The organism is Pseudomonas corni, from assembly GCF_057128765.1.
Window position 1 is genome coordinate 235,463 of sequence record NZ_JBSKHW010000004.1, and the last position, 57,671, is coordinate 293,133.

The window sequence follows — 57,671 nt, forward strand, 5'->3', positions numbered from 1 at the left end:
GACTCAGCGCTTTTGATTCTGCCCGGAGGGCGTAGGAGCCATGCTTGCAGGCGATGGGCTGCGCAGCAGTCCTGAATCGGCCACTTTGGTCTAGCGCGAAATATCACGACAACAGTTCGTCAGCAGCCTTCTACTCTGAGCTCTAGCCTTTACCCGACAACCTAAAAAAGGGGGCAAAGGAATGCCTGATTCATCGCCACACTCAGGTCAACTTCGCGCGGGTAGATTCTCCGGCAACCATCAAATTTATCTGTTAACCACCGTCGTCGTCGGCCGCAGTCCGCTTTTCTGCGACTGGCGCATGGGCCGTTTAGTGGTAGATGAATTCCGGCTTGCCGAGAAGGAAGGCGCTGCCAGGTCACTGGCGTGGGTAGTGATGCCTGACCACTTTCATTGGCTTGTCGAATTGCAAAGCGGATCTTTGTCCAGCCTGATGCGGCGAGCAAAGTCCAGAAGTGCGCACAGCATTAATCGTGCAAGGGGCACCCCGTGTCAGGTCTGGCAGAAGGGTTACCACGACCGCGCGTTACGAAGCGAGGAGGATTTGAAAGACGTCGCCCGCTACATCGTAGCCAATCCGCTAAGGGCTGGGCTGGTTACCCGCGTTGGCGATTACCCGCTTTGGGATGCGATATGGCTTTGACAGATACACCGCGTTCACAGGGTTTACTGCCGGTGCCCGGCAGATCGTCGGCAAGCCGGACTCCTACGCCCTTCGGGCAGAAGCAACGCGGTGTTGGACTCAGCGCTTTTGATTCTGCCCGGAGGGCGTAGGAGCCATGCTTGCAGGCGATGGGCTGCGCAGCAGTCCTGAATAGGGCAACACGGTCTTCCTGACACGCCGCATGCGCCGGTTTTACTGCCGGTGCCCGGCAGATCGTCGGCAAGCCGGACTCCTACGCCCTTCGGGCAGAAGCGGAAAAAGCCTCGCGCTAACGGGTTGTGGCCAGTGCTACACCGCAGGCTTACGCAGCAAAACCCGCGTCACTCGCCGTTCCCGGACCTCGACGACCTTCATCGTCCAGCCTTGCGCCTGGAGCTCATCGCCGATCACTGGCAAGCGGTCCAGCAAACTCACCACCATACCGGCCAGGGTTTGATAATCCTCGGTCGCATTGGCCTTAAAGCCTGTGCGTTCACGCAGGTGATTGAGGTTCATGGCGGCATTGACCACCATGCCATCGCCCTCTTCCACTAGATCCGGGCCTTCGATCTCGCTGGCATCGGGAAGCTCACCGGCGATGGATTCGAGAATGTCAGTCATGGTCAGCATGCCGGTGAAGTCGCCGAACTCATTGACCACGAACGCCACGTGAGTCGATTCGCTGCGCATTTGTTCCAGTGCATTGAGGATCGAAAAGCTGTCCAGCAGGTTGATCACCTTTCGCGATAAGTGCTCGATGTTAGGCTCGATGCCCGCAAGCATTTGGTTCAACAGCTCCTTCTTGTGCAGAAAGCCCAGCGGCTCCTCAATACGTCCGGCACGAATGATCGGCAGTCGGGAGTAGGACGAACTTATCAACTGCTGACGGACAGTGTCAGCGTCGTCCGCCAGATCAATGCAGGCGATGTCGTTACGGACCGTCATGATTGAGCGAATCGGCCGCTCCGCCAGTTGCAGCACGCCGCTGATCATCACCCGCTCACGTCGGTCGAAAACCACTTGATCCGCGTCGCCTTCGAGCATATCGGCAATCTCGTCACCCACTTCGTCGGCACCCGGCCTGCGTCCGCCCAACAGACGCAACACCGCATGAGCCGTGCGCTCACGCAGCGGCAGGCTGCCGTTATGGTGGCGCTTGCGGCGGGACCGGGCAAGCTGGTTGAACAGCTCGATCAGGATCGAGAAGCCAATCGCCGCGTACAGATAGCCCTTGGGAATGTGGAAACCCAGGCCATCAGCGGTGAGGCTGAAGCCGATCATCATCAAAAAGCCCAGACACAGCATGATCACTGTCGGGTGCGCGTTGACGAAGGCAGTCAGTGGCTTGCTGGCGATGATCATGACGCCGATAGAGAACACTACCGCGATCATCATGACCGACAAATGCTCGACCATGCCGACCGCCGTGATCACGGCGTCCAGCGAGAACACCGCATCGAGCACCACGATCTGCGCGACGATGGGCCAGAACAGTGCATAAGTCGTGCTACCGGACTTTTGCGCGACATGGCCCTCAAGCCGCTCGTGCAATTCCATCGTCGCCTTGAACAACAGGAACACACCGCCGAACAACATGATCAGGTCACGACCGGAGAAGCTTTTACCGAAGACTTCGATCAACGGCTCGGTCAGCGTCACCATCCACGAAATACTTGCCAGCAAACCCAGGCGCATGATCAGCGCCAGCGACAAACCCAAAACCCTGGCACGGTCGCGCTGCTCGGGCGGCAGTTTGTCGGCCAGAATTGCTATGAACACCAGGTTATCGATACCCAATACCAGTTCGAGCACAATCAGCGTCAGCAGGCCGAGCCAGGCTGTGGGGTCAGCAATCCATTCCATGGGTCAGGCGTCCTGGGTAAGCGTGAGGGAAACAGCGAGCGCAGCAAAACCCGACGCACTGCAGAGCGGGCCGTGATCGAGCGAATCAGAAGGGGAAGCAGAGACGTCAGCGATGCGACGAAGGGGAAGCATGAGGCGATTGCCATTCAGCGAATGGAATGGGCAACTGGGAGGTTCCAGTGAAAGTGACATGGGTGTCCAGAAATCAATACGGGACGCGATCCTACCTCTGGAACGGAAAGAACCTACAGCCGAGAACTGTTACAAATTCTTAGAACACTGCTGCTGGAGGAACAACACAACAACAGATTCCACCAAACCCGTAGGAGCGAACTTGTTCGCGAGACGTCTGCTTAGTCATCCCGCACTGACCGCCTCGCCAACAAGTTGGCTCCTACAGAGACACAGCAAATGGACCTTACAACGCCTTCTGCCAGAACAAAGCTCTGCCCATCTTTGGATCGAGGGTGTAATCGGCGAAACCCAGCTTGCGATATGCACCCTGAGCCACGTCGTTGCCTTCCAGCACTTCCAGGGTGATCTTGCAGCATCCGCGTTGGCGGGCGATTTCCTCGACCTTCATCAGCATTTTCTGGCTGATGCCACGTCCTCTATAAGCAGCGATCACCGCCACATCGTGAACATTGACCAAGGGGCGACAGGCAAATGTCGAGAAACCCTCGAAGCAGTTAACCAGCCCGACGGGCTCACCAGAAACGAATGCCAGGACACTGAACGCATGGGGCCGCTTGGCGAGCTCCAGGGCCAACTGCTGGCGGGTGTCCATGGACAGCGACTCGCCGCCACCCATGACATCTTCAGCGTAATGATTGAGCAAGAATCCGATGGCTTGCGCATGAACCGGATTGGTGTAGCTGGCTTGAAGTACCAGAACCTCTGGGGTTTCCATTTCCATCCTCTACAACTCGGGGCATTCAGGCGACGCTGGTGCCATGAGGGCCAGCGTGCCACAGGGCGAAGATTCTAACGCGCCCTGCGCCAAAATGGTCCGCGAGATATGTAGGAAACGTCTTGGAGCGCCCAAGATTTGATCCAGTTACGCACCGAGAAAAGGCGCTGCCTTGTTTTCGATTTTTCACAGGACGACCCCAGGCCCTGCATTCGGTATGACCAGCGAGACCCCTGCCCCATTGTCGAACAATCCGACCAGCGGTCATCAGCGTGACGCCCCTACTTTACCGCTCTAATAGGAGGGCAAGGCCGGGGCCCTCAGACGATAAAACTCGGGGGGATTGCTGCTAGAAAATGGCAGCTATACCGCAGGCCAGACATTTCCCACAAAAAAAGTCGAAACTTCTTAAATTCCCCTGGGTCAGGTAATTACAGCGCCTATGCTATTGGCTGAAACCCGAGCAGAGGGCGCAAATACCCTGTCCAATCACTATGCAGTCGATAAGTGGGTATCGATCTTGCGTAGATCTTTTGTGCCCGGCCATAGGACATGGCCTTTTACTGCTTAGTGCTGTATCAACACTGTATCGATTGGGAGAAAACGATGATTAGTGCCGCTGTCAAAACCCAGAAGGGAGAGAGTTTTAACCAGCCGGCCAGCGAGCTGACCCATCTGCCGGTCTTCGCAACGACGAGCGTTCCACTGCTGCAACTGCCCCCTGTACAACCAGGCATATCGATGGCGAACCGGAAGAAAGTCCTGTTCGTCACATCGGAAATGGCCGATCTGGTGAAAACCGGCGGCTTGGGCGATGTGTCTGCTGCACTGCCGCGCGCCATGCGCCACCTCCATGATGTACGCGTGCTGATTCCCGGCTATCCACAGGTCATCAATAGCGGAAACCCGATTTACATCATCAGCGAACTCAGTGGCCACGCTGCCTTGCCGCCATGCAAGATCGGTCGTATGGACATGAAGGACGGGCTGGTCATCTATGTACTGATCTGTCCTGAACTATACGAACGTGAAGGCACGCCTTATGGCGACAGTCACGGTCGCGACTGGTCCGATAATCACATTCGCTTCGCCCGACTTGGTCTGGCAGCCGCCGACTTCGCAGCCGGTGCAGTCAAGACCCAGTGGTGCCCCGAGCTGGTTCACGCCCACGACTGGCCCGCCGGACTGGCTCCTGCCTACATGAAGTGGCGCGGGCAGACCACACCAAGCATTTTCACTATCCATAACCTGGCGTATCAGGGTTTTGTCAGCACGGCGTCGAGCCGCGAGCTGGGCATTCCCGATTCCGCGCTGGGGCCAGATGGCATGGAGTTCTACGGCAAGCTGTCCTTCATCAAGGCTGGCATGGCGTACGCCAGCCACATCACGACTGTCAGCGCGACCTACGCTAAAGAAATCACCACTGCTGACTTCGGTTGCGGTCTGGAAGGCTTTCTTCAAAGCAAAGCTGACATCGGCAAGTTGAGCGGTATTCCTAACGGTATCGATGAAAGCTGGGACGCCTCGACCGACGAGCACCTGATCTGTCGCTTTGCGCCCAACGAATGGACGCGCAAGGAAATCAACGCTGACTACGTGCGTGAACTCTTTGAACTCGAGCCGTCCACCGGACCTCTATTCGCTGTGGTCTCGCGACTGGTGTACCAGAAGGGTCTGGACCTGACCATCGGTGTTGCCGAGCACATCGTCAACAACGGCGGGCAGATCGCGATCATCGGTTGCGGCGAGCCTGAGGAAGAAGATGCCATGCGCGATCTGGCGGCGAAGTTTCCCGGCCAGATCAGTGTACGCGTGGGCTTCAATGAAACCGACGCCCGCCGCATGTTTGCTGGCAGCGACTTTTTGCTGATGCCTTCGCGCTATGAACCTTGCGGTTTGAGCCAGATGTACGCCCAGCGTTTCGGCTCGTTGCCAGTAGCGCGCAACACTGGTGGCCTGGCTGACACCATTGAAGACGGTTGCACTGGTTTTCTGTTTGACGAGTCCACCGTAGAAAGTTACGCCGAAGCCCTGACCCGAGCATTCAAGGTCTTCGCCAATCCGCAGTTGCTCAATGCCATGCGCTGCCGCGCAATGGCTGCCCCGTTCGACTGGCACAAAGCAGTTGAACCGTACGCTGACTTGTATCAGGAACTTCTGAAGAAGAACGTGGGTGTGTCGCTGCAGTACTGATTCATGAATTGACTACAAGGGGTAACGGATGCCTTTGCGCACGGATGAAAACTGGCGCCACGGCGCCATTGTGCTGGATCGCGATCACACCCGGTTTGCCCTCTGGGCGCCGGATGCCTACTACGTCAGTGTCGAGACGCTTGACGTCGAGACCGGGCAAGGCCAATCACTGGCCATGCTGCCGCAAACTGACGGTTGGTTCGTCCTCGAAGCCCGCTGTCCAGCGGGCACGCATTACCGCTACAAAATCGACGAAAACCTCGAAGTGCCTGACCCCGCCTCCCGGGCTCAGGCGCGTGAGGTGCATGGCCACAGCATCGTCATCGACCCCGACGCATACCAGTGGCAGCACACAGCCTGGACCGGTCGGCCCTGGCACGAAGCGGTTATCTACGAACTCCATGTCGGCTCGCTGGGCGGTTACGCTGGCGTCGAAAAACTCCTGCCGCGTCTCGCCGAAACCGGTGTCACGGCCATCGAGTTGATGCCGCTGGCGCAGTTTCCCGGCGATCGAAATTGGGGCTACGACGGCGTGCTGCCCTACGCCCCGCAATCTTCATACGGCACACCCGAACAGCTCAAGCACCTGATTGATACCGCGCACGGCTTCGGTCTTGCGGTGATTCTCGATGTGGTCTACAACCACTTCGGCCCTGACGGCAACTACTTGAACGCCTATGCCAAGGAGTTCTTCCGCAGCGACAAGAAGACTCCGTGGGGCGATGCCATCGATTTCCGTCGCCGCGAAGTTCGGGACTTCTTCATCAACAACGCGCTGATGTGGTTGCAGGAGTACCGTTTTGACGGGCTGCGACTGGACGCTGTGCATGCGATCGAAGACCCGACGTTTCTCGAAGAGTTTTCCACTCGCATTCGCGAGCAAATCCAAGACCCGCGTCATGTCTGGCTGATGCTGGAGAACGAATACAACGAAGCGCATCGTCTCGAAAAAGGTTTCGACGCGCAGTGGAACGACGACGGCCACAACACCCTGCACGTGTTGCTGACCGGCGAAACAGACGCGTACTACACCGACTTCGCCGAACAGCCGACGCATAAGCTGGCGCGCTTGTTGGGCGAGGGCTTTGTGTATCAGGGTGAAGCCACCCGACACGGCCACAATCGGGGCGAACCAAGCGGTCATTTGCCGCCAAGTGCGTTCGTGCTCTTCTTGCAGAACCATGACCAGATCGGCAACCGCGCCTTGGGTGAACGGTTGGTGCAAATCAGTCCGGCACCTGCGTTGCGCGCCGCCACCGCCCTGCTGCTGCTTTCACCGATGATCCCGATGATGTTCATGGGCGATGAATGGGGCGCGAGCGAGCCGTTCCTTTTCTTCACCGACTTCCATGACGAACTGGCCGATGCCGTGCGTGAAGGCCGTCGTGGTGAGTTTGCTGACTTTGCCGCCTTCGCCGATGAAGAAAAGCGCGAGATGATTCCCGATCCAAATGCCTTGTCGACCTTCGACGCGTCACGTCCGGCATTCGATGCGGTGTATCTGGAGACCGACAAAGGCCTGGACCACCAAAGCTGGATGGCGCTGTACCGCGAACTGCTGCAGATCCGTCATCGCGACATCGTCCCGCTTATTCCTGGCGCCATGGCGCTGGGGGCCGAAGTGCTGGCCGACAAAGCCGTCACTGCACGCTGGCAAATGGGCGATGGCAGCACCCTGCGCATTGACCTGAACCTGAGCGAGCATGCCGTCGAGACGCCGGAATACTCCGTCAACCGCGTGCTTTTCGAATCGCACCCAAAATCCGCAGAACTTTCCCAGCGAGGCAGCCTCAATCCCTACACGGCCATTGTCAGCCTGACTGCACGCGATGTTTTGGAGGAACAGGATGAGCAATGAGCAACTTGAAATGCTGGCCGCTGAAGCGGGCCTGGCGGTGGATTGGACAGACGCCAACGCCAAGCCGCAGCGGGTCAGGCCTGAAGTCCTGCGCAAGGTTCTGAAGGGTCTGGGTTATCCCGCCGACAACGATGAACAGATTGTCTCCAGCCTCGAACGCCTGGAAGGCGAAAGCCAAACCAAAAACGCCCCGCCACTGCTGACTGTCGATCACGGCAGAAACCTGGACCTGTCAGCGTGGTTCGCCCCGGATACCCCGTTCACCCTGGAACTCGAAGACGGCGCGACACTGAACGCCAAGCTCACTGCCAACGCCGAGTTGCCGGGCCTGGCAACGGTGGGTTACCAGCAGTTGTCGATTGCCGGGCAACACCTGACCATCGCCGTCGCGCCGAAAACCAGTTACACCATGGCCATGGCCACCGATGTCAGCACACCTCGCGCCTGGGGTCTGACCGCGCAGCTGTATGCACTGCGACGCGAAGGCGATGGCGGGTTTGGCGACACTCAGGCGCTGGAGACACTGGCGCGCTCGGCAGGCGAACGTGGCGCCGCGGCAATCGCCATCAGCCCGGTACACGCGATGTTCGCGACCGGCAGCGAAAACTTCAGCCCTTACTCGCCTTCCAGCCGCCTGTTTTTGAATGCGCTGTACGCAGCACCCGGAGCGATTCTTGGTGAACGCGCTGTGCGCACAGCCATTGAAGAGCTGGGGCTTGCCGATGAATTGAAGCGTCTTGAAGCGCTGCCTCTGGTGGATTGGCCCGCCGCTGCCGCTGCGAAGTGGAAGCTATTGCGCGCGCTGTACACCGCGTTCGTCGCCAGCGGTCATCCGCTGCATGAAGACTTCAACAGCTTCCGCCATGCGGGCGGCGAAGCGCTGATCAACCATTGCCGCTTCGAAGCCCTGCGCGACCAGAGCGAGCAGCTGGGCATTGGCGGCAACTGGCACGAATGGCCGGACGATTACAAAAACCCGCGCAGCAAAGTCATCGATGCCTTTGCCCAGACCCACAGCGATCTGGTGGGCTTCCACGCCTTCGCTCAATGGCTGATCGCCCGTGGCCTGGAGCGTGCGCAGACCGCAGCACGCAGCAGCGGCATGAGCATCGGGCTGATCGGTGACCTGGCAGTAGGCGCCGATGGCGCAGGCAGCCAGGCGTGGAGTCGCCAGGATGAATTGCTCTCGGAACTGACCGTGGGCGCACCGCCGGACATTCTCAACCAGTCAGGGCAAAGCTGGGGCATCTCGGCATTTTCCCCGACCGGTCTGAAACGCAACGGTTTCCGAGCGTTCATCGAAATGCTGCGAGCCAACTTCGCCCACGCGGGCGGCCTGCGCATCGACCACGTCATGGCCCTGCAACGGCTGTGGGTTGTCCCGCTGGATTCACCGCCCAGCGAAGGCGCGTATTTGAATTATCCGCTGGACGACATGTTGCGCCTGCTGTGCCTGGAATCGTGGCGCCACAAGGCCGTGGTACTCGGCGAAGACCTCGGCACGGTGCCTGAAGGGCTGCACGAAAAACTCTCCACTCGGGCGATCCTGGGCATGCGTGTGCTGTTGTTCGAACAGGACAACGGCGTATTCAAGCCGATCATCAAATGGTCCGACGACGCCCTCGCTACCACCAGCACTCACGACCTGCCGACGCTCAAAGGCTGGCTGACCGAACTCGATATCGAGTGGAACAGCCGCCTGGGACATATCGACGCCGACACCGAAACGAACTGGCGCAAAGGACGTGAGCGCGAACGTAAAGGGTTGGTGGACGTGCTCAGTCATAACTACGGTCTTAAAGACCCCACCGACGCCGACATCATCGACGCCAGCATTCGTTACCTGGGCCACACCCGTGCGCCTTTGGTCCTTTTACCTATGGAGGATGCCTTGGGCATCGAAGAACAGTCCAACCTGCCGGGCACCATCGACAGCCATCCAAACTGGCGCCGTCGCTTCTCCGGTGACACCGCAGCTTTGCTCGACAACCCCGATGCCGCCAGGAGGCTCGAATTACTGGCCGCAGCGCGCCTGCAAGCAGCGGAGCGTGACCAATGAGCGCCGCCCTCCCCGCACTGAAATCCCTGCGCGCCACCCAGCGCCTGCAATTTCACAAAGACTTCACCCTGGACGACGCCGTCGAGCTGGTGCCTTATTTCGCGAAACTGGGCATCAGCCACGTGTACGCCTCGCCGCTGCTTAAGGCGCGAGCGGGCTCCATGCACGGCTACGACGTGGTCGACCCGCGCGAGATCAACCCAGAGCTCGGCGGCGAACCTGCCCTGCGGCGTCTGGTTGCAGCCCTGCGTGAACACGGCATGGGCCTGATTCTAGACATCGTCTCCAACCACATGGCGGTCGGCGGCTCAGATAACCCGTGGTGGCTGGACCTGATGGAATGGGGTCAGCGCAGCCCCTACGCGAAGTTTTTCGACATCCAGTGGAATTCCCCGGACCCGCTGCTCAAGGGCCAGTTGCTGCTGCCGTTCCTCAGCTCCGATTACGGCACAGTGTTGCAAGCTGGCGACCTGAAGCTGTGCCTGAACGCCGAGACCGGCAGCTTCCACGTCGAGCATTATCAGCATCACTTCCCGATCAATCCGGGCACTTACGGTCCGCTGCTCGACGCCGCCGACAACCCTCAGTTGCACGAACTGGCGCAACGCTTCACGGCGCTGGATCAGTACCCCCAGGCTTATGAGCGCGCACGTCAGGCCAAGGCCGAACTGGTGGAACTGCTCAAGCAACAGCCCGAGCTGATCAAAGCCATAGAAAAGGGTTTCGATCGCTTCGACGGCCGCACGCCTGAAGGCTTCAACGCTTTCCATGCCCTGCTGGAACAACAGGACTATCGCCTCGCCAGCTGGCGCACCTCGGGTGACGACATCAACTGGCGGCGCTTCTTCGACATCAACGAGCTGGGCGGCCTGCGGGTCGAGCGCCCGGCGGTGTTCGAAGCCACCCACGGCAAGATCTTCGAACTGATCAGCGAAGGCCTGATAGACGGTCTGCGTATCGACCATATCGACGGTCTGGCCGACCCACGTGGGTATTGCCGCCGCCTGCATCGCCGGGTGAAAAGCCTGCTGCCCAAGCGTCCTGCGGGCACGGAGCTCGCGCACATCCCGATCTTCGTCGAGAAGATACTCGGCCCTGACGAGCAACTGCACGAAGACTGGAGCGTGGACGGCACCACCGGCTACGAATTCATGAATCAGGTGTCGTTGTTGCAGCACGATCCAAAAGGCGAAGCGGTGCTCGGCGAGCTGTGGAGCCGCATCAGCGGACGCACTGCCGATTTCAACCAAGAGGTCCTGGAAGCTCGTGATCTGGTACTGCACGGCACGCTGGCCGGAGACTTCGAGAACGTTGCTCAGGCGCTACTGCAAGTGGCACGCAGTGATGTCATGAGTCGCGACCTGACCTTCGGCGCGATTCGTCGTGCGTTGCTGGCGCTGGTAGTCAACTTCCCGATCTACCGCACCTACATCAGCGCACTGGGACGTTCGGAGGAAGACGACCGCTACTTCCAGCAAGCCATGACCGGCGCACGCACGATGCTCAGCGAAGGCGACTGGCCGGTGCTTGATTACTTGCAGCTGTGGCTGGGGGGCGAGCGTCTGCGTTCCTTCCCGCTCGGGCCGCTGCGGGATCTGCGTCGCAAAGCCTGCACGCGCTTTCAGCAACTGACCTCGCCAGTGGCGGCCAAGTCAGTGGAAGACACCTCGTTTTACCGCTCTGCGGTACTGCTCTCGCGCAACGATGTGGGTTTCCATCCGCAACATTTCAGTGCGCCGGTGAGCGATTTTGATGAGGCTTGCAAGAAGCGTCACGAGGCCTTCCCGGAAAATCTGCTGACGACGGCGACCCACGATCACAAGCGCGGCGAAGACACCCGCACGCGTCTGGCGGTGCTCAGTGAGTGCGCGCCGTGGTACGCCGAGCAGGTCGAGCGCTGGCTGCAATTATCCGCCCCGCTCAAAGGCGAAGACGTCGCTATCAGCCCTGGCGATGAGCTGATGCTGTATCAAGCGCTGCTGGGCAGTTGGCCGCTGGATCTAAGCGGTGAAAGCGCGTTCGAGGACTATCTGAAACGGCTGGTGCAATGGCAGGAGAAAGCCCTGCGAGAAGCCAAGTTGCAAAGCAGTTGGAGCGCGCCTAACGAGCCGTATGAAACTGCTTGCCGAGAGTTCCTGACCACGTTGCTCCTTGCCCCCGAAGGCCTTGCGCTGCGCCAGTCGATCGGTGCAACGGCCAACCGGATCGCGACGGCCGGAGCGCTGAACAGTCTGGCGCAAACTTTGCTGCGATTGACCGTGCCCGGTGTGCCTGATCTGTATCAGGGCACCGAGTTCTGGGACTTCAGCCTGGTGGACCCGGACAACCGTCGTCCGGTGGATTACCCCGCTCGCGAACGTGCGCTGGATCAATCCACGCCCCCTGCCGAGCTGCTGACCCATTGGCAAAATGGCCACATCAAACTGGCTCTGATCGCGCAGGCTTTAGAGGTGCGCAATCAATATCCGGAGCTGTTCGATGAAGGTGTTTACCAACCGCTGCAGGTGCTCGGGCAGCATGCTGAACGCGTCATGGCCTTTGCGCGGATAAGGGAGGGTACGCGGGCTATAGTTGTGGTTCCTCGCGTGTTCAATGAACTATTGGGCACTGCGCAAACTCCATTCATCAACGCTGCAAATTGGGGCGATACACGAATCCTCTTGCCGTTCGCTGATTCAGATCTAAATTGGAAGGGACTTTTTTCACAGACCATAGTCACAACCAATAAGGAGATGCTCCTCAGTGATGCGCTCAAGGAATTTTCTGTAAACCTGCTTATTCAAACTTTGTAATACCCGGGAGTGTCGAGATGAGTGCCGACGAGAAAAAAATTAAAGACTTTGCCTATCAGATCTGGAAATCAGAAGGCGAGCCACACGGTCAGGATGAGCGCCATTGGGAGATGGCCCGCAAACTGGCTGCTGCTGAAGCCAAGGCGCCGGGCAAGTCTGCCAAGCCCAAGCCAGCTAAAGCGGACGGCAAGCCTGCGCCAAAGCCTGCTGCTAAAGCTGCGGCCAAGCCTGCCGCCAAATCGGCAACGCCAGCTGCTCCAGCGCCTAAAAAAGCTGAGAAGCCCGATGCCAAGCCGGCCACCAAGCCAGCGGCCAAAGCTGCACCCAAGCCGCCCGCCAAGCCTAAGCCTGCTGCCGGTTCGACAGGGACGGCGTCATCCGCACCCGCCAAACCGGCCACCAAGCCTGCTGCCAAGCCGGCTGCTAAAAAACCCGCTGCCAAGCCACCCGCGGCGTGATCGCTCGATTCTAGCGAGCGCTTCACCCACGGTGTTTCAGTACCGCAGAGACGGCCGCCAATAGGGCCGTCTCCTGCGGTTATACCAAGACCTGTTTTAACCAATGGCGCAGCCAACGACCTGCGACAAAGGCTTCGTTCGCCTTCAGGAAATCATTCGACGTCAGGAATCAACATGAGCAAGCAAGAATCGAAACCCGCAGAACAAGCGACACAGAATGACTCCGCCAAGGCTAATGGGCCAGAACCGGTCGCAAGCCGAATTCGTGAAGGCCTGCCCTTCCCTCTCGGCGCCAGCTGGGACGGACTGGGTGTCAACTTTGCTTTGTTTTCGGCCCACGCCACGAAAGTTGAGCTGTGCCTGTTCGACTCCACCGGCGAAGTGGAACTTGAGCGCATCGAGCTGCCGGAGTACACCGACGAGATCTTCCACGGTTACTTGCCAGACGCCCACCCAGGGCTGGTTTATGGCTATCGCGTATACGGTGCCTACGATCCGAAAAACGGTCATCGCTTCAACCACAACAAATTGCTGATCGACCCGTACGCCAAGCAATTGGTGGGCGAGTTGAAATGGTCCGAAGCCTTGTTTGGCTACACCATCGGCCACCCCGATGACGACCTGAGCTTCGACGAACGCGACAGTGCTCCGTTCGTGCCAAAGTGCAAGGTGATCGACCCGGCCTACACCTGGGGCCGCGATCAGCGGGTCAATGTGCCATGGGACAAAACCATTTTCTATGAAACCCATACTCGCGGTTTCACCATGCGCCACCCGGCTGTGCCGGACGAACTCAAAGGTACGTTCTCGGGCCTGAAAGTTGATGAAGTCATTCAGCACATCAAGAGTCTGGGCGTATCGTCTGTCGAGCTGCTGCCGGTTCATGCGTTCGTCAACGACCAGCACTTGCTGCAAAAAGGCATGACCAACTATTGGGGCTACAACACCATCGCGTTCTTCGCCCCGGACCCGCGTTTCCTGGCTCACGGCAAGATCGCCGAATTCAAGGAAATGGTTGCGCACATGCACCGTGCCGGCCTCGAGGTGATTCTCGATGTGGTCTACAACCACACCGCTGAAGGCAACGAACGCGGCCCGACCCTTTCCATGCGCGGCATCGACAACGCTTCCTACTATCGCCTGATGCCCGACGACAAGCGCTTCTACATCAACGATTCCGGCACCGGTAACACGCTGGATCTGAGCCACCCGTGCGTGCTGCAGATGGTCACCGACTCCCTGCGCTACTGGGCGACCGAGATGCACGTCGACGGCTTCCGCTTCGACCTGGCGACCATTCTCGGCCGTTACCACGACGGTTTCGACGAGCGTCACAGCTTCCTGGTCGCCTGCCGTCAGGACCCGGTCCTCAGTCAGGTCAAACTGATTGCCGAGCCATGGGACTGCGGCCCAGGCGGCTATCAAGTGGGCAAGTTCGCGCCGGGCTGGGCGGAGTGGAACGACAAATTCCGCGACAACATCCGCGCATTCTGGAAAGGCGACGAAGGCCAACTGGCAGACTTCGCCAACCGTATGACCGCCTCAGGCAACATGTTCAACCAGCGTGGACGTCGCCCGTATTCCTCGGTGAACTTCATCACCGCCCATGACGGTTTCACGTTGCATGACCTGGTGTCCTACAACGAGAAGCACAACGAGGACAACGACGAAAACAACCAGGACGGCAGCAACGACAACCGTTCGTGGAACTGTGGCGTCGAAGGCCCGACAGACGATCCGGAAATCAACGCGCTGCGTCTGCGTCAAATGCGCAACTTCTTCTCCACCCTGCTGTTCGCCCAAGGCACACCGATGATGGTCGCCGGGGACGAATTTGCCCGCACGCAGCATGGCAATAACAACGCCTACTGTCAGGACAGCGAAATTGGCTGGGTCAACTGGGACCTGGATGAAGACGGCAAGGCCCTGCTCAAGTTCGTCAAGCGTCTAATCAAGCTGCGTCAAACCTACCCGATCTTGCGTCGTGGTCGCTTCCTGGTGGGCGATTACAACGAGGAACTGGGCGTCAAGGACGTGACCTGGCTTTCGCCGAGCGGCGATGAAATGTCGATCGAGCAGTGGGAAGATCCTAACGGGCGCTGCCTGGGCATGCTCATGGACGGTCGTGCGCAGGAAACCGGCATTCGCCGTCGCGGTTCCGAAGCGACGCTGCTGTTGGTGGTCAACTCACACCACGACGGGGTTAACTTCACTCTGCCGCAAGTGCCGGAAGGCGTGAACTGGGTTTCGTTGATCGACACCAATCAGCCTGAGATTCGCGGTAAGGATCACTTCGAATTCGGCAACGAATACACCATCACTCCACGCTCACTGGTGTTGTTCGAACTTCAGAAAGAAGAACAGGCATGAGCCGGGCGCTGAGCGAGTTTCTTGCCCAGCGCACGCCGCGACTCGACAGTCCGCAAGCTCTGGGCGAGTGCCTTCGGGCGCTCGTTCATGAGCAGCTCGCCAGCCTGCCGCTACCCGGCGGCGGGCGCACGCTGGAGCGCTGGCGCAGTCTGGCCAGCGTTGCGGCCCATGATCTGGGCCTGTGCAAATTGTATGAAGGCCACACCGACGCCCTGGCAATCATGGCTGAGCTTAAATGTTCAGGCGTGGAGTCAGGCAGCACATGGGGCATGTGGGCGGCCGAGCCGCCGCAGGCCCGCGTCACTCTTTCCGGCAGCAGCACTGATGTACGCCTGAACGGCCGCAAGGCCTGGTGTTCAGGCGCCGCAGTACTCAGCCACGCATTAATGACTACCTGGGACGCCGACGGCCAGCAAAGGCTGGTCGCGGTTGAGCTCAATCAACCGGGCGTCACCGTGACAGCCGATGGCTGGAGCGCGGTGGGCATGGCCGCCACGGCCAGTGTCGAAGTGCAGTTTGACGATGCCCACGCGCAGGCCATCGGCGGTCCTGGGGATTACTTGTCCCGCGCCGGGTTCTGGCAAGGCGGCATCGGCATCGCGGCATGTTGGTACGGCGCCGCCAGCAATATCGCCGAGCGCCTGGCCCGCGCCTGTCGTCAGCGTGAAGAACCGCACGCATTGGCTCATTTGGGCGCTGTGGACATTGCCTTGTTCAGCGCAGCTCAAGTGCTTCAAAACGCGGCGCGCACCGTCGACCAGCAACCTTTGGCCGACGCCCAGTTACTCGCCCGACGCTGCCGCGCGTTGATCGAGCATGCGGCGCAGCAGGTGATAGAACACACGGGCCGCGCCTTGGGCGCCGGGCCGTATTGCAAGGACGTGCAGTTCGCCCGGCTGATGGCCGACCTGCCGGTATTCCTGCGTCAGAGTCACGCTGAACGCGATCTCGCGGCGCTGGGTCAACAACTCGCGTCCTTTCCCATTGATGCAACCACTCAACCGCGCAGCGGGCCACACGCCGACGCTACGCCTGAGGGAAGCTGGACTTTGTGAGTGGTGTTTATGAATGACAACCCTATCGTCGGCAACGGCACCTCGTTACAGGCCTGGCAAGGTTCCAGCAAACTGGCCGCATTGCCAGTTATCGGTGCCGATCTGCTGGTGCCTTCAGGTTCGCGCGCGGTCATCGTCGCCCCTCACCCGGACGATGAAATTCTTGGCTTTGGCGGGCTGATGCAGCAGTTGGCGCATCTGGGACGCGGCATGAAGCTGATTTCCATCACTGACGGCAGTGCCAGCCATCCCGGCTCCACCGTTTGGTCGACTGAACGCCTGAGCGTCATCCGCCCACAGGAAAGCGCCGAAGCGTTAAAGCGCCTCGACGTGCCGCTGCACAGCCTGCGATGGATACGCGGCGGATTTTCCGACAGCGCCGTGGGTACGCAGGAAGTGCAACTGGTGACGTTCCTGCAACGCTACTTGCGTCCTACCGATGTGGTGTTCTGCACCTGGCGCCACGATGGTCACTCAGACCATGAAGCCGTCGGCCGCGCCTGCGCTGTTGCCACGGCCGCTGTCGGTGCCCAACTGTACGAAGTGCCGATCTGGGCGTGGCACTGGGCCGATCCCGAAGACCCACGATTGCCCTGGGACCGTGCGCGCAAAATCCTTCTCGCCCCGGAAACCATCGCGCGCAAACGTCACGCCGCTCACGCGTTCGCCAGTCAGTTGCACGGCGATCCGCTGATCGGGCTTGAACCGGTGCTGCCGCCCCATGTGCTTGAGCGCCTGATGCAATCTTTTGAAGTGGTGTTCGTGTGACAGATCCGATCAAAGCCAGCGTGGACGATGCCTACTTCGATCAACTGTTCGATGGCAACGACGACCCATGGGCGTTCAAACAACGGTGGTACGAGCGACGCAAACGCGCATTGACCCTGGCTGCCCTACCCCGTGAGCGTTATGCCCGAATCTTCGAGCCCGGCTGTGCCAATGGTGTGCTGAGTGCTGAGCTGGCCACCCGCTGTGATCGTTTTGTGGGCTGTGACACCGCAGCGGCAGCCGTTGAACTGGCCCGCGAACGGCTTGGGGATTTTCCTCGTGCGGAGGTGATCCAGGCCCGCTTGCCACAGCAGTGGCCGGAGGGTCGGTTTGATCTGATTGTGTTTAGTGAGTTGGGTTATTACCTGAGCCTGGATGATCTGCATCGCTGGATCGACCGGGCGTTGGCGTCGCTGACCGATGATGGGCAGGTGCTCGCCTGTCACTGGCGTACGCCCATCGACGGGTGTCCGCTGACGGCCGAAGAGGTGCATGGGGTGCTTTCGCAGCGTTTGGGAATGGAGCAAGTGTTCAGCCATCAGGAGAGTGATTTTCTGCTGGATGTGTGGAGTCGTGATCAGGTGTCGGTTGCGCAGCGAGAAGGACTGCGCTGAAGGGTTTACGCGGCCCCTGTAGGAGCTGACGAGCCGCCGAAGGCTGCGATTGCGGTGTGTCTGACACCCCGCCTACCGTGGGGATATCCGTTATGTGTGCGTGCTGTGGTTATGACTCCACTTTTCTAGCAGGTCACGCGGTCCCCTGTAGGAGCAATCGGAGGTTACGACGGTCGCGATGCGGTGTTTCGGATGTATAGGGATGGTGTGTATATCCGTTATCTGGAGTGTTGCTGATATCGGTTCCGCCCTTACGGCGGGTCACGCGGTCCCCTGTAGGAGCAATCGGAGGTAACGACGGTCGCGATGCGGTGTTTCGGGTGTACCGGGATTGTGTGTATATCCGTTATCTGCGGTGGTGCTGATATCGGTTCCGCCCTTACGGCGGGTCACTTTTGGCAAACGGCCCCAAAAGTAACCAAAAGGTCTTCCTCCTGGCTTGGCCCTCCTGCGTCGGGTTCCCTCACTCCGGCGACGCTCCGTGGGCACGCCGCCATCGGCCATCCATGGCCGGGGGCGGCTAGCGCGGCATCCATGCCGCGCTGCCCACTGCGCGCCGCCTGCGTTCGGCCTGCACCCAAGTCGCGTTTTGCGGTGTCTGGACTGGCGTGGATGAAGATCAAGAGCATTTGATTCTCTGCTTTTCTGCTTTGGGGCGTTGTGCTGGGCTTTGTCACAACTCCACAGGCCTCTCGCGAATGAATTCGCTCCTACAGGTTTTGTGTCGTGCCGAGAATTTGTAAGCGCCACAAAGTGCGACTTTGGAAGGCCGAGCGCAGGCGTTGCGTAGGGGACAGCGCGGCATGGATGCCGCGCTAGCCGCCCCCGGCCATGGATGGCCGATGGCGGCGTGTCCCCGGAGCAATGCCGGAGCGAGGGAACCCGACGAAGGAGGGCCGGACACGGGAGCGAGACCTTTTGGTTACTTTTGCGGCGTTTGGCAAAAGTGACGCGCCGTAAGGGCGCAACCAATATCAGCACCACCCCCGATAACGGATATACACCCAATCTAAACCAAGTCAGCCAGACCGCAATCGCAGCCTTCGGCGGTTCGGCAGCTCTTACAAAAGCAACCCAACAACCGCGCGAAATCACTCCTTGTGAACGGCCGTCTGCATCCCCGCCGTACTCAGCGGTGAACCCAGCGCATTGCCAAAAAACCGCACCGCCTCAGCACTGAGATTGCGATGAATGTCTTCGCGGTCCACACCAATCGCATCCGTACACAAAATCGGCTGTGTCGCGCGTTGTTCATCATCACACGGCGCCATGAACACAAAGTGCCCTGCCCCGGCCAACAATTTGAAATCCGACACCTCCGGCAGCTTGCGCGCCAGTGCCTCGGCATTTTTATCGATCGCCAGCAGCTCATCACCATCACCGCTGTACAACAAAACCGGCACATGCACATCCGCTAACGTATGCCGACCGAACATCAAGCCCAGCGGCGCCATCAGCATCAAAGCACCGACACGCGGGTCCGCTTGAGCATGCAGGTCGTCACGGTCGTTGAGCAACTCACCTTGAGTCTTGCATGCATCCCGATCTTGCGGGCGCTCGATGCAGTACTGACGCAGGCGCTGCAAATCAGGTTGCGCACCCGCCAGAATCAAAGCCGTTTCACCCCCTGCCGAATAACCGATAACGCCGACCCGACGCGCGCTGATATAGGGCGACAGCATTGGATCAAGCAGCGCGGCACTGATGGCTTCGGAAATTTGCAGCGGACGCCCATAAAGGTTGCTCAAGCTGCCAAGCCGACTATGGTCAAGGTAGTTGTCGCCAGGGTGGAACACGGCAACTACGACAAAGCCTTGTCGGGCCAGTGACGTCGCCAGGTCGTGTTGAGCCAACGGGGTGCCGGTGTTGCCGTGGGAGAGCATCAGCAGTGGGAAGCGGCCCATGGCGATTTTCGCGTTCTCGCCCGCCTCCAGCCGATAACCCTGGACCTTGGTCACTTGCTCGGGTTCGGTAGACGGATAAAAGGCGTAGGCATGCATCGGCTGGGAGTCCAGCGGATCGGGAAATTCCAATTCGTGGAAGCCCACGCTCCAGGCTTCCTGGGCGCTGACCTGCACCGAAATCAGGCTGCTGAACAGGCTAAATACCATCACTGCACAAAGACGCATCATCGCAATGCCCCTAATACCCGAAGTTCCGTATATGACCAGGCGCGGCGCCTGACCTTAATCCCTGTGCCGCCCCATGAAACCGGGGTTTGAACCTTTCCCGCGCATCGCGCTTACAACTTGAGAGTGTCCTACGAGTGAATAAGTGCATAAGCCGGGCCAGACGGCGCTCAAATAAACGACCACCGGTTTAAAGTGGTCGTTGGGCTTCATCTCAAGGGTCAGGTGGCGATTTTACGCCGGACATTTGCAAGATGCCTGCAAAGAAAGCGTCAAGCCTGTCGCCTGGCTGAACACCCCTGCGAAAAAGCAAAAAACCCCGCCTCTTGCATACGCCGCAAGATGGCAGGGCTTGAAGAGCCTGGGCTGACGCGCATCAGTCGACGCGCGTAATCCTCATCAGGCGAACAGCGTTTCGTCGATGTGTTTTTTGGCAGCAGTCAGTGCAGCAGCGCGCGGCTCTTCACCGTAGGCCAGGCCGTGGGCGAAAACGAATTCCAGGTCGGTGACGCCGATAAAGCCGAACAGGACTTTGAGCAAGTCTTCATGGCCAACGCTGGTCGGCTGACCCACATGCATGCCGCCGGCAGTAGAAACGATGATGACTTTCTTGCCTTTGCACAGACCTTCCGGGCCAGCCTCGGTGTAACGGAAGGTGCGACCGGCAACCGCGATACGGTCGATCCAGGCCTTCAGCTGGCTTGGGATGGTGAAGTTGTAGACCGGCGCGCCGATGACCACTACGTCAGAGGAGATGAATTCTTCCAGGGTGGCTTCGTTGGATTCTACTTCCAGCTTCTGCGCGGCATCACGGCCTTCTACCGGAGTGCCTGCGGCCGCGAGGCTCGAACCCGAGAAATGGCCCAGTGCTTCACTGGCCAGATCGCGGTACACCACTTGCGTGTCGGCATGGGTGGCGACGAATGATTCAACGACGCTGCGGCTCAGCTGACGCGAAGCGGAGTGATCGCCGAGGATGCTGGAGTCGATGTGCAAAAGTTTCATGATGGGCTTCCCAAGTGAGAATCGCCGCTTGGCGACTAATTGAGATTGATACTACAGGGCTTAGCAATAGGTGATTAGTCACCGAAAATGCGATAGTTTGTCCTACTGACAGAACAGTCGAGCCCATGATGCAAGACCTTAATGACCTTTATTACTTTGCCAAAGTGGTCGAATCGGGCGGTTTCGCTGCGGCGGGACGTGCGCTGGGCATCCCCAAGTCGCGCCTGTCACGACGGATTGCCGAGCTGGAAACCCGTTTGAACGCCAGCCTGTTGCAACGCACGACACGCAAATTGGCGTTGACTGCAGTTGGCGAGCGCTATCTACAACACTGCCAGGCCATGTTGCTGGAAGCGGAAATGGCCGATGAAGCCGTTGCCGCGCTATCGGCCGAACCCCGCGGGCGTCTTCGGGTTTCGTGTCCAGTGGGTATGACGCACTGGAACCTCACTGCGGTGGTTGCATCTTTTCTCCAGCAGTTCCCCCTGGTGCAGCTGGAAATGTTGCTGGTCAATCGGCGGGTGGATCTGGTCAACGAGGGCATTGATGTTGCCCTGCGAGTACGCGATGTCGGCGACGAGGACCCGAACCTGATCGTGCGTCATCTGGCGCCAGCTTCGGCTGCGTTGGTGGCTTCGCCTGATTTGATCGCCGGTCGACACTTCCTTATCCCGCAAGATCTCATCAGCCTGCCCGTGCTGGGCGCCATCGAAGCGGACCGCAAGGTGCATTTCAACCTGGTACATGACAACGGTGAGCATTGCGAAATAGCCATCGAACCCCGGCTGGCCATCGACGACTTCCCCATCCGCAAGGGCGCGGCATTGGCCGGACTGGGCCTGACCATGCTGCCGATGATGAATTGCCACGTTGAACTGGCCGAGGGCAGCTTGATACGGTTGTTGCCGCAATGGTCGATGCCCAGCGGCAACCTGCAAGCGGCGTACACCCAGCGACGGGGCGCACTGCCAGCGGTTCGCGCGTGGATCGATCACGTCACGGCGGAGTTTCGCGGCACCCGGTGTGCTTGAAATAACCTCCGCGCACCACAGCTTTCTGCAGGAGCCAACTAGTTGACGAAGCGGATCGTCTGGCTTACCGCATAACCTTGCTCGTGAACAAGTTCGCTCCTACAGAAAATGTGCCAGCACCTGCCTGCCCATCAAGGAAAAAACATGCAGATTGAAGACGTCGCACAATTTTGCCTGAGCCTGCCCGGCGCCCGTGAAGACTACAAATGGGGCGGCACGCGAGTGTTCTCGATCGCAGGGAACAAAATGTTTGCGGTGATGGATCTGTCCGGCAAAGGCCTGTCGTTCAAAGTCGCCAGCGATCTTTTTCTGGGCTACGTCGACCGTCCAGGCGTGCGACCGGCGCCTTATCTTGCTCGTGCGCACTGGATCAGCGTGGCGGTGCCCTACTCCCTGGGCGACGCCGAGTTGCGCGACTTGCTGACCCGTTCCCATCAATTGGTGGTCAACAAACTGCCGAAAAAACAGCAGGTCGCGCCAAAGCTTTAGCCGAGTCAGTAAAGGTGCCGGGCGATAAAATTACCGCCCAGCACCAATCGGTCGATCCAAAACAGCTCGTGCAGCACGACGATGCCCCAGAACACGATTTGATAAGACACCTTGCGCGTCTTGTGCCGGAAGACTTGCTGACCGAGAAATGCCCCCGGCCAACCGCCCAACAGTTCAGCAGCGTGGAGGATCTTTTCAGGTGTGCGCTGACCGGAGTTGCGCGCGCGATGCTTGTCGTGCCAATACAGCAAAAACGTCACGACGCTCATCAGCCCGTAGGCGGCCGCTGGCAGCCACGAACCGCCTTCCAGCCACAACGTCACCACGCCATAACCCGGTAGCGCGCAAAGGAGCACCAATACCAGCAATTTGATGCGCAAAAAGCGCACTGCCGGTTGCGGCCGATTGCTGAGGGGGCGCTGACCGCCCTCTGAATTTTGCGTTTCCATAGCCCCTTAACCTTGCGCGCTGGACCAATCGATCCAGCCAAACTGCCAGGTCGCCAGAATCAGCAGGCCGAAGGCAATGCGGTAATACGCAAACACCGCGTAGCTGTGATTGGCGATGAATTTGAGCAGCGCCTTCACCGCGATCATGGCGAATATAAAGGACGTAATGAAGCCCACCGCAAACACCGGGAAGTCTCCCGGCACGAACAGGCTGTGGTACTTGTAACCGGAGTACACCGAGGCGGCGACCATGGTGGGCATCGCGAGAAAGAACGAAAACTCGGTGGCGGTTTTGCGCGACAGACCAAACAGCAAGCCGCCGATGATCGTCGAACCTGAGCGAGAGGTACCAGGAATCATCGCCAGACACTGGGCAAAACCGACCTTCAGCGCGTCACCCCAAGTCATTTCATCAACGGTTTCAGCGTGAACCTCATGCTGACGACGCTCGGCCCACAGCATTACAAAACCACCAATGACCAGCGCCGCTGCCACCGTGATCGGGTTGAAAAGGTATTGATGAATCAAATCGGCAAACAACACGCCCAGAACCATTGCCGGTAATACGCCAATGATCAGGTTCGCGGTGAAGCGTCGGGCTTTCGGGTCAGTCGTCAGGCCACCGACCACATCAAAGATCTTGCGTCGGAACTCCCAGACCACCGCCAGGATTGCCCCCAACTGGATAATGATATTGAACGCGATAGCCCGCTCGCCGGTGAAATTGATCAGGTCCGCGACGATGATCTGGTGACCAGTGCTGGATATCGGCAAAAACTCAGTTAACCCTTCTACAACCCCAAGTATGAGCGCCTGTGCAGCGGTCCAAAGATCCATCATTCCCCCAGTGGTCCGTGCTCATGACACGGACCTGTAATTGAATTGCAAGCGGTGCAAACCATAGATGATCGAGCGTGAACAGTTTATGAAAGCTTTAGGATTGCCCGCTCTGACACGCAAACGCGGCGATGCTAGCAGACCTTTCTGACGATGGCTCTAGCATGAATACTGGCGCGTAAGATTTGACGTGGCGTCGCGGTGGGTCGTTCTGAATCTATGCGCGAAATTGGGGATCAACTCAGCCTCGATGCTCCACGCCAAGGCATAAACCGCTTACAATCGCCGGCCAAAATGGCGCCCTCGCGCTGTCCTGCAAAATCCTACCCATTACCGGAGTTGCCATGTCTGGGCTTGAACTGTTTGCCGCCGCACTCGGCGTGATTGCCGTCTGGCTTACAGTCAAACAAAATCCGTGGTGCTGGCCCATCGGGCTGGTCATGGTGTTGCTCTACACCTGGATATTCTTCGATGTAAAACTCTATTCAGACATGCTGCTGCAGGTGGTCTACGCGGTGCTGCAACTGTATGGCTGGTGGCAATGGACCCGGCGCGGCCAGGTGGCCAGCGGGCGAACCGTCACTCATTTGAGCAACGGCCCCCTGCTCGCAAGCCTCGCTGCGGGGGCGTTGGTGAGCCTGGCGTTGGGCGCTGCAATGGCGCATTTCACCGACGCTGCGCAGCCTTGGCTCGACGCTGCGCTCACCGGGTTCAGTCTGGTGGCGCAAGTCTGGATGGCACAAAAACGCGTGCAATGCTGGCCACTGTGGATTTTGCTGGACGTTATTTTCGTCGGCCTGTTTCTTTATAAGGGGCTTTACCTCACTGCGGCGCTGTATGCGTTGTTCACGCTGCTGGCAGTGCAAGGCTGGCGTGATTGGCGCGCTGACCCGGCCTTGGCGCATTGAGTCCGCGATGAAAGTGCTGGTATTGGCAGGGCCCGAATCAAGCGGTAAAAGCTGGCTTGCTCAAGCGGTGCAACAGCAATTTGGTGGCGAACTGGTGGGCGAGTACGTTCGCCACTTCATCGACCAGACGCAACGCGATACCTGCTACGCCGACATCCCCGCTATCGCCCATGGGCAACTGGCGTGGGAAGACGTCGCTCGCAGCCGCGCTCCTGAGCTGCTGATTCTGGACACCCATCTGCTGAGCAACATGCTGTGGAGTCAAACGCTGTTCGGCGACTGTCCCGAATGGTTGGAGCAGGCCCTGCTCGCCCGTCACTACGATCTGACGCTGCTGCTGGCACCCGAAGGCGTCGAGTGGATCGGCGACGGACAGCGTTGCCAGCCTGAGCTGTGCGAACGTCAGGTATTTTTCGAGGCGAGTGAGCGCTGGTTAAAGCAGCATCACCAGACGTATCAGGTGGTGGGTGGCAGTTGGGATGAGCGGCGTGATCAGGCGTTGCGTGCGGTCGCTGAACTGATGACGCCCTGCCTGTAGGAGCGAACTTGTTCGCGAAATCGGAGTGTCACCCGCCGAAGATGTATGGAATGCAGCGACTTCTTCGCGGGCAAGCGCGCTCCTACAATGAGATTTAGAGGCGTCTGACATCTCCACTTGACACAATCCCGTGGGAGCGGACCTGTCCGCGAAGAGGCCAGCGTGTCCGTCACAGATGCATCTGTCCGGCCAATTGTCTTCGCGGACAGGTCCGCTCCCACGGGTTGTGCAGCGTCCCCAAAGCCTCTACCGAATCTGATGCTTGTGCAGCAAGCGATAAAACGTCGGTCGCGACACGCCGAGCACCTTGGCCGCCACGCTCAGGTTATCGCTGTGCCGCGTCAGCACATCGCACAGGGCCTGGCGCTCGGCGCGGGATTTGTAATCGTCGAGGGTGCCCATGCTTGAGCTGATTTCATCCTCACCCAACAGCCCGAGGTCGAACGCTTCGATCTGCCTTCCTTCAGCCAGCACCAGCCCGCGTCGCACGCGGTTTTCCAGTTCGCGAACGTTGCCGGGCCAGTCATGCTTGCCCATGGCGACCAACGCATCCTGGCTGAAATTGCGCGGCCGACGTCCGGTTTCCTGACTGTAGAAGTGCGCGAAATGGTTGGCCAGCAACGCCAGATCGCCATGCCGTTCGCGCAACGGCGCAGTGCCGACTTGCAACACGTTAAGGCGGTAATACAGATCTTCACGAAAGCGCTTCTTGCGAATTGCCGCCTCAAGGTCAATGTGGGTTGCCGCCAACACACGGACGTCGATGGGCACCGATTCCCCGTCAATCTCAAGATGCCGGTCGTGCAGGAACCTCAGCAGATTAGCCTGCACGTCCAGCGGTAGATCGCCGATTTCATCCAGAAAGAGCGTGCCGCCATGGGCTGCCTCGATGCGGCCGATCTTGCGTGGCTGGGCTGGCGAAAAAGGGTCGTGGGGATAGCCGAACAGCTCCGGCTGCAACAGGTGTTCAGGGATGGTGCTGCAATTGATCGAGACAAAAGGCTTGTCCCTGCGCTGGGACTGCAAGTGCAGCGTGCGGGCCACCAGCTCTTTTCCGGTGCCGGTTTCGCCACGAATCAGTACCGGGGATTCAGTCGGCGCCAGCTTGGTCAGCAACCGGCGCAATTCGCGTATCGGCCGACTTTCACCGAGCATTTGATGCTCCGGCCCACTGCCGTAATTGGCGCCCTGGGCACGCAACCGTGCCATCCCATAAGCGCGTCCCAGCGTGACCTGCACCCGGGCGACGTCGAAGGGTAAGGTGTGGAAATCGAAGAACCATTCGCAAACGAAATCACCGATTTTGTCCCGACGAAGATCGTCCGGGGTTAATACCGCAATCCACTCGGTGTTGCTGCGAGTGATCAGGTCTTTGACGACTTCGGGATGTTCGAAATGCTGTGGCAACAAGCGGATCAGGCCGACGTCGCATGGACGAGACGCTGCAGATTGCAGGGTGCAGCTGTCCACTTCCCAGCCAGCAGCGCGTAGCCCGGGGATCAGGCGAAGGCTCTCTTCGCAGGGTTCGACAATTAACAGGCGACGGGTTGATGCCAGCTCATGCATATAGATTCCTTGGCGCCAAGATTCAAAGAAGAGACAACTCTAAAACCATTTTAGAAACAGTGTCTTGGCGACCCTGGCAAATACATTAGCAAGTTTATTGACACTTACTTGGACCGATTATCTATAAGGCTAAGATCGAAAAGTGCTTAAGGATTTTTCAATAGATAACGCTGGAATGAGCAGCCTGGAAATCCCGACTAATCAACCCCGCGACGTTTTGCCTCACTGTCAGGAGAACCACGTAAATGATGGGATGCAGCGCAGGTTTAAAAATAATGTGATCGCAAGGTGTGACTTGTTACCCGTCTGCGGCCATCAGTACATGTATCCAACCGAACGGGACGCCCGCCGCCGGTGATTGTATTGATACGGGCATCTGAGGAAACGCCATGAACGCCCCTTTGCGCTTTAACGAAGCTTTGCTCATCGCCGGTCACGCTTTTCATCCCTTCCAATGCGTGGCCTGGGCTCCCCAGGACGGCAATGGCGAACTCAGCCTGACCGTGGTTGACCGCACCAGCACTCGCATCGGTCGCGCACAGATCCCTAGCAGCACCTACTCCGATCCAAAACAACTGGCCGCCTTGCTCGAACAAGCCCGCGCGCAGATCAGCGGCGAAGGCTACAGCCTTGAGCCGTGGACGATGCCAGCTTGATGTGATGCTTGTTCTGTAGGAGACAACTTGTTGGCGAGGCGGTCGATGTGGTGTGTCAGGCACTACGTCTCGCGAACAAGTTCGCTCCTACAGATAACGTCTACGCACCCAATCTTCTGTAGGAGCCAACTTGTTGGCGAGCCAGTCTACGCGGTGTGTCATGCACCACGCCTCGCGAACAAGTTCGCTCCTACAGATAACGTCTACGCGCCCTACCTTCTGTAGGAGCCAACTTGTTGGCGAGACGGTCTACGCGGTGTGTCAGGCACTACGTCTCGCGAACAAGTTCGCTCCTACAGATAACGTCTACGCGCCTACCTTCTGTAGGAGCCAACTTGTTGGCGAGCCAGTCTACGCGGTGTGTCAGGCACTACGTCTCGCGAACAAGTTCGCTCCTACAGATAACGTCTACGCGCCCTACCTTCTGTAGGAGCCAACTTGTTGGCGAGCCAGTCTACGCGGTGTGTCAGGCACTACGCCTCGCGAACAAGTTCGCTCCTACAGATAACGTCTACGCACCCAATCTTCTGTAGGAGACAACTTGTTGGCGATCCAGTCTACGCGGTGTGTCAGGCACTACGCCTCGCGAACAAGTTCGCTCCTACAGATAACGTCTACGCGCCCTACCTTCTGTAGGAGCCAACTTGTTGGCGAGACGGTCTACGCGGTGTGTCAGGCACTACGTCTCGCGAACAAGTTCGCTCCTACAGATAACGTCTACGCGCCTACCTTCTGTAGGAGCCAACTTGTTGGCGAGCCAGTCTACGCGGTGTGTCAGGCACTACGTCTCGCGAACAAGTTCGCTCCTACAGATAACGTCTACGCGCCCTACCTTCTGTAGGAGCCAACTTGTTGGCGAGCCAGTCTACGCGGTGTGTCAGGCACTACGCCTCGCGAACAAGTTCGCTCCTACAGGTCAGTGAGGTGCTTATATTCGGCGCCGATCATCCTTGCGATGTCCGCCGCCCTTCCCAGTCTGATCGGCCCCATTTCCGTGTCGATCAACACGCTGGGGCATTCGAACACTGCCATCGCCGGCAATTGCTTGACCCGACCGTCAGTGAGTACCAGCACCCGCTGTGATTCTGCGGGGTAGCGCTTGCTTCTCTGGTCCAGCCACTCTTTGGCCTGGTCCAGCGCCTCGAACAAGGGCGTGCCGCCCCCCGCGCCCAGCCCATCGAGCCACGGCTGCAACGCCGCACTGGCTTTCAAACCCTGATGCTGCCAACGCGGCGTGCTGCCACTGGCGGTCATCAATGCCAGACGCACTCGACGTCGATAGGCGTCATCGAACAACTGCGCTAACAGCCCCTTGGTCTGACTCAACGCCTGGTGCCGCCGCGTAGACGCAGAGGCATCGACAATCACCAGCCACAGCTCATGGGGCTGCGCACTGCGCGGCTGACGAATCAGGTCCACGCTGCGTGTCGGGCGGCCGCGCAGCAAGGTCGGCAGCCAGGCAATGGCCCCGTCGATACCTGCACGCGCCGCGCCGCTTTTCCCACCCGATAGTCGACCCGGCCTGGGCTTGGCATCCGCCCCCTTGCTCGAACGAGGGCGAATGCCTAAGGCTTTTTTGGCCAGCTCGGGATATCACGACGCGCCCCTGAAGCAACAGGCTTTGCGGGCATTTCCCCCCAATTGCCTTCGCCATCACCCGAGAGCTGCGAGTCGTCCGGCTGCTGCTTGTCGGGAGAGCCAGGCGGTGGCGGCGTCGAGGACCGGGACTGAGGCTCGGATAGAGGTTCGGATTGAGGTGGCGGGGTTTGAGGCCCATGACGACGACGATGACGCAGGGCAAACTCGGCCACCGCGTCGATGTCCTCTTCGGAGATCTGCGACGCCCCTCGCCACGCCGCATGGGCCCGTGCGGCGCGCAGCCACACCAGATCCGCGCGCAGACCATCCACGCCCGCCGCATAACAACGCTCGGTGATCAATTCCAGGCTGCGGTCATCCAGCGCAATTTCCGGCATCAGCAATCGCGCTCGCTCGCAGCGGGCTTTCAATGCGTCCTGGCGCTCGGCCCATTGAGCGCAGAACGCTTCGGGGGAGGTATCGAAATCCAGTCGACGGCGAATGATCTGACCCCGCTCGACCGGCGCAGTGTGTCCGCTCAATGCCACATTCAGACCGAAACGGTCGAGCAATTGCGGGCGCAACTCGCCCTCTTCCGGGTTCATGGTGCCAATCAGCACAAAACGCGACGGATGCCGATGGGAGATGCCGTCACGCTCAACCAGATTGACGCCGCTGGCCGCCACATCCAGCAGCAGGTCCACCAAATGATCCGGCAGCAAGTTGACCTCATCCACATACAGCACGCCGCCGTCGGCTTTGGCCAATACGCCAGGGGAAAACGCCGCACGACCTTCACCCAGCGCCGCATCCAGGTCCAGGGTGCCGACCAGACGCTCTTCGGTGGCGCCCAGAGGCAACGTCACGAACTGACCACTCGCCAGCAGATCCGCCAGCCCGCGTGCCAGGGTGGACTTGGCCATACCCCGTGGCCCCTCGATCAGCACACCACCGATTTTGGGGTCGATGGCGGTCAGGCACAGCGCCAGTTTCAGCTCGTCAGCGCCAACGACAGCGGCCAGGGGGAAATGCGGGGTGTCGGTCATGTTCGGGTCTCAGAAAAAAAATCTAGAATATCTGCACGCAACTTATCCCCGTGGGAGCGGACCTGTCCGCGAAGAGGCCCGTGCAGCCGCCCCATCTCCAGCGACCAGAAGGGAGCCTTCGCGGACGGGTCCGCTCCCACAATGGATCTGCGGCGCTGCGGACATCTCCATCCACTGCCCGTCACAGGCCAGTGCCATACGACAGCCATCACTGCTCTTCAATATCCAGCAGCAGATTCTCCAGCGCTTCCCGGTACTCACCCGGCTCCTGCCACAACCCGCGCTGCTGCGCTTCGAGCATTCGCTCGGTCATGTCGCGCAGGGCGTCGGGGTTGTGCTCCTGGATGAACTCGCGGGTCGATGCGTCCAGCAAATAGGCGTCCGCCAGCAATGCGTATTGGTGATCGTCGATCAACTCGGTGGTGGCGTCGAAGGCGAACAAAAAGTCCACCGTCGCGGCCATTTCAAACGCACCTTTGTAACCGTGGCGCTTGACCCCGTCGATCCATTTCGGATTGGCCGCCCGTGAGCGCACCACCCGGTTCAATTCTTCCTTCAAGGTCCGAATCTTCGGCAGATCCGGCTGGCTGTGGTCGCCATGGTAGCTGGCGGTTTTCGCGCCACTGAGGGTTTCCGCCGCTGCCAGCATGCCACCCTGAAACTGGTAATAGTCGTTGGAATCGAGCAAATCGTGCTCGCGGTTGTCCTGATTCTGCAGCACTGCCTGCACCTGACTCAGACGCTGGGCAAAGCGTTCGCGCGCCGGTGTTCCCTCATCCGCCGCGCCATAGGCGTAACCGCCCCAGTTCAGATAGACCTCGGCCAGATCATCACGGGTTTGCCACAATCGTCCATCGATCGCGTTCTGCACGCCTGCGCCGTATGCACCGGGTTTGGCGCCGAAGATACGCCATCCCGCCTGCCGGGCCGCTTGTTCCGCTGTCGCCCCTGCTTGTTCGAATTCGGCGCGTTCCTGACGCACCCGCGCTGCCAGCGGATTCATGTCATCCGGCTCGTCCAGCGCAGCGACTGCCTGCACCGCCGCGTCAAACAGCCGGATCAGATTGGCGAACGCATCGCGAAAGAAGCCGGACACTCGCAACGTGACATCTACACGGGGACGGTCCAGAAGGCTTAGCGGCAGGATTTCAAAATCATCGACACGCTGACTGCCGGTGGCCCACACCGGACGTACACCCATCAACGCCATGGCTTGGGCGATATCGTCGCCACCGGTGCGCATGGTAGCCGTGCCCCAGACCGATAATCCGAGTTGACGCAGATGATCACCATTGTCTTGCAAGTGCCTGTCCAGCAACAGATTTGCTGATTGAAAGCCGATGCGCCACGCAGTAGTCGTTGGCAGATTGCGCACGTCCACCGAGAAGAAATTGCGCCCTGTCGGCAGGACATCGAGGCGCCCTCGACTGGGTGCGCCGCTCGGCCCGGCGGGCACGAAGCGTCCGCTCAGTGCGTCCAGCAATCCCTGCATTTCGGCAGGGCCGCAAGCGTCCAGACGTGGCGCGACCACTTCAAGCAGAGAATCAACTACCAGCGCTAATTCATTGTTTTCAATACATAAAGAATCGGATTTACCAGAGAGGATATGTTGAATCAAGCGACTGGCATAAAGCTCCAGTCGTTCTCGGGTATCACCGACCGTGCGCCACGGATCATCACTGACCTCATGCAACGCTTGAGGTTTAGGACCGGTCCACGACTGCCCCAAATCACAGTCCAGCGGGTCGATTCCCAACTCGAACGCTTTGCCCAGTACCCGCAGCAGACTCGCCTGCGCGCCTTTGCCATCGCCGCGAGGAATGCGCAACAGCGCCAGCAACGTATCGATGCGCAAACGTCCGGTTGGGGACTCGCCGAACACGTGCAAACCATCGCGGATCTGCGATTCCTTCAGGTCGCACAAATAGGTGTCCAGACGCGGCAACCAGATCGCCACGTCCGCGTCGCTGTCGAGCCCTTCTTCCAACGCCAGCTCGCGGTCGATGTGGGTTTCGCGTACCAGCGCGAGAATGTCTTTTTGCAGCTCGCGGGCGCGGCGCGGATCAAGCAATTGCGCCTCGTAATACTCGTCCGCCAGCAGCTCCAGATTGCGCAACGGACCGTAGGTCTCGGCGCGGGTCAGCGGTGGCATCAGGTGGTCGATGATGACCGCTTGGGTGCGACGCTTGGCCTGAGCCCCCTCACCCGGATCGTTGACGATGAAAGGATAAATGTTAGGCATTGGACCGAGAATCGCATCCGGCCAGCAATGTTCCGACAAGCCCACGCCTTTGCCCGGTAGCCACTCCAGATTGCCGTGCTTGCCGACATGGATCACCGCATGGGCGCCATAGCTTTTACGCAGCCAGAAATAAAACGCCAGATAGCCGTGGGGCGGCACCAGATCCGGGTCGTGATAAACAGCACTGTGATCGACGTCGTAGCCACGGGCTGGCTGAATGCCGATGAAGGTCAGGCCATAACGCAGACCTGCGACCATCATCCGGCCGCTGCGGCACATCGGGTCGCTGTCCGGCGTGCCCCAACGCTGGATCACCGCCTGTTGATTGGCTTCAGGCAGGGCCTGGAATGCCGCCAGGTATTCGGCCATCGCCATGCTTTGATGACACGGGCGCTGATCGCGGCTGTCGGGGTCGTTGGTGACCCCGCCCAGCAGCGCGTGAATCAGCTCGGTGCCCGTCTCGGGCAACGGCGCCAGCGGATAACCCTCATGTTGCAGCGCACGCAGGATATTCAACGCCGCCGCAGGGGTATCGAGACCGACGCCATTGCCGATACGCCCATCGCGAGTCGGGTAATTGGCCAGGATCAAAGCCACCCGTTTATCTTGATTGGGCAAGCGGCCGAGCAGCACCCAGCGCCGCGCCAGTTCAGCGACGAAATCCATGCGCTCGGGCTGGGCGCGATAACACACCACATCGGACTGACTGCGCTCGCTATACCAGGCCAGGTCCTTGAAACTGATTGGCCGGCTGATGATCCGCCCGTCCAGTTCCGGCAGCGCAATGTGCATCGCCAGATCCCGAGGGCCCAGGCCTTGCTCGCTGGCCTGCCATGCCGGTTCGTTATCCTGGGCGCAGATCGCCTGGATCACCGGGATATTGCGGCGAAACGGCCGCAGATGCGGCGCTTCCGGGCTGGACTGGGCGAAACCCGTGGTGTTGAGGATAATCTCGGCGTCCGCTTCGTCCATCCAGTCCTGGACTGCGCTCAGGCAGGCGGGCTCTTTGAGGCTGGCGACGGCGATGGGCAGCGGATTGATGCCCTGAGCCAGAAGGCGCTCGCAGAACACGTCGATAAACCCGGTATTGGCGGCCTGCAAATGCGAGCGATAAAACAGCAGCGCCGCGACAGGTTGGTCCGGCAGCCAATCGGCTTGCCAGTCACTCAGTTCAGCGCTGGCCTTGTGTGGGTGATAAATAACGGTGCGCGACAGCGTAGACGGCTCGCTCCACGGGTAATCGCGACCCAGCCAGCCACTCGCCAGGCACCTATAAAGCTGGAGCGCGTTGTGTTTGCCGCCCTGGCGCAGGAAATGCCAAAGCCGCTCGGCGTCTGCCGGCGGGACATTGCTCAGGCTGCTCAGCTCAGGATCGGGACGATCGTCGCCCGGCACCAGAATCAGTTTCACTCCCCGCGCCGCCAATTCCACCAGCCGCTCGACGCCATAGCGCCAATAGCCAATGCCGCCGTGCAGGGAAATCAGGATGACCTTGGCGTGACGGAGCACCTCGTCCACGTAGAGGTCGACCGAGGCGTGGTTTTGCACCTGCATCGGATTGGCCAGACGCAGACTGGGGTAGTCGTCAGGCAGTTGCTGCGCGGTTTCAGCGAGCAACGCCAGATGCGAGTCGCCGCTGCACAGAATCACCAGATCGGCGGGGGTTTGCCCCAGGTCAGCGATGCTGTCGTCGGGTACGAAACCGCCGGGCTGGGTCCTGAGCAGGTGCATGGATTAGCCTTCTACCGCCACAACGGTGACCGCAGCGCGCAATTGGGCTTCGAGTACCGCCGCGTCAAGCTCTTGGCCGATCAGTACCAGATGCGTGACGCGCTCTTCGTCGGCTTTCCAGGCGCGGTCGAAGTGCTTGTCGAAACGCGTTCCCACGCCCTGCACCAGCAGGCGCATCGGCTTGCCGGGAACCGCCGCGAAACCTTTGACGCGCAGGATGCCGTGCTGCACGACGGCCTGGGTCAGCGCGTCCAGCAACAGGCTTTCGTCCGCTTGCGGCAGGGTAATTGAGATTGAATCGAAGGCGTCATGATCGTGGTCGTCATGGTCGTCACCTTCGTGATGATCGTGGTGGGTTTTGCGGCCGTCGATGTGCTGCTCGGATTCCGCACCAAGGCCCAACAGTACGCTGATCGGCAGCTGCCCTTTGCTGGCCTCGATGACTTTCACCGCAGGCGGCAGTTCTTCGGCGACTTCGGCGCGCACGGCGGCCAGAGATTCGGCGTCGAGCATGTCGGCTTTGTTGAGGATGACCAGATCGGCGCTCGCCAGTTGGTCAGCGAACAGCTCGTGCAGCGGCGATTCGTGGTCAAGGTTCGGATCGAGTTTGCGTTGGGCATCGACCTGATCCGGGAACGCGGCGAAGGTGCCGGCCAAAACTGCCGGGCTGTCGACCACGGTGATCACGGCGTCAACGGTGCAGGCGCTGCGGATTTCAGGCCACTGGAAGGCTTGGACCAAGGGCTTGGGCAGCGCCAGGCCGCTGGTTTCGATGAGGATGTGGTCGAGGTCGCCGCGACGGGCGACCAGTTCACGCATCACCGGGAAGAATTCTTCCTGCACCGTGCAGCACAGGCAGCCGTTGGCCAGCTCGTAAACGCGGCCGGTGGCTTCTTCTTCGGTGCAGCCGATGGTGCATTGCTTGAGAATGTCGCCGTCGATGCCCAGCTCGCCAAACTCGTTGACGATCACGGCGATGCGACGCCCTTCGGCGTTGTCGAGCATGTGGCGCAACAAGGTGGTTTTGCCCGAGCCGAGGAAGCCGGTGACGATAGTGACGGGAAGTTTGGCCAGTGTTTTCATCGGATACCCTTTGGCGGTGCGGCGGGCAAAGGGGACGAGAACCGCACAGCGCGGGCGCTGGCCGTTCGATTCGCCACCGGATCACCCCGCCCGGTTGTAGTGAGAATGCGTGGACGCAATGTCCGGTCGAGGCAGGTCTCCTGGCTTACGGTGGCGCTGGCGGTTTGGTTGAAATCCGACAGGCATTCATCGCGCCTTCCCGCTCGCGCAGTGGCTGTGCAATGAACATGACCGTTTACAGTTGCGGGGGCAGCTGCGGCGTTGACCGCATTCCCTTCTTAGCGCCGATCTGACAGAACACAGACCGGCGAACCTCGACTGCGCAAGGCTACGCAGTGGGCATGGTCAGGTCAATGACGGGTTGATGGCTGGGGCTTGGGCGCCGCTTGATTGCGGGAGCCCACGTGTTGGTGAGCCGGCGATTGCGATGCGTCAGGCAGCCCACCTCGCGAACAAGTTCGCTCCTACAGGGACCGCCATTCTCTGCACCCGGCTATCGAAACCCACCCGAACGTTGACTCCAGCCGGCACTGGAAATCGCATGGGCGGTATGGATGAGTGCCGGCGCAAAGGCTTTGCGGGCGTCTTCGAAGCTCCAGCGGCTGGCGGGCACCGAGATGTTGATTGCGCCCAGCGGCATTCCCCCCGCATCCACAATGGGCGCGGCCAGACTGATATCGCCGAGGAAGTATTCACCCTCAATGCTGCTGTAGCCCTCCTCCCGCGCTTGGGCAATCTTCTTCAATAAGGCATCGATATCGGTGACGGTGGCGTGGGTGTGAGACGGTCGGGGCATGGCGTCAAGCAGATCTGCGCAAGCCTCGGGATCGAGGCGCGACAGGTAGGCGCGGCCCGACGCCGTGCAGTACATCGGCAGGCTCAGGCCCAGCGGCATCGGGATCATGATCTGGTTGTGACTGGGAAAGCGGGCGACAAACACCATTTGATCCCCGTCAGGTTCTGACAGATTGCAACTCTCGTGGCATTCGCGGTTGAGCTGATGCAGATAGGGCGAGGCGCGATCGATCAGGCTGTTGGTCTGCAAGTATCCGAAACCCAGGGACAGCGCCCGGGGAGTGAGCTGATAGCGCTTGCTTTGCGGGTCCTTGCGCAGATAACCCAGGGTTTCCAGCGTGAAGGCAAAACGCTGGGCCGCGCTTTTGGTAATGCCCGTGGCGGCGGCGATCTCCGGAAGGTTCATGCTCGGATTGCCCGCACGGAACGCCATCATCACCTCCAGCCCGCGGGCCAGCGTACTGGCGAACAGCGGCGATTGTTCCGGCGCAGTCTTGTCGGCGACGGCCTCCTCAGCGGGCAGTTTGTCGTTTGGCATGGACTCGGACTGACTCATGATGGCTCGCGAATAATGATTTTTTATTGATGTCGGAATTGCCGCAATGCGGGCACAACCCAGGATCAACACGCCGCGACTGTACCCGACACATGGCAGGCGTCAACCGCCCAGGTGCACCCACACCGATTTGGTTTGCGAGTATTGGGTCAGCGCTTCCAGACAACGATCACGACCGTTGCCCGACTGTTTGAACCCACCCCACGGCTGGGTCATGTCGCCATGATCGAAGCAGTTGACCCAGACAATTCCGGCCTCTACATCACGGGCGAAGGTCAGCGCCTTATCGATATTCTGCGTCCAGACGGAGGCCGCCAGCCCATAGATGGAGTCGTTGGCGATCTCCAGCGCATGGTCGAGCCCCGTCACGCGAATCGCCGCCGCCACCGGACCGAACACTTCTTCTCGGGCCAGGGTCATCTGCGGGCTGACATCGGCATACAGCGTCGGGCTGACATAGGCGCCATGCTCAAGACCTTTGGGAATACCGCCGCCAAACACCAGACGCCCGCCTTCGGCATTGGCTTTGTCGATGTAGCCCAGCACGCGTTTCTGCTGCTGAAAAGACACCATCGAGCCCATGCGCGTGGCTGGATCTAAAGGGTCGCCCGGCAGATATCGGCCCTGGGCGACCTCACTGAATCGCTCGATGAACGCGTCGTAAATGCTGTCCTGCACCAGCAACCGGGAGCCTGCGTTGCACACCTCACCCTGATTGGCATAAATGCCGTTCACGGCGTAACTCACGGCCCGATCCAGATCAGCGACGTCAGCGAGAATGATCTGCGGGCTCTTGCCGCCGCATTCGGTGGTCACGCGCTTCATGTTCGATTGGCCGGCGTAGATGAACATCTTTTTGCCCACCTCAACCGAACCGGTAAAACCGATCTTGTCGACATTCATGTGCAGCGCCAGCGCCGCGCCCGCCTCGGCGCCATAGCCCTGCACCACGTTGAACACCCCTGGCGGACCACCCGCCTGCATGAACAACTGCGCCAGCAGCACGGCGCTGGACGGCGATTGTTCGGCAGGCTTGAGCACCACCGAATTGCCCATGGACAACGCCGGGGCCAACTTCCACGCGGCCATCAGCAGCGGGTAATTCCAGGGCACGATCAGGCCGACCACGCCCAGCGGCTGACGGAGGATGTAGTGCAAGGCCTCCGGCGTCGTACTGGTGACGGAGCCTTCCAGCTTGTCGATGGTTTCGGCAAAAAACTGAAACGACAGCGCCGAATACGGTACGTCCACTTCCAGCATGTCGGTGATCGGCTTGCCCATGTCCAGCACGTCAAGGAGCGCAAAGGCTTCGGCGTTATCGTCGATCAGCGCGGCGAAGTGATACAGCACGGCCATGCGATCCCTGGGCGCCAGGCGTGACCAACTGCCGGATTTGAACGCCCGTCGCGCGGATTTAACCGCCTCGTCGATGTCGGCATCGCTGCTGCGTGGCGCGCTGGCGTGGACTTTGCCGGTTGCCGGGTTGACGACCTCGAACGTCTCACCGCTGAGGGCGGGACACGGCTGCCCGTCGATGAAGTTACTGATGTGGTACTCGAAAGTGCTCAGGCGCTGCTGCCAGTCGGCGGCGCTACGTTGGCCCAGTGTCTGGTAAAGGCTGGTCATGTCGGGATCCTGATAGATGAGTTCATGAGGCGCTGGAGGACTGAAGCGGCGCGACGGCGAACGCCCTTGCCACACCGGGGGCGACGCTGAAATAAATGCCGTCGCCGGGCCTGAGCGCGGCGTGATGCTGGGCATTGCCGTCGCGCGGCAAGTCGAGTGTCAGGCTTTCAACGCCGGGCACGCTGACCTGAATGCGTAACGAACGTCCGTGAAACAGCGTCTGCAACACGGTGGCTTGGGTGGTAAACGGCGCCAGCGCAGGGTCGACTTGGGCCTGGACGCGCAAGTCTTCGGGGCGTAACGACACCGTGACTTGTTCGCCAACGCGCAAGGGCCTGTCACTGCGCGCCATCATGTGCATCGCCCCTACCTTGACGCTGATCAAGCTGTTATCACTGCTGATCACCTCCCCCGACAGCAAATTGCTCGCACCGATGAAACCGGCGACGAAAGGGGTGGCGGGCTGGTCATAAAGCTCGGCGGGGCCTGCCACCTGTTCGATCCGGCCATTGCGCATCACGGCGATGCGGTCGGAAATCGACAGGGCTTCGGTCTGATCGTGGGTGACCATGACAAAGGTGGTGCCCAGTTGCGCCTGCAGGCGTTTGAGTTCGACCTGCATGTGTTGGCGCAAATGTGCGTCGAGGGCGGACAGCGGCTCATCGAGCAACAGCACGCGCGGACGACACACCAGCGCCCTGGCCATGGCGATCCGCTGCTGCTGCCCGCCGGATAAATCCTGGACCCGTGCGCGCGCCTTGTCCGCCAGTCCCACCAGCTCCAGCATGTCGCGAATCCGCGTGCGCGCTTCACCCGAGCCGACCCCGGCCAAACTCAGGCCGAAACCCACGTTGTCGCTGACGTTCAAGTGGGGGAACAGAGCGTAGTCCTGAAACACCGTATTGACCGGCCGGCCATAGGGCGGCGCGGCGGTGAGGTCTTTGCCGTCGATAAATATCTGGCCCGCTGTCGGCCCCTCGAACCCGGCGATCAGGCGCAAGGTGGTGGTCTTGCCACAGCCCGAAGGCCCCAACAGGCTGATGAACTCGCCACTGGCAATGTCCAGGTCGATGTTATCGACGCTGAGAATGCTGTCGGTGTAGCGCTTGCTGATGCCCTTGAGGCTGACCACGTTGGGGTTTGTCACGATTAGTTCTCTCATCAACGATGAATGGGCTTCTGCCGAAGGCGTAGGAGCGTGGCTTGTCCCGCGATGGGCTGCGCAGCGGCCCTAAAACCCGCCAACGCTATCTTTCTGAAGCACCGCGTTCTCCGGTTTTACTACCGCTTCGCGGCAGATCGTCAGCAAGCTGGACTCCTACGCCCTCCGGGCAGAATCAAAAGCACTGATCCCAAAGCCCCCCTTAGCAGAATCAAAAAGCACTGATCCCAAAGCCCCCCTTAGCAGAATCAAAAGCACTGATCCCAAAGCCGCCCGAGCAGAATCAAATGGCACTGATTCCATACGCCTCCGGGTAGAAGCAAAAGCCAAAGCCCACTGCGGCTTATCACCCACCCGCTTTGACCCGCTCAAACAGCTTGGCCAGTTCGTCGTTGCTCGGAATCGGCTTGGTCAGCACGGTGTCGCGCAGCATGGTTTCAGGGTCGTTGGGCAATGACAGTTCTTCGAGCTTGGCCGGCGGTATCTTTTTGAATGCCGCTTCGCTGGCGCTGCCGTAACCGTATTCGTTGATCAGACTGGCACCGGAATCGGCGTTCAGGCGCGCATTGATGAAGTCATACGCCAGGTCCACATGCTTGGCGTCCTTGAGCAACACCATGCCGCAGACCCAGGTCAACATGCCCTCTTTGGGCTTCATGAACGCTACCGGCACGTTCTGCTTTTTCAGGGCCGTGGCCGATGCGTTCCAGGCCATCGCCGCCACCAGTTCGCCGCTGGCCAGGCTCTGTTCCACCGAAGTCATGTCAGTGGTGTATGAAGACATCAGCGGCCGCTGCTGCCGCAGCATTGCGCCGACTTTGTCCAGCTGCGCCTGATCCATCTTCTTGAACGGATCGACCCCAGCCAGCAATGCCGCCACGAGCGGCGTGTCGTGGACCGCGTCGATGGTCGCCATCTTGCCGGCGTAAGGTGAGGCCGGATCAAAGAACATCTTCCAGCTGGCGTCCGGGTTTTTCACCAGATCGGTGCGGTACAGAATCGAAGTGTTACCCCAGTCCCACGGCACCATCCACACCTTGCCGTCGGCATCGACGATGCCCGGCAGCTTCTGCAGAACCGGGAACACCTGATCCCAATTCTTCAGGCGTTTGGGGTCCAACGGCTGGATCAGCCCCGCTTGCTTCCAGCGATCGAGCTTGTCGTAGCAAGGGTGCGCCAGATCAGGATGAAAACCGGCACGGGCTTTGGACAGCGCGTCGTCATCGTCGCCAAACACCGAAATATCCACCTGCCCCGGATGGGCCTTTTCAAAGTCGCCATGAAACTGCGGCAACTCGTAACCGGACCAGGTGAAGTACGTCAGCTTGCCGCTGTCGGCGGCCTGCGCGCCCTGTTGCAAAAGGGTAAAACCCAGCGCGAACGCGCCTAACCCAAGCGCCCAGGAACGTGTATCGGTCATGCGGATTTTCATGAGACCTCCGAGCTATTTCGTAATGGAATTGGCAGAGGAACGCGTGCCACGACGCCGAAAATGCTCGGCCAGCGCGGCGAGAATCACGGAGACCACGAGGATCACCGTGCCGAGCGCCATGACGCTCGGCAGTTGCTTGGGAAAGCGCAGTTGACTCCAGATATAAATGGGCAGGGTCGGTTCGGTGCCGACGAGAAAGAACGCGACGATGAACTCGTCGAAGGAGGTGATGAACGCGAGCATGAACGCCGAAATCAGCCCCGGCAGTGCCAGCGGCAAGGCCACGCGACGAAACGTGGTCCATTCGTCTGCGCCCAGATCCATCGCCGCATCTTCCAGACTGCGGGGGAACGCCGCGAAACGGCTGCGCATCACCACCACGGTGGTCGGCAGGCAAAAACACACATGGCCTATCACGATCGAGCCCAATGACGGGCCGGGACCGATCAGGTTGACACCCACCAACAACGCGATGCCCAAGACGACGCCGGGTAACAGGATCGGCAAACGCGCCAACAGCGAAATGCTCCGGGCCAGCGGTGTGCTGCGGCGCAGATCAGCGTAGGCAATCAGGCACCCCGCTGCTGTGGCGATGGCCGCTGCAATGCTCGCCACCATGAGACTGTTGAGCGCGGCGTTGCGCAGTCGCGGGTCGTCGAGCAGGCTTTGATACCACTGCAGGGTGAAGCCCTTGAGCGGAAACGCCGGGGCAATCGAATCGTTGAACGAGAACACCGGGATCAGCAGCGTCGGCAGGTATAAAAACACCAGGTATGCCGCCACGTACGCCAGCAGCCAGTGCCGGTTCAGGTAGCGAGTCATGTGCGGGTGCTCCAGCGAGTGATGAGCCAGCGCGTCGCAATGACCACGATGGCAATCGCGATCATGCTGATCACCGCCAGCGCAGCACCGGCAGGCCAGTCATTGGCCTTGCCGAACTGCGCCTGAATCAGCGTGCCGATCATCGAACTGTTGGGGCCACCGACCAGTGCGGGGGTCACGTAATCGCCCACGGTGGGGACAAACACCACCAACGCCGCCGATAAAATCCCCGGCACTGACAGCGGCAGCACCACCCGCAGAAAACCCTGATACGGCTTGGCGCCGAGGTCGGCGGCGGCTTCGAACAGATTCTTCGGCAGGCCCTGCAGGCAGATGTACAGCGGCAGCACAGCAAATGCGGCGTAGGCATGGGCCAGGGTGACCACTACGGTGGCTGGCGTATTGAGCAGGCCGGTCAACGGCGCGTCGGTGATACCCAGCATCATCAACGCCGAGTTGAGCACGCCGTTGTAGGCGAGCACGATTTTCCAGGCAAACACCCGCAGCAGGTAGCTGGTCCAGAACGGCAGCGTCACCAGAAATAGCAGCAGATGACGCCAGCGCCCTGCCCGGAATGCCAAGTAATACGCCACCGGAAAAGCCAGCGTGACTGTCGCGATCGTGACGATCGCCGAAAGGATGATTGAGCGCAGCAGCACCAGTCGGGTCAGCGGATCGGTCAGCGCCGAAGACAGATTGTCCAGCGTGAAGGCCGAACCGACGATCTCCCCGTCGTTGACCCGCACGCTCATGTACAGCAGCAACCCCAGGGCAAACAGAATCAGCGTGCAGGTGATCAGGCCGCCGGGCAGGTTCAATAGCCCGTCAAACAGTCGGGCTCTGGAACGACGTGGCTCGACGATGGAGGGTTCTATGGCGACTGCGGTCGAGGCGTTGGGGTGGGTCTGGCTCATCGTTTCGCCCCTCTGGCCCTTCGCTCGATCAAGTCCTGCATACGCATGACATTGGCAGCGACCCGCGCGACATTGCGATGCAGGGGCGCTGCGGGCATGGCCTTGAAAGGCGTGACCGGATAAACGCTTTCGGCGGCGGGCAGGCCTTGGACGAGATCGGCGACCAATGCGCCCATCCGCGTTGCCATCGCCACCCCCCGACCGTAATAACCCAAGGCGACGGTCAAGCCCGGTTCCGGCTGGCTGAGGATCGGGATTCCGGCAGACGGCACCGCGACCCGACCGCACCAGCAATGGGTCAGCGGCGTTTGCTCAAGCATCGGGTAGATGTCGAGCATTTCCCGGCGAACCCGCGCCAGGTCATTGAGGTTTAACGCGTCGCGGAACGGGCCTCGGGTGCCGAGCACAAAACGGCCGTCCTGGGTTTTGCGAAAGTAGCGCAATACCCGGTAGGTGTCAGATACCGGCAATCCACCGGGTAAGACCAAGTCCTGTAGTGCTGACGGCAGTGGCGCTGTTGCCGCCTGCAAACTCCACAGCGTGACGTAGGTATGAGGCAGCGCTGGCAACAACGGCGAGGAATAGGCGTTGGTGGCGATGACCACCTGATCGGCCTGAATCTCGCCGTTGGCAGTGGTGACCGTCCAGCCGCCATCAGTCCGTTTTAGTTGCAACGCGGCGCAGCGTTCAAAAATCTTCACCCCGCGTTGACGGGCGACCGCCGCCAGGCCGTGGATGTATTGATAGGGCTGTAATTGGCCAGCGCGCTCGTCAAGCAGCCCGCCGTGGTAGATCGAGGTGCCGAGCAGATTCGCCGCCTGGTTTTTGTCGATCATCCGCACCGCTGCGTTGCGCGCTTGCCACTGACCCGCCCGGGCGTTCAGAGAGAGCAAGGCCTTCTCGTTATGCGCCGCTTGAATCCAGCCGTCCTGACGCGCACCGCAGTCGATGCCCAGACGCTCGATCAGCCTGAATACATAGTCCGCCGCGCCGCCCGCCAAATTCGCCAAAGGTTCACCGCGTGCTTCACCGAAGCGTTCGATCAATTCATCGGGGTTGAGCTTGAGACCGGGAATGACCTGACCGCCGTTGCGACCGGAAGCGCCATCACCGATGTTCAGCGCATCCATGACGATCACCTCCCCCTCTTCGGTGGAGCGCGATGTCAAGGCCAGAACGGTGGACAGCCCGGTGTAACCCGCGCCGATGACCACACAACGCGCTCGTGAAGGAAGCCGTGAGGTGAACACCGGTACCTGGGAGCGCTCCTGCCAAAGACAGCTGAATACATCCGACGATGATTTCAAGATCCACCCGTATCGATGATCGATATGGATGTAGGTATAAACGATATTTTCATTGGCGCAATGTTCAGACAGGGAATGCGTCGTTCCCGGAATGATTCGGTCGTAAATGATGGAGGAGGTATCGCTGATCGATAGGGTTTTCGCCAAGAACCCGGTACATCCGACGCCAGTTCAGCGCCGGGCAGTCATCATTCGCGGACAGGTCCGCTCCCACGGATTCTGCCCATGCGCGATTCGGTGGCCGCTCCCACCCTGGATCTGCGGCGCTGCGGCTTTGGCAATCCAGGTCCGAAGGCAGACCGCAGATTGACGAAGCCACTTCGCCATGCTCTCCTACACGCCTTGTTACGGGTGCCCTTCACAGGGTGAAACGGGAAACCGGTGCGTGTCGTCCCAAAGGCGATGCAAGTCCGGCGCTGCCCCCGCAACGGTAAGCGAGTGAAGAGTCAGATCCACTGTGTCTGTCATGGCTGTAAAGCGTGAGATATGGGAAGGCGATTCTTGATGGCGGAACGCATTGCGCGTTTAGCCCCTCGCAAGCCCGGAGACCGGCCCGCAACTGACACATAACAAACCCGCGGTGGGCGGGCGCTGTTGAGTCTCTGCTGACGCCTGTCAGCGGGTTTCATTGCGCTTTCCTGCTCGCTGAAAATTCAGAGGGACGCGCCATGTCGATCAGCACTACCAGCCCAACCACCACTTCCAGCACCACCGTCACGCAGACCCAACGCCTGACCGCCGCCGTCAGCGCGATGGTCCTCGGCGCCTGTCTGGTCTACTTCGCCGGCTTCTCGCACATCGATGCAGTCCATAACGCCGCGCACGACACACGTCACAGCTCTGCCTTCCCTTGCCATTGAGATCTGCCGCCATGTTCAAGCGTATCGCTCAAACGGCTGGCTTCACCGGGCTGCTCGCCGCTCTGCTGCTGACACTGCTGCAAAGCTTCTGGGTGGCACCGCTGATTCTGCAGGCGGAAACCTACGAGAAGGCTCCGGCCACACACGCCGAAGCTCAGCCCCACGAACATGCCGCAGGCGCCATGGCTGCCCACGAGCATGACGCCCAGGCCTGGGAGCCGGAAGACGGTTGGCAGCGTGTGCTGTCCACCACCGGCGGCAATCTGGTGGTCGCGGTCGGTTTCGCGTTAATGCTTGCGGCGCTGTATACCCTTCGGGCACCGAGCAGCACTGCTGAGGGCGCCCTTTGGGGGCTGGCCGGTTTTGCTGTGTTCGTACTGGCGCCGACCCTTGGCCTGCCACCGGAATTGCCGGGCACCGCCGCTGCCGACCTGACCCAGCGTCAGTTCTGGTGGATCGGCACTGCCGCCTCGACTGCGGTCGCGCTGGCTTTGCTGGTGTTCGGGCGTCACTGGGCACTCAAGATTCTGGCCGTCGCGATTCTGGTCGTGCCCCATGTGATCGGCGCACCGCAGCCGGCAGTGCACGCCAGCCTGGCGCCGGAAGCACTGGCGTCGCAGTTCAAAATCGCCTCGCTGCTGACTAACGCCGTGTTCTGGATCGCCATGGGCGTGATCAGCGCCTGGCTGTTCCGCCGCAATAATCCTGAACTGCATACGTCAGGCCTGCCGCACGCGGCATGAGTCAATCGAGCACTCGGCCGACCCTGGTGGTCGGCCTGGGCTGCCGCCGAGGTTGTTCGGTGGAGTCGTTACTGGCCCTTATCGGCCAGAGCCTTGCGCTAGAGGGGCTGGCGCTAAGTGATGTAACCGCCCTCGCCTCCCTTGATCTCAAGGCTTCGGAGCCCGGGTTACTGGCGTTGAGTGAACGGCTGGACGTGCCGCTGGTGTTTTTCAGCGCAGATGATTTGAGCGCGTTCGAAGGACAGTTGAGCCATCGATCCCAAGTCTCGTCTGCCGCTACCGGGTGCTATGGCGTGGCGGAAAGTGCAGCGCTGGCGTTGGCTGCGCAGTTGCTGGCCACCCCATCCCATTTGCTCATCACACGCCGCAAAAACAGCCACGCCACCTTCGCCTTGGCCGGACACCTGTAGGAGCGCGCTTGCCCGCGATTACGGCGTAACAGGCAACACATCGTTGGCAGACAGTCCGTAATCGCGGGCAAGCGCGCTCCTACCGCTAAAGGAACCCATCATGACCATTTTTTTCATCGGCGCAGGCCCCGGCGATCCGGAGCTGATCACCGTCAAGGGTCAACGTCTGATCCGCAGTTGCCCGGTCATCATCTATGCAGGCTCCCTGGTCCCCGAAGCGGTGCTTGAAGGGCATCAGGCGGTGCAGGTGACCAACAGCGCCGAATTGCATCTGGAGCAGATCATCGCCTTGATGAAATCTGCTCATGAACAAGGCCAGGATGTGGCCCGGGTTCACTCCGGAGACCCTAGCCTGTATGGCGCCATCGGCGAGCAGATTCGTTGCCTGCGCGAGCTGAATATCCCCTTCGAAATCATCCCCGGCGTGACCGCGACCGCTGCCTGCGCCGCCCTGTTAGGCACTGAGCTGACACTTCCAGACATTTCGCAAAGCGTGATCCTGACTCGCTACGCCGACAAAACGTCGATGCCCGAGGGCGAAGCGCTTAGCGATCTGGCGCAGCACCGGGCCACCATGGCCATTCATTTGGGCGTGAACAATCTGGGCAAAATCGTCGCCGAACTGGCCCCGCATTACGGCGCCGATTGCCCGATTGCCGTTGTCCATCGTGCCAGCTGGCCGGATCAGGATTGGGTGGTGGGCACGCTCGCGGACATCGAAGCGAAGGTGCAGGAGAAAGGTTTTCGGCGTACGGCGTTGATTCTGGTAGGTCGTGTGCTGGGCAATGACGTATTCAGCGAATCATCGCTGTACCGCGCCGGGCATGCGCATGTGTTCAGGCCGTGACTTGGCGTTACTGACTTGTAGGAGCGCGCTTGCCCGCGAAAGAGTCGGGTCAGATATTCCCGTGTTTGGTGACACTACGCAATCGCGGGCAAGCGCGCTCCTACAAAACCTCGCATCCACAAAAAAGCCCCGAACCAGTCGGGGCTTCTTGTTGAAGCGCACACTACTCAGTAGTAAGCGTTTTCTTTTTGCGTGTGGTCGGTCACATCGCGTACAGCGGTCAGCTCGGGAATGCGTTCTAGCAAAGTGCGCTCGATGCCTTCCTTGAGCGTGACGTCGGCCTGACCACAACCCTGGCAACCGCCGCCAAATTGCAGCACGGCAATGTTGGCGTCGTCTTCTTCGACCACGTCGATCAGGCTGACCTGACCGCCATGGCTGGCGAGACCTGGGTTGATCTCGGTTTGCAGGTAGTAATTGATGCGCTCGTTGATCGGGCTTTCAGCGTTGACCATCGGGACTTTGGCGTTTGGCGCCTTGATGGTCAGCTGACCGCCCATACGGTCGGTGGCGTAATCGACAACGGCGTCATCGAGAAACGCTTCACTGAAGGAGTCGATCCAGGCAGTGAAGCTTTTCAGGCCGATGGCCTTGTCTTCGGATTTCTCTTCGCCTGGCTTGCAGTAAGCAATGCAGGTTTCAGCGTATTGGGTGCCAGGCTGGGTAATAAACACGCGGATGCCGATGCCCGGCGTGTTCTGCTTTTCCAGCAGGTCGGCCAAATAATCGTGGGCGGCATCAGTAATAGTAATAGCGGTCATGAAAATTCCTCGCAGACGTGGCCGGAGTTTACGCCAATCCCAGGCAACTGACAAAGTCCTAGCGTGCTACTCGGGTAATAAGCTGGGCTTTTCCTACTCACGAAAGCGCAGCGTCCTTCGCCAGCCGACGATTATCCAGCCAGCCCTTCATGCGGCGATACAAACCCTTCTCAATAACCTCGTAGCTGGCCCATGCACCTAGAGCGATGACCGGCACGCACACGGCGAACACCGCGTAAGGATTGAAGCCATACCGCTCGGTCAGCAACCATCCGCCGTACAGCACCAACACATGCAGCAAATACACCGAGTACGAGCAGTCGCCCATGGTTTTCAGGAAGCGGTTACCGCGCAAATACGGTTCAAGCGAAATGCACGCCACCACGATCACTGCGCTTGGCAGCCCCCAATTAATGATCCGCGTACTTGGCTCCAGTTCGTTGATGGTGAACAGCGCACCTGCGATGGCCAGCAGCGGCAGCCACAACCGCTGACTGATCCAGCCACGGCGATAAATCATGCCGATGCCGATACCCAGCAGGAACTCATACACGATGTCGTTGGCGTAGAAGCGGCTGATCAATCCGGAGCGCCCCAGCACATCGCTGACGGCAAACAGCGCGGCGGCGATGATCAACGGACGATGGCGCTGCTGAAACAGGAAGACCATGGAAAAGAGCACGTAGAACAGCATTTCGTAGTTCAGGGTCCAGCCGACGTTCAAAGTGGGGTACAGCCCGTAGCCGCCAGGATTTTCCGACGGGATGAACAGCAGCGAGAGCATGAAGCTCTGCCAGTCGACTACTTGATGCGGCAGCAACGGGCTGGCGACCAGTACCAACAGGCCCATGACCACGGTGTACAGCCAGTAGGCGGGAACGATACGGATGATGCGGTTGAGCATGAAACGGCCAACGGGCATGTCTTTGTCGAGGGTCGACAGGTAAATGACCAGCCCGCTGATGACGAAGAAGATGTCGACACCGACGGCGCCCTTGGAGGTGAAGAACTCCCCCAGTGGGCCGCTTGGGTGGAAGTCGAAAAAAATCTGCATGAAGTGATGACACACAACGGCCCACGCGGCGAGTGCCCGCAGGGCTTGAACCGAAATCAACATCGCTAACCTCTTGTTACCTACGCTGGAAACCACGACCCAAGACCCACAGAGTGAGGGAAATTTCAGGACGACTCGCAGGTTCGGACTGCCATAGGTTTGAAAAGGTTCGCGTGGTCTGACGGGGTGTCTAATGGCGGCAGGCCATGTTTTATAAGGGTTCTCTGCCCTTACCTAGTACCTGTAGGAGCGCGCTTGCCCGCGAAGGCTTCGTCATTACCCGCAAATTAATTAGCTGATACAAACCATTCGCGGGCAAGCGCGCTCCTACAAAAAAGGCAACACAAATCAGTCCTCTCCTATCAAAGATTCTCATACCGATTCATATCCAGCACCCCGGCTTCCTGCGGCTCGGTCTCCTGGATGTAACGTTCCAGATCGTGAAAGTAGGTCCAGAACAGCGGGTGACTGCGCCGCACACCCCAGCGCTCGACAATCTTTTCGAACGCCTCTTTATGCCGAGCCTGTTCCATGGCGTCGACAAACGCCGCCACTTCGTTGGACGGTACGTTGAACATGAAGTTCGGATAACTGCTGAGCACACCCGGATAGATCGTCAGCGTGTCCAGCCCCGGTTGATAGCGGTACGCCTCGCCCATCAAAAACGCCACATTACTGTGAGCGCGGTTGCGCAGCAGGCTGTAAGCGATGCGTTTGCCGCTGCCGTCCTGAATCCGCAGCATGGTCGCTTCAGGCAAGTAATCAATGACTTTCAAACCGGCTGCCGGACGCGACGTCAAGCGACTCAGACTTTGCTCGACGTCACTGAATACCGGGCCAATCCCCTGCCGGGAACAGTAGGCGCCGCTGCAACGGTTGATAGGATCGGGCGCCACGTTGAGCGTCCCGGCGCGTTCGATCAGCTTGCGCTCGAAGTCGCGTTTCGGGTCTTTCTCATCGAGTTTGATCCCGGTGGGCGTGTCGTCATCGATGCTCTGGTAATCCAGCCACATCTTCACTTTGCCGCCGTTCTGGTACCAGTCACCCAGAATCTGGTCGCGCTTGTCCGCCGGCATCAGGCGCAGGAAATTGACCTCGGCGCCATTGCGGATCAGGTCGAAATACAGGCGCGTCTGCACCTGATGGGACACGTTGCCATAGACGTCAAAGTTGACCGCCAACTGGTAATACGTGCGCTCGATCAGCGGAAAATCGAATAACCACACCGAATTTGGCAAATCGCCAATCAGGCCCTTGTTCACCGAAGCGCTGTCGAAGTGACGGAAGACAGTCAGCAGCGCGTTGTCATTCCCCGCCCACAGCGTGGCCCAACCCGGTGGCGGCATCTCGGCGTAAGCTTCACTGCGCAGATCTTCATATTCATTGCGCTTGTCGCGGTAGTCGTGCCACAGGGTCAGCACACTGCCGACATTATCGTCCTGCCCTGGCATGGCCAGCAGCGGCGTGGCCTTTGCCCGATAGGCAGCATCGGTGATGTAGCGGTCGTGGGCCGGTTCCTGGAACAACGCCCAAAAGTGGTCGCGAATCACGTCCGTGGCAATCTGCCCCCGACACACCGGGCCGCGAATAAAAGTGCGCACGAAGAACTCGGCGTTATCGAGCATGAATTGATAACGCGCAACCGCCGGGATCTCCTTGAACGTGTCGAACGGGTTGGCGCGACGTTGCGGGCCATACCCAGGCAGCGAATCGGCATGCCAGTTGCCGCTGTAGAACAACTGCATCACCCGCGCCAGCTTCTGCGGCCCCATGGGATAGGTGATATGAGTCTTGTGCACGATCACCCCCTGCACCGGCATCAAACGGTAGAAAAACTCCGAACCGGGATCATCATCCGGCCGGCGCGTGGCGATCAGATCAACCGGCTGGCCACTTGGCGTACGCGAGCGCACCCACTGGAAGAAATGCCCGGCCTCACCGCCCTCAAAATAAATGTGCGCAAGAAACAAGTGCTCGTACAGCCAGCGACCGACCAGGGCTTCCGTGGAGCCGGGACGGTTGAGCAGCGCTTCCCATTGCGCGATTTGCGTGGCTTCGCCGGGGCTCGGCTGAACCGGCATCTGATCAATCGGCGCACCGGCGGTCAGCCACTGCTGCAGGGTCTGGTACTGCACATCGGTCAGCCCGGTAACGGCCAGCGGCATGCCCTCTTTGGGGTGGGCCTGTTTATAGCCATCGAACTCAGCGGGCATCGGGCACATGTTCTCCCGGTTCAGGCCCAACACGATGTCATCTGGCAGCTTGGCATTGGGCACCAGCGGCGCGCTACGACCCAATTCCAGCATCCGCGCCATTAATGCCGCCTGATTGCTCTGACCGTCGAGGACCGAATAGAAGCCCTTGCGGCGCCACGCGTCTAGGCCCTCGGCGTCATAGAAAATCCGCGTTGGCGCGATGGCCTGACTGCGGTCACCCTGATAGACCGGCACTTTTGACGCGCCGCGCATCGCACCTTCGGCGCTGCCGAGATTGAGCTGGCACGCAGCGTCATTACAGGCGTGGCAAGCGACGCATTTCTCGGTAAAGATCGGCTGGATATCACGGCTATAGGAAATAGCGGGATGCGCGTCGGGCGTCTGGGCGTAGGCCACGCCGCCGCTGAACAGCAATGTGAACACAAGAACCATGGAAACGGTGAACAAGCGTTGCAACATGGAACGTGCGTCCTGAAATTAAAAACGGGGTGATTCTACCTGTGGCAAGCGGCCACCAACATGAGCAGAATTCATGTAAATCCGCGGGCGGTTTAAATCGGCGCAGGTTTGCTATCATTTCGCGCTTCTCGTTACCGCTTATTTCCAGCTTTTCTTCATCCGGGTAGACCTATGTCAGATCGCAGCGCGCGTCTTCAAGCACTCCAGCAGGCTCTCAAAGAGCGGATTCTGATCCTCGACGGCGGCATGGGCACGATGATCCAGAGCTATCGGCTGGAGGAAGAAGACTACCGTGGCAAACGCTTTGCCGACTGGCCGAGCGATATCAAAGGTAACAACGACCTGCTGATCCTGACGCGCCCGGACGTGATTGGGGCCATCGAGAAGGAATACCTCGACGCTGGCGCCGACATCCTTGAAACCAATACTTTCAACGCCACCCAGGTGTCCCAGGCCGACTACGGCATGGAAGCGCTGGTGTATGAGCTGAACGTCGAAGGCGCGCGCCTGGCCCGTAAAGTGGCCGATGCCAAAACCCTTGAAACGCCCGACAAACCGCGCTTTGTCGCCGGCGTGCTGGGCCCCACCAGTCGCACGTGCTCGCTGTCGCCGGACGTCAACAACCCCGGTTATCGCAACGTCACCTTTGATGAGCTGGTCGAGAACTACACCGAAGCCACCAAAGGCCTGATTGAAGGCGGCGCCGACCTGATCCTGATCGAGACCATCTTCGACACGCTCAATGCCAAAGCAGCGATTTTCGCCGTGCAGGGTGTGTTCGACGAGTTGGGCTTCGAGCTGCCGATCATGATTTCCGGCACCATCACCGACGCCTCAGGCCGCACGCTGTCCGGGCAGACCACCGAAGCGTTCTGGAACTCGGTGAGTCACGCCAAACCGATTTCCGTCGGCCTGAACTGCGCCTTGGGCGCCAGCGAATTGCGCCCGTATCTGGAAGAGCTGTCGAACAAGGCCAGCACCCACATTTCCGCCCACCCAAACGCCGGTCTGCCCAATGAATTCGGCGAGTACGACGAGGCGCCGAACCAGACCGCCGCCGTGATCGAGGAATTCGCCCAAAGCGGCTTCCTCAATATCGTCGGCGGCTGCTGCGGCACAACGCCTGCGCACATCAAAGCTATCGCCAACGCGGTAAAAGGCTATGCGCCGCGGGTGATTCCGGACATCCCGAAGGCCTGTCGCCTGTCGGGTCTGGAACCGTTCACCATCGATCGCAGCTCGCTGTTCATTAACGTCGGTGAGCGCACCAACATTACCGGTTCCGCCCGTTTCGCCCGTCTGATCCGCGAGGACAACTACACCGAAGCCCTGGAAGTCGCCCTGCAGCAGGTGGAAGCCGGTGCTCAGGTGATCGACATCAACATGGACGAAGGCATGCTGGATTCGAAGAAGGCCATGGTGACCTTCCTCAACCTGATTGCCGGCGAACCGGACATTTCCCGGGTGCCGATCATGATCGACTCCTCGAAATGGGAAGTGATCGAAGCCGGCCTCAAGTGCATCCAGGGCAAGGGCATCGTCAACTCGATCAGCATGAAAGAAGGCGTCGAGCAGTTCATCCATCACGCCAAACTGTGCAAGCGCTACGGCGCGGCCGTGGTGGTGATGGCCTTCGATGAACAGGGCCAGGCCGACACCGAGGCGCGCAAGAAAGAAATCTGCAAACGCTCCTACGACATTCTGGTCAACGAAGTGGGCTTCCCGCCGGAAGACATCATTTTCGACCCGAACATCTTCGCCATCGCCACCGGCATCGAAGAGCACAACAACTACGCAGTCGATTTCATCAACGCCTGCGCCTACATCCGCGATCACCTGCCCCACGCGCTGACGTCGGGTGGCGTGTCTAACGTGTCGTTCTCGTTCCGTGGCAACAACCCGGTGCGCGAGGCGATCCACTCGGTGTTTCTGCTGTATGCAATCCGCAACGGCCTGAGCATGGGCATCGTCAATGCCGGGCAGCTGGAGATTTACGACCAGATTCCGACCGAACTGCGTGACGCCGTGGAAGACGTGGTGCTCAACCGCACGCCGGAAGGCACCGAAGCGCTGTTGGCCATCGCCGACAAGTACAAGGGCGACGGCAGCGTCAAGGAAGCAGAAACCGAAGAGTGGCGCGGCTGGGAGGTCAACAAGCGCCTCGAACACGCGCTGGTCAAGGGCATTACCACGCACATCGTCGAGGACACCGAGGAATCGCGGTTGACCTTCAAGCGCCCGATCGAAGTGATCGAAGGCCCGCTGATGTCGGGCATGAACATCGTCGGCGACCTGTTCGGTTCGGGGAAGATGTTCCTGCCTCAGGTGGTGAAATCCGCCCGCGTAATGAAGCAGGCCGTTGCGCACTTGATCCCGTTCATCGAAGAAGAGAAAGGCGACAAGCCTGAAGCCAAGGGCAAGATCCTCATGGCCACGGTCAAGGGCGACGTGCATGACATCGGCAAGAACATCGTCGGCGTGGTGCTGGGCTGTAACGGCTACGACATCGTTGACCTGGGCGTGATGGTGCCTGCGGAGAAGATCCTGCAAGTAGCCAAGGAGCAGAAGTGCGACATCATCGGGCTCTCTGGCCTGATCACCCCGTCGCTGGATGAGATGGTGCACGTGGCGCGCGAGATGCAGCGTCAGGATTTCCATCTGCCGCTGATGATCGGTGGCGCCACCACCTCCAAAGCGCACACGGCGGTGAAGATCGAGCCCAAGTACAGCAACGACGCGGTGATCTACGTCACCGACGCTTCCCGCGCAGTGGGCGTGGCGACGCAGTTGCTTTCCAAAGAATTGAAGCCAGCGTTCATCGAAAAGACTCGTCTGGAATACGTCGAAGTGCGCGAACGCACTTCGGCCCGCAGCGCCCGTACCGAGCGTTTGAGCTACGGCGCGGCGATTGCCAAAAAGCCGCAGTTCGATTGGGCAGGTTACACGCCGGTCAAGCCGACGTTCACTGGCGCCAAGGTGCTGGAAGACATCGACCTGAACGTGTTGGCCGAATACATCGACTGGACGCCGTTCTTTATTTCCTGGGACCTGGCCGGTAAATACCCGCGCATTCTGACTGACGAGGTGGTGGGTGAAGCCGCCACTTCACTGTTCAACGACGCGCAGGAGCTGCTGCGCAAGCTGATCGACGAAAAGCTGATTCGCGCCCGCGCGGTGTTCGGTTTCTGGCCGACCAATCAGGTGGACAACGACGACCTGGAAGTCTACGGCGACGACGGCGAGCCGCTGACGAAACTCCATCACTTGCGCCAGCAGATCATCAAGACCGACGGCAAGCCGAACTTCTCGCTGGCCGACTTCGTCGCACCTAAAAACAGCGGCGTGACTGATTACATCGGTGGTTTCATCACCACCGCCGGGATCGGCGCTGAAGAGGTGTCGAAGGCCTATCAGGACGCAGGCGACGACTACAACGCGATCATGGTCAAGGCACTCGCCGACCGTCTGGCCGAAGCCTGTGCGGAATGGCTGCACCAGCAAGTGCGTAAAGAGCATTGGGGTTACGCCCAGGATGAGACGCTGGACAACGATGACCTGATCAAAGAGAAATACCTGGGCATCCGCCCTGCTCCCGGCTACCCGGCGTGCCCGGATCACACGGAGAAGGCGCAACTGTTCGATCTGCTCGACCCGACCCAGGGCGACGGCAAGCCGGGCGTCAGCGGCGTTTTCCTGACCGAGCACTACGCGATGTTCCCGGCGGCGGCTGTCAGCGGCTGGTACTTCGCTCATCCACTAGCGCAGTATTTTGCCGTGGGCAAGGTCGACAAGGATCAGGTCGAAAGCTACAACGCCCGCAAACAACAAGAGATGCGCGTGACCGAACGCTGGCTGGCGCCGAATCTTGGGTATGACGAGTAAGTGCTCGTCCAGGTTTTTATGATCTGCGGCATGCCAACGATCCTGTAGGAGCCAACTTGTTGGCGAGCGCTTGATGCGGTGCGTCAGGCACGACGCCTCGCGAACAAGTTCGCCCCTACAGGGTGGCCTCGACCGATGACCTGCAGCGTGGGAACGATCAACCGCAGACTCGTTTCTGCCCGAAGGGCATTGCAACTGTGTTCCTCATGTCATTCGCTATCCGCTTCTGCCCGCGGGGCGTAGGAGTTCGGCTTGCCAACGATGGGCTGCGCAGCAGCCCTGAAATCAGACGCCTCGGTGGATCAGGCACACCGCGCGCGCAGGTTTTGCTGCCGCTGCGCGCCAGATCGCCTGCAAGCAAGGCTCCTACGGGCTCCGCCCAGAAGCGAAAACCCACATCCCAGCGAGATCTGCGGCATCCCGACGGTTCTGTAGGAGCCAACTTGTTGGCGAGCCCTTGATGCGGTGTATCAGGCACAGCGCCTCGCGAACAGGTTTGCCCCTACAGGGTGGCCTCGACCGATGACCTGCAGCGTGGGAACGATCAACCGCAGACTCGTTTCTGCCCGAAGGGCATTGCAACTGTGTTCCTCATGTCATTCGCTATCCGCTTCTGCCCGCGGGGCGTAGGAGTTCGGCTTGCCAACGATGGGCTGCGCAGCAGCCCTGAAATCAGACGCCTCGGTGGATCAGGCACACCGCGCGCGCAGGTTTTGCTGCCGCTGCGCGCCAGATCGCCTGCAAGCAAGGCTCCTACGGGCTCCGCCCAGAAGCGAAAACCCACATCCCAGCGAGATCTGCGGCATCCCCACGGTTCTGTAGGAGCCAACTTGTTGGCGAGCGCTTGATGCGGTGTATCAGGCACAGCGCCTCGCGAACAAGTTCGCTCTACAGGCTCCGCCCAGAAGCGAAAACCCACATCCCAGCGAGATCTGCGGCATTCCGACGGTTCTGTAGGAGCCAACTTGTTGGCGAGCGCTTGATGCGGTATATCAGGCACAGCGCCTCGGGAACAAATTCGCTCCTACAGAGGTGGCGCGACTATCCTTCAGGGACAACACAACCCTGGGACGACGCATGCAACCGCCATCCAACCCCGACGATCAACCCGAGGGCAAACCACCCACCTTCTGGCAGATGCTGCACAGCGTCATGGCGGCGGCGTTTGGTGTTCAGAGCGGCAAGAACCGGGCGCGGGATTTCACCCACGGCAAGCCATCGCACTTTGTGTTCATGGGATTGCTGTTCACGGTGATATTCGCGTTGGGTTTGTTCGGGATTGTGCAGCTAGTGATTCACTTCGCCACTTGAATTCAACTGGTCAACGCATGGAAGTCAGCGCACGGAGTGAACAGGTAAAAACGGCGAATCAACCCCTTCCGGACTTTGACCCTGGGTGTACTGCCGCACATCAATCCCATAATCGTCCCGCAAGTTGGCGCTCATGTAATTCATCACATCACGCCGCTCCTTGAGTTGCAGCGAACGCACGCGCATGTCACCGATGGGCCGTCGAGTGCCAGGGGCTGCCTGGTCATAATCATGCAGCAGCACCAGCGCCCAGCCGCCGAGGGTGAAATGCCCGCCCACCACTACGTTCAGCCGATCCTCCAATTGGGCTTGCAGCGCTGCAGTCGAATCGTTGATCGCGCCAAACAACACGTCCTTGCCAGGTTGCTTGCCGAATGCTTTCACAGCATCCATCGCGCCGAACGCCATCAAGTCATTGGCCGCCCAGATCAGTGTCACCTTGGGATAACGCTTGAGCAGCATCAGCGCCTGTTCCTCGGCCCGATCGCGCCGCCAGCCCCCCAGCACAACCTGACGCAGACGCACGTTCGGATGCTCGGCCAGCGCTCTGAGCATGCCCTTTTCCCGCAGCAGGGAAACCGGTGTGCCGTTGGTACCGGAAAAAGCCAGCATTTCCACGGGTTCGCCCACCGTAGCAGGCGGGTACTGCTCAATCAGCCGGGTGGCCGCAAGATAGCCGCCCTCCTCATCATTGCCCACCAGACTGCCGAGGAAGTTGGGATAGCCCTGATTCAGGTCCCCAAGGATTGCCAACTGGTTGGCGGTGAACGTGTTGTTGACGGCCATCAACTTCACACCGCTGCCTACCGACAGGCGCAAAATCTCAGGCGCGACATTGAGCTCGTTGGAGAACACCAGATAATCCGGGCGATCGACGCCCTGTAGCGCATCGCGGGCATAGCCGAGCAGGATTCGGGTATCGCGATTGGTGTAATAGATGTGCAAGTTCATGCCCAGCCTGTCGGCGGCCGATTGCATGAAGCGTGAATAGCTGGACCAATAGGGATCGGGCGCAGCGCCCGGACTCAGGAACACCACCGAAGCGGCCCACGAACCACCCACCCACACATTTCCCGCCATGAAAAGGCAGCAGGCCAACAGTCGGCTTACGCGCATCGAGCTTGATCACCCCAGAATATGAACATCGCCGATCCGGCCTTTCATATCGAGTTATCGGCGTGGCGCTTGAAACCTTGTGCGTAGCCGTCGGGGTTTGACGCCGTTACTGGTGACTGACCCAGAACACCGCAGTCCCCACGACGAGAATAATGATGAAGAAAATGGCCCACGCATCCACGTGGCTGTCGGATTTGGCAGTCTTGGGGTGATTACTCATTGCATCGCCTCTTGTCGGTTCTTATTGGTGATTGCAGATGAAAGCGACCAACCCGGTTGACGTTGGCCCCACGCTGAGTAAAGTCGAGGCTTCTCCATATCACAAGTGTGGTTAAGACGGCTGGCATGAGCGCTTAGCACTTTTGGTTCTTTGCATATATTCAAACGCTACTTTTGCGCATAACTAAAAACGGGTATCTTCCACCGGCTCCGTTGGGAGTGCGCGGCCGTGCGCGCAGATTTGTTAAGCGGCCTGAATGAGCGAGCGCCAACACATCGCATTTCAGCCCGCCCAAGCAGTGAACCGC

Annotated in this window: 43 protein-coding genes and 2 riboswitches; of the genes, 21 read left to right on the forward strand and 22 right to left on the reverse strand. The window is 59.8% G+C overall.

The features are described from left to right. Positions 1 to 181: 181 nt before the first annotated feature. Positions 182 to 643: an REP-associated tyrosine transposase gene (locus ACWKV9_RS09875; protein ID WP_483835912.1), complete on the forward strand. Its 462-nt coding sequence runs from the start codon at positions 182 to 184 to the stop codon at positions 641 to 643. A 309-nt stretch (positions 644 to 952) separates the two neighbouring features. On the opposite strand, the gene ACWKV9_RS09880 is transcribed toward ACWKV9_RS09875, so the two are convergent. Together ACWKV9_RS09880 and ACWKV9_RS09885 are read right to left on the reverse strand one after the other, a co-directional pair. Continuing rightward, positions 953 to 2,506 carry a TerC family protein gene (locus tag ACWKV9_RS09880; RefSeq protein WP_483835913.1) on the reverse strand — a complete coding sequence of 518 codons (1,554 nt, stop codon included), beginning with the start codon at positions 2,504 to 2,506 and terminating at the stop codon, positions 953 to 955. Positions 2,507 to 2,924: 418 nt separating this feature from the next. After that, positions 2,925 to 3,416 (reverse strand): GNAT family N-acetyltransferase, encoded by a 492-nt coding sequence (locus tag ACWKV9_RS09885; RefSeq protein ID WP_483835914.1) that lies wholly within the window; start codon positions 3,414 to 3,416, stop codon positions 2,925 to 2,927. Between the two features lie 606 nt (positions 3,417 to 4,022). On the opposite strand from ACWKV9_RS09885, the gene glgA reads away from it, so the two are divergent. The 9 genes from glgA to ACWKV9_RS09930 all read left to right on the forward strand — a co-directional run bounded on the left by glgA (position 4,023) and on the right by ACWKV9_RS09930 (position 17,583). Next, positions 4,023 to 5,609: a glycogen synthase GlgA gene (glgA, locus tag ACWKV9_RS09890; protein WP_483835915.1), complete on the forward strand. Its 1,587-nt coding sequence runs from the start codon at positions 4,023 to 4,025 to the stop codon at positions 5,607 to 5,609. Positions 5,610 to 5,637: 28 nt separating this feature from the next. Continuing rightward, the gene (gene treZ / locus ACWKV9_RS09895) at positions 5,638 to 7,467 is read left to right on the forward strand and encodes a malto-oligosyltrehalose trehalohydrolase (protein WP_483835916.1); all 1,830 of its coding nucleotides are present in this window, start codon (positions 5,638 to 5,640) and stop codon (positions 7,465 to 7,467) included. Further along, the gene (gene malQ, locus ACWKV9_RS09900; RefSeq protein ID WP_483835917.1) at positions 7,457 to 9,526 is read left to right on the forward strand and encodes a 4-alpha-glucanotransferase; all 2,070 of its coding nucleotides are present in this window, start codon (positions 7,457 to 7,459) and stop codon (positions 9,524 to 9,526) included. The genes treZ and malQ overlap by 11 nt, the downstream gene beginning before the upstream one ends. After that, positions 9,523 to 12,318 (forward strand): malto-oligosyltrehalose synthase, encoded by a 2,796-nt coding sequence (locus tag ACWKV9_RS09905; protein WP_483835918.1) that lies wholly within the window; start codon positions 9,523 to 9,525, stop codon positions 12,316 to 12,318. The genes malQ and ACWKV9_RS09905 overlap by 4 nt, the downstream gene beginning before the upstream one ends. 17 nt (positions 12,319 to 12,335) lie before the next feature. Next, positions 12,336 to 12,776: a DUF2934 domain-containing protein gene (locus ACWKV9_RS09910; RefSeq protein WP_483835919.1), complete on the forward strand. Its 441-nt coding sequence runs from the start codon at positions 12,336 to 12,338 to the stop codon at positions 12,774 to 12,776. Between the two features lie 174 nt (positions 12,777 to 12,950). After that, on the forward strand, positions 12,951 to 15,146 hold the full coding sequence (glgX, locus tag ACWKV9_RS09915) for a glycogen debranching protein GlgX (RefSeq protein WP_483835920.1): 2,196 nt from the start codon (positions 12,951 to 12,953) through the stop codon (positions 15,144 to 15,146). Further along, complete coding sequence (locus ACWKV9_RS09920) at positions 15,143 to 16,201, forward strand: acyl-CoA dehydrogenase family protein (RefSeq protein WP_483835921.1); 1,059 nt, start codon at positions 15,143 to 15,145, stop codon at positions 16,199 to 16,201. Before glgX ends, ACWKV9_RS09920 begins: the two co-directional genes overlap by 4 nt. A gap of 9 nt (positions 16,202 to 16,210) precedes the next feature. Further along, positions 16,211 to 16,969: a PIG-L deacetylase family protein gene (locus tag ACWKV9_RS09925; RefSeq protein ID WP_483835922.1), complete on the forward strand. Its 759-nt coding sequence runs from the start codon at positions 16,211 to 16,213 to the stop codon at positions 16,967 to 16,969. Continuing rightward, on the forward strand, positions 16,966 to 17,583 hold the full coding sequence (locus ACWKV9_RS09930; protein ID WP_483835923.1) for a class I SAM-dependent DNA methyltransferase: 618 nt from the start codon (positions 16,966 to 16,968) through the stop codon (positions 17,581 to 17,583). Before ACWKV9_RS09925 ends, ACWKV9_RS09930 begins: the two co-directional genes overlap by 4 nt. A 1,091-nt stretch (positions 17,584 to 18,674) precedes the next feature. Here the strand turns inward: ACWKV9_RS09930 and ACWKV9_RS09935 are convergent. Beyond that, on the reverse strand, positions 18,675 to 19,715 hold the full coding sequence (locus ACWKV9_RS09935) for an alpha/beta hydrolase family protein (protein WP_483835924.1): 1,041 nt from the start codon (positions 19,713 to 19,715) through the stop codon (positions 18,675 to 18,677). Between the two features lie 396 nt (positions 19,716 to 20,111). After that, entirely contained in the window at positions 20,112 to 20,717 is a 606-nt protein-coding gene (locus tag ACWKV9_RS09940; protein ID WP_483835925.1) for an FMN-dependent NADH-azoreductase, read from the reverse strand. A gap of 128 nt (positions 20,718 to 20,845) precedes the next feature. Here ACWKV9_RS09940 and ACWKV9_RS09945 point away from each other — a divergent pair, with 128 nt between their 5' ends. Then, entirely contained in the window at positions 20,846 to 21,748 is a 903-nt protein-coding gene (locus tag ACWKV9_RS09945; protein ID WP_483835992.1) for a LysR substrate-binding domain-containing protein, read from the forward strand. A 144-nt stretch (positions 21,749 to 21,892) separates the two neighbouring features. Then, entirely contained in the window at positions 21,893 to 22,237 is a 345-nt protein-coding gene (locus ACWKV9_RS09950; protein WP_483835926.1) for an MmcQ/YjbR family DNA-binding protein, read from the forward strand. A 5-nt stretch (positions 22,238 to 22,242) separates the two neighbouring features. On the opposite strand, the gene ACWKV9_RS09955 is transcribed toward ACWKV9_RS09950, so the two are convergent. Both ACWKV9_RS09955 and ACWKV9_RS09960 read right to left on the reverse strand, forming a co-directional pair. Further along, positions 22,243 to 22,686 (reverse strand): DUF1294 domain-containing protein, encoded by a 444-nt coding sequence (locus ACWKV9_RS09955; RefSeq protein WP_483835927.1) that lies wholly within the window; start codon positions 22,684 to 22,686, stop codon positions 22,243 to 22,245. A gap of 6 nt (positions 22,687 to 22,692) precedes the next feature. Then, positions 22,693 to 23,523 (reverse strand): undecaprenyl-diphosphate phosphatase, encoded by an 831-nt coding sequence (locus tag ACWKV9_RS09960; protein WP_483835993.1) that lies wholly within the window; start codon positions 23,521 to 23,523, stop codon positions 22,693 to 22,695. A gap of 344 nt (positions 23,524 to 23,867) precedes the next feature. Here ACWKV9_RS09960 and pnuC point away from each other — a divergent pair, with 344 nt between their 5' ends. After that, positions 23,868 to 24,431 carry a nicotinamide riboside transporter PnuC gene (gene pnuC / locus ACWKV9_RS09965; protein WP_483835928.1) on the forward strand — a complete coding sequence of 188 codons (564 nt, stop codon included), beginning with the start codon at positions 23,868 to 23,870 and terminating at the stop codon, positions 24,429 to 24,431. A 7-nt stretch (positions 24,432 to 24,438) separates the two neighbouring features. Further along, positions 24,439 to 24,969 (forward strand): AAA family ATPase, encoded by a 531-nt coding sequence (locus tag ACWKV9_RS09970; protein ID WP_483835929.1) that lies wholly within the window; start codon positions 24,439 to 24,441, stop codon positions 24,967 to 24,969. A 246-nt stretch (positions 24,970 to 25,215) separates the two neighbouring features. Here ACWKV9_RS09970 and ACWKV9_RS09975 read toward each other — a convergent pair whose 3' ends face one another. Beyond that, complete coding sequence (locus tag ACWKV9_RS09975; RefSeq protein WP_483835930.1) at positions 25,216 to 26,535, reverse strand: sigma-54-dependent transcriptional regulator; 1,320 nt, start codon at positions 26,533 to 26,535, stop codon at positions 25,216 to 25,218. 389 nt (positions 26,536 to 26,924) lie between these two features. On the opposite strand from ACWKV9_RS09975, the gene ACWKV9_RS09980 reads away from it, so the two are divergent. Continuing rightward, complete coding sequence (locus tag ACWKV9_RS09980; RefSeq protein ID WP_483835931.1) at positions 26,925 to 27,191, forward strand: hypothetical protein; 267 nt, start codon at positions 26,925 to 26,927, stop codon at positions 27,189 to 27,191. A 909-nt stretch (positions 27,192 to 28,100) separates the two neighbouring features. On the opposite strand, the gene ACWKV9_RS09985 is transcribed toward ACWKV9_RS09980, so the two are convergent. The 11 genes from ACWKV9_RS09985 to ACWKV9_RS10035 all read right to left on the reverse strand — a co-directional run bounded on the left by ACWKV9_RS09985 (position 28,101) and on the right by ACWKV9_RS10035 (position 43,392). Further along, positions 28,101 to 28,655, reverse strand: a complete 555-nt coding sequence (locus ACWKV9_RS09985) for a vWA domain-containing protein (RefSeq protein ID WP_483835994.1) — start codon at positions 28,653 to 28,655, stop codon at positions 28,101 to 28,103. A 101-nt stretch (positions 28,656 to 28,756) separates the two neighbouring features. Continuing rightward, positions 28,757 to 29,815 (reverse strand): magnesium chelatase ATPase subunit I, encoded by a 1,059-nt coding sequence (locus ACWKV9_RS09990; RefSeq protein ID WP_483835932.1) that lies wholly within the window; start codon positions 29,813 to 29,815, stop codon positions 28,757 to 28,759. A 208-nt stretch (positions 29,816 to 30,023) separates the two neighbouring features. Next, positions 30,024 to 33,788, reverse strand: coding sequence for a cobaltochelatase subunit CobN (gene cobN / locus ACWKV9_RS09995; protein ID WP_483835933.1), 3,765 nt, complete (start codon positions 33,786 to 33,788; stop codon positions 30,024 to 30,026). A 3-nt stretch (positions 33,789 to 33,791) separates the two neighbouring features. Beyond that, positions 33,792 to 34,871, reverse strand: coding sequence for a cobalamin biosynthesis protein CobW (gene cobW / locus ACWKV9_RS10000; protein ID WP_483835934.1), 1,080 nt, complete (start codon positions 34,869 to 34,871; stop codon positions 33,792 to 33,794). A gap of 113 nt (positions 34,872 to 34,984) precedes the next feature. Continuing rightward, a riboswitch (cobalamin riboswitch) is annotated at positions 34,985 to 35,203 on the reverse strand. Positions 35,204 to 35,364: 161 nt separating this feature from the next. Beyond that, a complete protein-coding gene (locus tag ACWKV9_RS10005) occupies positions 35,365 to 36,222 on the reverse strand; it encodes an IclR family transcriptional regulator (RefSeq protein ID WP_483835935.1) in 858 nt (285 codons plus the stop codon). Positions 36,223 to 36,324: 102 nt separating this feature from the next. Further along, the gene (locus ACWKV9_RS10010; protein WP_483835936.1) at positions 36,325 to 37,848 is read right to left on the reverse strand and encodes an aldehyde dehydrogenase family protein; all 1,524 of its coding nucleotides are present in this window, start codon (positions 37,846 to 37,848) and stop codon (positions 36,325 to 36,327) included. Between the two features lie 22 nt (positions 37,849 to 37,870). Beyond that, a complete protein-coding gene (locus tag ACWKV9_RS10015; RefSeq protein ID WP_483835937.1) occupies positions 37,871 to 38,995 on the reverse strand; it encodes an ABC transporter ATP-binding protein in 1,125 nt (374 codons plus the stop codon). A 361-nt stretch (positions 38,996 to 39,356) separates the two neighbouring features. Further along, positions 39,357 to 40,430, reverse strand: a complete 1,074-nt coding sequence (locus tag ACWKV9_RS10020) for an ABC transporter substrate-binding protein (RefSeq protein WP_483835938.1) — start codon at positions 40,428 to 40,430, stop codon at positions 39,357 to 39,359. A 24-nt stretch (positions 40,431 to 40,454) separates the two neighbouring features. Then, positions 40,455 to 41,264, reverse strand: a complete 810-nt coding sequence (locus tag ACWKV9_RS10025; RefSeq protein ID WP_483835939.1) for an ABC transporter permease — start codon at positions 41,262 to 41,264, stop codon at positions 40,455 to 40,457. After that, the gene (locus ACWKV9_RS10030) at positions 41,261 to 42,178 is read right to left on the reverse strand and encodes an ABC transporter permease (protein ID WP_483835940.1); all 918 of its coding nucleotides are present in this window, start codon (positions 42,176 to 42,178) and stop codon (positions 41,261 to 41,263) included. The genes ACWKV9_RS10025 and ACWKV9_RS10030 overlap by 4 nt, the downstream gene beginning before the upstream one ends. Continuing rightward, entirely contained in the window at positions 42,175 to 43,392 is a 1,218-nt protein-coding gene (locus ACWKV9_RS10035; protein ID WP_483835941.1) for an NAD(P)/FAD-dependent oxidoreductase, read from the reverse strand. The genes ACWKV9_RS10030 and ACWKV9_RS10035 overlap by 4 nt, the downstream gene beginning before the upstream one ends. Before the next feature lie 425 nt (positions 43,393 to 43,817). Continuing rightward, positions 43,818 to 44,056, forward strand: a riboswitch (cobalamin riboswitch). A gap of 97 nt (positions 44,057 to 44,153) precedes the next feature. Here ACWKV9_RS10035 and ACWKV9_RS10040 point away from each other — a divergent pair. The 4 genes from ACWKV9_RS10040 (at position 44,154) to cobM (ending at position 46,345) form a co-directional block, all read left to right on the forward strand. After that, positions 44,154 to 44,345 (forward strand): CbtB domain-containing protein, encoded by a 192-nt coding sequence (locus tag ACWKV9_RS10040; protein WP_483835942.1) that lies wholly within the window; start codon positions 44,154 to 44,156, stop codon positions 44,343 to 44,345. An 11-nt stretch (positions 44,346 to 44,356) separates the two neighbouring features. Further along, complete coding sequence (locus tag ACWKV9_RS10045; protein ID WP_483835943.1) at positions 44,357 to 45,088, forward strand: CbtA family protein; 732 nt, start codon at positions 44,357 to 44,359, stop codon at positions 45,086 to 45,088. Continuing rightward, the gene (locus ACWKV9_RS10050; RefSeq protein ID WP_483835944.1) at positions 45,085 to 45,498 is read left to right on the forward strand and encodes a cobalamin biosynthesis protein; all 414 of its coding nucleotides are present in this window, start codon (positions 45,085 to 45,087) and stop codon (positions 45,496 to 45,498) included. Before ACWKV9_RS10045 ends, ACWKV9_RS10050 begins: the two co-directional genes overlap by 4 nt. A gap of 100 nt (positions 45,499 to 45,598) precedes the next feature. Then, the gene (gene cobM / locus ACWKV9_RS10055; RefSeq protein ID WP_483835945.1) at positions 45,599 to 46,345 is read left to right on the forward strand and encodes a precorrin-4 C(11)-methyltransferase; all 747 of its coding nucleotides are present in this window, start codon (positions 45,599 to 45,601) and stop codon (positions 46,343 to 46,345) included. Between the two features lie 167 nt (positions 46,346 to 46,512). Here cobM and nfuA read toward each other — a convergent pair whose 3' ends face one another. The 3 genes from nfuA to ACWKV9_RS10070 form a co-directional block, all read right to left on the reverse strand. Continuing rightward, complete coding sequence (nfuA, locus tag ACWKV9_RS10060) at positions 46,513 to 47,106, reverse strand: Fe-S biogenesis protein NfuA (RefSeq protein WP_483835946.1); 594 nt, start codon at positions 47,104 to 47,106, stop codon at positions 46,513 to 46,515. Between the two features lie 97 nt (positions 47,107 to 47,203). Next, positions 47,204 to 48,223: an acyltransferase family protein gene (locus ACWKV9_RS10065; protein ID WP_483835947.1), complete on the reverse strand. Its 1,020-nt coding sequence runs from the start codon at positions 48,221 to 48,223 to the stop codon at positions 47,204 to 47,206. A gap of 299 nt (positions 48,224 to 48,522) precedes the next feature. Continuing rightward, complete coding sequence (locus ACWKV9_RS10070; protein ID WP_483835948.1) at positions 48,523 to 50,835, reverse strand: fatty acid cis/trans isomerase; 2,313 nt, start codon at positions 50,833 to 50,835, stop codon at positions 48,523 to 48,525. 171 nt (positions 50,836 to 51,006) lie between these two features. Here ACWKV9_RS10070 and metH point away from each other — a divergent pair, with 171 nt between their 5' ends. After that, positions 51,007 to 54,717: a methionine synthase gene (gene metH, locus ACWKV9_RS10075; RefSeq protein WP_483835949.1), complete on the forward strand. Its 3,711-nt coding sequence runs from the start codon at positions 51,007 to 51,009 to the stop codon at positions 54,715 to 54,717. Positions 54,718 to 55,794: 1,077 nt separating this feature from the next. Next, positions 55,795 to 56,028: a DUF2970 domain-containing protein gene (locus ACWKV9_RS10080; RefSeq protein ID WP_483835950.1), complete on the forward strand. Its 234-nt coding sequence runs from the start codon at positions 55,795 to 55,797 to the stop codon at positions 56,026 to 56,028. 24 nt (positions 56,029 to 56,052) lie between these two features. Here ACWKV9_RS10080 and ACWKV9_RS10085 read toward each other — a convergent pair whose 3' ends face one another. After that, positions 56,053 to 57,144, reverse strand: coding sequence for an ABC transporter substrate-binding protein (locus ACWKV9_RS10085; protein ID WP_483835951.1), 1,092 nt, complete (start codon positions 57,142 to 57,144; stop codon positions 56,053 to 56,055). Positions 57,145 to 57,671: the final 527 nt, after the last annotated feature.

Coding starts and splice junctions, on each gene's coding strand:
- ACWKV9_RS09875 (WP_483835912.1), top strand. CDS start 182: ATGCCTGATTCATCGCCACACTCAGGTCAACTTCGCGCGGGTAGATTC.
- ACWKV9_RS09880 (WP_483835913.1), bottom strand. CDS start 2,506: ATGGAATGGATTGCTGACCCCACAGCCTGGCTCGGCCTGCTGACGCTG.
- ACWKV9_RS09885 (WP_483835914.1), bottom strand. CDS start 3,416: ATGGAAACCCCAGAGGTTCTGGTACTTCAAGCCAGCTACACCAATCCG.
- glgA (WP_483835915.1), top strand. CDS start 4,023: ATGATTAGTGCCGCTGTCAAAACCCAGAAGGGAGAGAGTTTTAACCAG.
- treZ (WP_483835916.1), top strand. CDS start 5,638: ATGCCTTTGCGCACGGATGAAAACTGGCGCCACGGCGCCATTGTGCTG.
- malQ (WP_483835917.1), top strand. CDS start 7,457: ATGAGCAATGAGCAACTTGAAATGCTGGCCGCTGAAGCGGGCCTGGCG.
- ACWKV9_RS09905 (WP_483835918.1), top strand. CDS start 9,523: ATGAGCGCCGCCCTCCCCGCACTGAAATCCCTGCGCGCCACCCAGCGC.
- ACWKV9_RS09910 (WP_483835919.1), top strand. CDS start 12,336: ATGAGTGCCGACGAGAAAAAAATTAAAGACTTTGCCTATCAGATCTGG.
- glgX (WP_483835920.1), top strand. CDS start 12,951: ATGAGCAAGCAAGAATCGAAACCCGCAGAACAAGCGACACAGAATGAC.
- ACWKV9_RS09920 (WP_483835921.1), top strand. CDS start 15,143: ATGAGCCGGGCGCTGAGCGAGTTTCTTGCCCAGCGCACGCCGCGACTC.
- ACWKV9_RS09925 (WP_483835922.1), top strand. CDS start 16,211: ATGAATGACAACCCTATCGTCGGCAACGGCACCTCGTTACAGGCCTGG.
- ACWKV9_RS09935 (WP_483835924.1), bottom strand. CDS start 19,715: ATGATGCGTCTTTGTGCAGTGATGGTATTTAGCCTGTTCAGCAGCCTG.
- ACWKV9_RS09940 (WP_483835925.1), bottom strand. CDS start 20,717: ATGAAACTTTTGCACATCGACTCCAGCATCCTCGGCGATCACTCCGCT.
- ACWKV9_RS09945 (WP_483835992.1), top strand. CDS start 20,846: ATGCAAGACCTTAATGACCTTTATTACTTTGCCAAAGTGGTCGAATCG.
- ACWKV9_RS09950 (WP_483835926.1), top strand. CDS start 21,893: ATGCAGATTGAAGACGTCGCACAATTTTGCCTGAGCCTGCCCGGCGCC.
- ACWKV9_RS09955 (WP_483835927.1), bottom strand. CDS start 22,686: ATGGAAACGCAAAATTCAGAGGGCGGTCAGCGCCCCCTCAGCAATCGG.
- ACWKV9_RS09960 (WP_483835993.1), bottom strand. CDS start 23,523: ATGGATCTTTGGACCGCTGCACAGGCGCTCATACTTGGGGTTGTAGAA.
- pnuC (WP_483835928.1), top strand. CDS start 23,868: ATGTCTGGGCTTGAACTGTTTGCCGCCGCACTCGGCGTGATTGCCGTC.
- ACWKV9_RS09970 (WP_483835929.1), top strand. CDS start 24,439: ATGAAAGTGCTGGTATTGGCAGGGCCCGAATCAAGCGGTAAAAGCTGG.
- ACWKV9_RS09975 (WP_483835930.1), bottom strand. CDS start 26,535: ATGCATGAGCTGGCATCAACCCGTCGCCTGTTAATTGTCGAACCCTGC.
- ACWKV9_RS09980 (WP_483835931.1), top strand. CDS start 26,925: ATGAACGCCCCTTTGCGCTTTAACGAAGCTTTGCTCATCGCCGGTCAC.
- ACWKV9_RS09990 (WP_483835932.1), bottom strand. CDS start 29,815: ATGACCGACACCCCGCATTTCCCCCTGGCCGCTGTCGTTGGCGCTGAC.
- cobN (WP_483835933.1), bottom strand. CDS start 33,788: ATGCACCTGCTCAGGACCCAGCCCGGCGGTTTCGTACCCGACGACAGC.
- cobW (WP_483835934.1), bottom strand. CDS start 34,871: ATGAAAACACTGGCCAAACTTCCCGTCACTATCGTCACCGGCTTCCTC.
- ACWKV9_RS10005 (WP_483835935.1), bottom strand. CDS start 36,222: ATGAGTCAGTCCGAGTCCATGCCAAACGACAAACTGCCCGCTGAGGAG.
- ACWKV9_RS10010 (WP_483835936.1), bottom strand. CDS start 37,848: ATGACCAGCCTTTACCAGACACTGGGCCAACGTAGCGCCGCCGACTGG.
- ACWKV9_RS10020 (WP_483835938.1), bottom strand. CDS start 40,430: ATGACCGATACACGTTCCTGGGCGCTTGGGTTAGGCGCGTTCGCGCTG.
- ACWKV9_RS10025 (WP_483835939.1), bottom strand. CDS start 41,264: ATGACTCGCTACCTGAACCGGCACTGGCTGCTGGCGTACGTGGCGGCA.
- ACWKV9_RS10030 (WP_483835940.1), bottom strand. CDS start 42,178: ATGAGCCAGACCCACCCCAACGCCTCGACCGCAGTCGCCATAGAACCC.
- ACWKV9_RS10040 (WP_483835942.1), top strand. CDS start 44,154: ATGTCGATCAGCACTACCAGCCCAACCACCACTTCCAGCACCACCGTC.
- ACWKV9_RS10045 (WP_483835943.1), top strand. CDS start 44,357: ATGTTCAAGCGTATCGCTCAAACGGCTGGCTTCACCGGGCTGCTCGCC.
- ACWKV9_RS10050 (WP_483835944.1), top strand. CDS start 45,085: ATGAGTCAATCGAGCACTCGGCCGACCCTGGTGGTCGGCCTGGGCTGC.
- cobM (WP_483835945.1), top strand. CDS start 45,599: ATGACCATTTTTTTCATCGGCGCAGGCCCCGGCGATCCGGAGCTGATC.
- nfuA (WP_483835946.1), bottom strand. CDS start 47,106: ATGACCGCTATTACTATTACTGATGCCGCCCACGATTATTTGGCCGAC.
- ACWKV9_RS10065 (WP_483835947.1), bottom strand. CDS start 48,223: ATGTTGATTTCGGTTCAAGCCCTGCGGGCACTCGCCGCGTGGGCCGTT.
- ACWKV9_RS10070 (WP_483835948.1), bottom strand. CDS start 50,835: ATGTTGCAACGCTTGTTCACCGTTTCCATGGTTCTTGTGTTCACATTG.
- metH (WP_483835949.1), top strand. CDS start 51,007: ATGTCAGATCGCAGCGCGCGTCTTCAAGCACTCCAGCAGGCTCTCAAA.
- ACWKV9_RS10080 (WP_483835950.1), top strand. CDS start 55,795: ATGCAACCGCCATCCAACCCCGACGATCAACCCGAGGGCAAACCACCC.
- ACWKV9_RS10085 (WP_483835951.1), bottom strand. CDS start 57,144: ATGCGCGTAAGCCGACTGTTGGCCTGCTGCCTTTTCATGGCGGGAAAT.